This window comes from Pseudomonas sp. BIGb0278, from assembly GCF_024809895.1.
GTDB classification, from domain to species: Bacteria; Pseudomonadota; Gammaproteobacteria; order Pseudomonadales; family Pseudomonadaceae; genus Aquipseudomonas; species Aquipseudomonas shirazensis.
The window spans coordinates 1-57,671 of the sequence record NZ_JANUEL010000003.1 but is presented as its reverse complement, the minus strand read 5'-3'; the positions used below and the strand labels follow the sequence as shown (position 1 = coordinate 57,671).

The following is a 57,671-nucleotide window of genomic DNA, read 5'->3' as shown; positions in this document are numbered from 1 at the left end:
CGGTGTCCAGCCCACCTGTGGCGGTGCAATATGAATACGGCACCAACCTCGACATCAAACGTGTGATCAGCCTGTCGACCCTGCCCAATGTCTGCGATGTGGTGCCTGCCACCATGACTTACGAGGACCATCAGGGCCAGGTCCATACTCTGCAGTACCGGGCGATGGGTGAGGGTTGCAGCCAGGGCTGATCAGGCCTCGGCCAGTGCCTGACGGACGGCCTCCAGGCCTTGTTTGAGCTGTGCTCGGCTGGTGGCTGCCGACAGGCTGATCCGCACGGCCTTGACCTCATCCACACCAATCGCGAAAACGTTGCCGGGAACGACCTCGACCCCGCGCCTGCGGCAATCAGCGGCCAGCGCCTCGGCGCCGGCCGGTGCCGCTACCCATACGTGCGGTGAGGCCTGCCGGTCGTCGAGCAACGCCGCGCCCAATACACTGCGGGCCAGTCGCCAGCGCTCGGCGGTTTCTTGGCGGTTCCAGGCCAAGCGGCGGGCGGCAGTACCGTCGGCGATCCACTGGCAGGCGATATGCAGATCCAGCGGCGAGACCGACCAGTGACTCGCCTGGCTGTGCGGCTCGATCTGCGCGAGCAGGGACGGCTGGGCCACGATCCAACCCACGCGCAAGCCGGCGGCAACCGTTTTCGAAAGGCTGCTTACCAGAATTCCGCGCCCCTCAAGCAAGGGGTACAGCGGTGGCTGCTCGCTCAGTGCGCCGTACACATCATCTTCGATCACCAACAGCTGATGGCGTTTGACCACCTCGGCGATGGCCTGGCGGCGTGCCGCGTCCATGCAGGTTGAGGTCGGGTTGTGCAGGGTCGGGGTGATCACCAGCACGCGGGCGCCGCTGGCACGCGTGACGCGGTCCAGCTCATCCGGACGCAGGCCGTGCTCATCTAGCGCCACGCCGTGCACTGGCAAACGCAATTGCCGGCACGCCGCCTTGATCCCAGGCGCCGTCAGCGCCTCGACCATCACCGCTTCACCGTCCTCGCACACTGACTGCAACACGCAGTTCAGCGCGTATTGCGCGCCGGCACACAGCAGCAGCTCGTCGGTCGCGAGAGTCAAGCCGCGTTCGGCCAGCCAGCGTGCCCCGTGTACGCGCCCCGCCAGCAGTTGCTCAGGCCCCAGGTAATGCTCGAGCAAGCCAGACTGCTCGAGTTCTAGCAGCCTGTGCAGGCTGGCCTGCAGATCTCGGTTGTCGGGTTCGACCACTGGCACGTTGGTCGACAGGTCGATCACCGCTTGTTCTGCATCGTGGCGCTTGAGCCGGAACAGGGTGGCTTCCTTGCTGCCCGCCAGCACATAGGTACCACGCCCCACCGCGCCAGCGACCAGATGACGGGCAGCGGCTTCGCGGTAGGCTTGCTGGGTGGTGCTTGGGTTGAGCCCGAGCGCCCAGGCCAGGCGCCGCTGCGGCGGCAGGCGCTGGCCAACCTTGAGCTCACCGCGCTCGATGGCGTCGGCGATGGCATCGACCAGCGCCAGATAACGCGGCTGATCGCTGGCAGTCAGCGTCGGGATCCACATGAAATTGCCACCCATGCAATATATCGATTTACCCATACAATGCCCCGCGCCTAGGATCAGGGCAACTCACACGATGAAGGAAGATCGTCATGTTCGACCTGGCCGCACTGCGCGAAGCTGCTGATTTCGTCCACCAACACCTGCCCGCAACGCCGCAGCATGTCTGGCCGCTGCTGGCCGAGCGGGCCGGCTGCGAAGTGTGGGTCAAACACGAAAATCACGCCCCGACCGGCGCGTTCAAGGTGCGCGGTGGCCTGGTCTACGTGCGTTCGTTGTTGGCGCACGGGCAGCCGCCGAAAGGGCTGGTCACGGCCACACGCGGCAACCACGGCCAGAGCATGGCGTTGGCCGCGCGCCAGGCGGGTATCCCGCTGGTGATCGTCGTGCCGCAAGGCAACTCGCGGGAGAAAAACGCCGCCATGCGGGCCTTGGGCGCCGAGCTGATCGAGCATGGTGCCGACTTCGATCTGGCCCGCGAAGAAGCCGCGCGGTTGGCCAACGAGCTGGGCTACCAGATGGTGCCGTCGTTCCACCCGGAGCTGGTGCGCGGCGTGGCGACCTATGCCTTGGAGCTGTTCGATGCTGTCGCCGCGCTAGACTGCGTGTACGTGCCGATCGGCATGGGCTCGGGCATCTGCGGGTTGATCCAGGCGCGCAACCTGCTTGGGCTCAAGACCGAAATCGTCGGCGTGGTCTCGACTGCCGCCGACGCCTACGCGCAGAGCTTTGAACAGGGCCGCATCGTCACCACCGCCACGGCCAACACCTTTGCCGATGGCATGGCCTGTCGGATGCCGCACCCGGATGCCTTTGCCTTGATTCATCAGCATGCCGCGCGGATCGTGCGGGTGACCGATGACGAGATCGCCGAGGCCATGCGCATTTACCACGAAACCACTCACAACACTGCTGAGGGAGCTGGCGCTGCAGGTTTGGCTGCGCTGTTGCAGGAACGTGAGCGGCAGAAGGGCAAGCGCGTTGCGGTGGTGCTCAGTGGCGCGAATATTGATCGTCAACGTTATGCGCAGGTCTTGAGCGGCTGAATACTCAGACGGCGCTGGCGTACTCTTGAACGGGTAAGTGAAGATCGGCGCAGCCGGGGAGCAGGCAATTTCTTCCAATACCGTCGCGATTGGCCTGTGGCTTAATCAGCGCCTCCTGATCTGTCGCGTAGCTATTACCCATGCCTTTTTCCAACGGATTTCTGCTGAGCCTGTCGCTGTGTCTGGACATCGGCATCGCCAATATCGCCATGATCACTCTGGCCATGCAGCGTGGTTTCCTTCAGGGGTTCTGGTTGGGCCTGGGCACCTGCGTGGGTGACTTGATCTACGCCATCGCAGCATTGGCCGGGATGACCGTGCTGCTGCAGTTCGAGAGTGTGCGCTGGGTGCTGTGGCTTGGTGGTTCGGCGTTGTTGATCTGGTTTGCGCTGAAGATGCTGCTGGCCGCCTGGCGCGGCGGGCATCTGGATGCGCGCGCCGAGGTGGTGGTCGAGTCGGGCTGGCGCGAGTTTGCGCGAGGGGTGTTTCTGGCGATGTCGTCGCCGAGCGCGATCCTCTGGTTCGCTGCGGTCGGCGGTGTGCTGATCTCCCGCTCAGGCGCTGGCAGCTTGCTCGACGCGGTTGTGTTTCTCGGCGGTTTCTTCGCGGCCGGCCTGCTCTGGTGCGTAAGCTTGTGCGGTATTGCCAGCCACGGCGGGCGCTTGCTCGGTGACCGCTTGCTGACCTGGTCTTACCTGCTGTCGGCAGCGATTTTCTGCTACTTCGCGGTGTATGTGATCGTTTCAGGCTACCGCGAATTCATTCTTGCCGCCGCGTAATGTTGCGGCGTCACGCCGTGTACCCGGCGAAACGCTGTGATGAAGTGGCTCTGGTCGTAGAAACCCAGGTCCAGCGCCACGTCTGGTGCGTGTTGGCCAAGACGTAACCGGCGCCGCGCTTCGATCAGGCGCAGTTGCATGTGGTACTGCAACGGGCCCAGGCCGGTGGCCTTTTTGAAGCAGCGTACGAAGTGATATTTGCTCAAGCCGGCGACCTGCGCCAGCTGCTCGAGAGGCAGCCGTTGCTGCAGATGCTCACGCATGAATGCCTGGCTGGTAGCGACGGCCGCTGACTGCTCATGGGCGGCGCTGGCGGGTTGCTCCAGCAATTGCGCGAGCAACAACAGCTCGGCCTGTTCGCGTTGCTCGTCACTGGCCCGGGCCAGCTCCAGCAACGCAGCAAACAGCTGCGGCCGCTGCAGCACGCCTTGCTGCAAACGTGGCGCAGTAGCGGTCGAGCGCAGATTGTCGGCGCTGATCAGTTGCGTGATCGCCGCTGGCGCCAGGTGCAGGCTGATGTATTCCACACCTGTCGTGGCAAATTCCGAACCCTGCACGGCCAGCGGGTTGTACAAGGTGATCTGGCCTGGCGCCACCTCCAGCTCGCGGCCATCGAGCCAAATCCGCTCCTGGCCACTGAGATTGGCGCCGATCACGTACTCGTCATGGGTATGCCGCGGGAAGCTGGCACCGCCTTGCGCGCGCACCCAGCTCAGCTCGAAATGCGGGCTGGCAGGCAGGGTTTCGCTGGTCAAAGGCATGGCAATACCTGTAGGCGGCAGCAGGAGTGCAGTGGCCAATGGTACCCGTCGACCAGGCTCAAAAAAATATTTTTCAGTGCCTGTCGATTTCGCCTCTCGCAATTCGACTAGTCATGAAGGCGCTGGATGATCCTGCGCTGCCCTGGTCGAGAGCCCAATAATGACTACCTCAACCGAATCGCTACTGCGTCAACAGATCGACAGCTGGATGCAGGCCGTGCGCGAGCGTGACATCGATGCAATCGTTGCTCCCTACGCCGAAGACGTCGTCGCCTTTGACGCCATTCAGGCCCTGCACTTCAAGGGCAAGGCCGCCTACCGTGCGCACTGGGAAATGTGCATGGGCATGTGCTCGGGCGAGATGGTGTTCGAGATTCATCAACTGACCCTGCACGTCGACGACAACCTCGCCCTGGCCCACTGGCTCAATCGCTGCGGGCCGGCAGATGACGACAGCCAATGCGGCTTCATGCGCGTTACGGTCGGCTATCGTCGCAGTGGCGCGCAGTGGCAGGTCATCCACGAGCACTGGTCGGCGCCGTTCGACATGCAAACCCAGAAGGCGCTGTTCAACCTGCAACCTTGAGCTGAGCACGCCTGCTGTTATCGCCAAACGCACTGTCCACTGACGTTGGAGGCAATCATGAAATACCTGTGCCTGGTCTATTGTGACGAGGGGCTGCTGCACAGCTTGCCCGACAGCCCCGCCGATGCCGAATGCCAGGCTTATGCGCAGGCACTGGAGGGCAGCGGCCGCGTGCTCGCCGCGCAGGCGCTGCAGTCTGTCCAGGCCGCGACCACGGTGCGCGTGCGCAATGGCCAGATGAGCCTGACCGACGGGCCATTCGCTGACACCAAGGAACAGCTCGCCGGTTTCTATCTGGTCGAAGCGCGCGACCTCAATGAAGCGTTGAGCATCGCCAAAGGCATCCCCGCCGCCCGAGTCGGCAGCGTCGAGGTCCGCCCGGTGCGCGAACTACAACCCTGAACGTGGAGCACAACAACAATGACGCACGCACACGCAGGCTCTGCAGTGGCCGAACATGAACTGTCCATCACTCGCCTGATCGACGCCCCACCGGCGAAGGTATTTCGCGCCTGGAGCGAACCGCAATGGCTGATGAAGTGGTGGGGCCCGCACGGCATGACCACCCCGGAATGCGAGATGCAACTGTGGGTTGGCGGCTTGTTCCGGACCTTGATGCGCACCGCGGACGGCACCGAATACGATAACCAGGGTGTCTTCCTGGAAATCGTGGCGCCACGTCGGCTGGTCTTCACCGATGCGTTTCGGCCGGGCTGGGTCCCCGCCGCCAAGGCCTTCATGACCGCAGTGGTGACCTTCGATGATGAACACGGCAAGACCCGCTATACCGCCCGCGCGCTGCACTGGAATGCCGAGGATTGCCGCGCCCACGAAGAAATGGGCTTTCACCAGGGGTGGGGACAAAGCCTGGACCGCCTGGTGGAGGTAGTCACTCAGCAGATGCCTGACTGATGCTCGGCGAGCAGCTGCGTGAGGTGGTAGATGAGCTCTACCGACGAGACTCGCGGCGCATTCTGGCCACCTTGATTCGCCTGCTGGGTGATTTCGACCTGGCCGAGGAGGCCATGCACGAGGCGTTTTTCATCGCGGTCGAGCGCTGGCAGCGTGATGGCATCCCCAGCAATCCACGGGCCTGGCTGGTGTCGACCGGGCGCTTCAAGGCCATCGATCTGTTACGCAAACATGCCCGTTTCGATCATGCCCAGGCGGATCTGATCATGCTTGTGCCCAGCGATGACGACCCCGCTGATGAAGCGCTACTCGGCGATGACCGCTTGCGCCTGATCTTCACCTGCTGCCACCCCGCGCTGGCTGCGGATGTCCAGGTGCCGCTGACCCTGCGTGAAGTCTGTGGCCTCAGCACCGAGCAGATTGCCAGTGCCTTTGTCCAGCGTCCGGCAACCATTGCCCAGCGCATCGTCCGCGCCAAGGCGAAGATCCGCGATGCCGGTATCGCCTATCAGGTCCCCGAGCAGGCCGAGCTGCCAGAGCGTCTGGACAGTGTCCTGCGGGTGATTTACCTGGTCTTCAACGAAGGCTATTCAGCCAGCTCGGGTGAAGCGGTGGTGCGCCGTGAGCTGTGTGATGAGGCGATTCGGCTTGGTCGACTGCTGCTGCAACTGCTGCCAGCCCCGCAGGTAATGGGCCTGTTGGCGCTGATGCTGCTGCAAGCTTCACGGCAGGCAGCGCGCAGTGACCTTGACGGTAACCTGGTGCTGCTCGATCAACAGGATCGCCGCCTGTGGAATCACCAGCAGATCGCCGAAGGCTGCCAGTTGGCCGAACGGGCGCTGCGCGCTGGCCCGGCCGGTATCTACAGCCTGCAAGCGGCGATCGCGGCGCTGCATGCAGAAGCGCTCCGCCCGGCAGATACCGACTGGGCGCAGATCATTGGTTTGTACGATGTATTGCAGCGCCACTGGCCATCACCGGTGATCGAACTCAATCGAGCCGCAGCCCTGGCCAGACGCGATGGTCCGCAGGCGGGCTTGGTGCTGATCGAAGCGCTGTTGCAGCGCGGCGAACTGCTCGACTATCACCTGGCGCACGCCGCCTGCGCAGAACTGCACGGCCAACTGGGCCAGACCGAGCCGGCTCGCGCAGCGTGGCAGCGAGCCCTGATACTGACTCAACAAGAGCCGGAGCGGCGCTACATCGAGCAGCGCCTGCGCGACTTGCAGGGCCGCTAGAAGTCAGGCTTCGGCAACGCTCGGCTCGAAGGTCGGCGGCGTCACCAGCTGCACGGTCTGCTGCTTGCGCGGCGCGAGAATCTCGGCTTCGCCGGCAATCACCAGCTCATCGTTCTGGTTGTAGACGTTGGTGGCGATACGCACCTTGAACTTGGGCAGCTTTTCGAGGATCTCCAGGCGCACGGTCAGCGTGTCGCCGATTTTTACCGGCTTCTGGAAACTCATCTGCTGGCCCAGATACACCGTGCCTGGGCCGGGCAGGTTGCAGGCCACTGCCGCGCTGATCAGGGCGCCAGTGAACATGCCGTGGGCAATCCGCTCGCGGAAGATGGTCTTGGCAGCGTACTCGGCATCGAGGTGGACGGGGTTGTGGTCACCGGACATGGCGGCGAAGAGTTGGATGTCGCGCTCTTCAACGCGCTTGACGAACTCTTCATTTTTCTGACCCACTTCGAGGGCTTCGTAGGGGGTGTTGGTGACCTGGGTCATCAGGGCTTCCTTATTGGCGGACGGGGCCTGGCTATCATTCACTGCGAGCGGGGCGGCCAAGGGCCAGCGTCTGCTCGAGCCAGCCGAGAATGTCGGCGGTAACCTCGTCGCGATTGGTTTCATTGAGCAGTTCGTGGCGCGCCTGCGGGTACAGGCGCAACTGCACATGCCGGTTGCCGGTCGCGCTCAAAGCGACGGCCAGATCACTGAGACGCTTGCCGGCACTCACCGGATCACATTCACCGCCAATTATCAGTATCGGCAGGTTCGGATCGACCTGGGCAAGGTTGCTCGGCCGGCTGACTTGCGCCAGGCCTCGGAGCAGATCGAGCCACAACTGATTGCTGCAGCGAAACCCGCACAGCGGGTCGGCGATGTACTTGTCTACTTCGGCTTCGTCGCGGCTTAGCCAGTCGAATGGCGTCCGGGTAGGCTTGAAGGCATTGTTGAAGCTGCCGAACGAAAGCTTGTCGATCAGCGCACTGCTGGCCTTGGCGCCCTGGCGCCAGGCTTCGGCGCGGACGATCAGGGCCGCGGCGCGATACAGCCTGGGCGGCTGCAGGTTGGAGCCGCTGAGAATAGCTCCGTGCACGCTGGCGCTGTGGTGCAGCAGGTAAGCCTGGACGATGTAACTGCCCATGCTGTGGCCGAACAAAAACAGTGGCGTGCCAGGAAATCGCTCGCCGATGTGCTGGCTGAGCAGGCCGAGATCGTTGACCACGGCATTCCAGCCATCCTTGCGGGCGAACAGGCCCAGACGACCGTTCTCGGCGGTCCGGCCATGGCCACGCTGATCAGGCGCGAGCAGGGCAAAGCCGGCGGCGCTCAGTGCCTGGCCCAAGCGCTGATAGCGCCCGCCATGCTCGGCCATGCCATGCGCCAGCAGCACCACGGCCTTGACCGGTGTGGCCGGCAGCCATTGGTGCAGGTACAGGTTGCTGTGCTCACTGGCGGCAACCCAGAGCGCATCGTAAGCCATGACCGCGTCCTTTTCTGTGCATGTTCCCCGACAGTGTACGCACTACCACTGAAATTGCAGGGCGGGCACAAATAAGATTCACAATGTTAATAGCGGCCCTTGGCGTGTTTGCCACCTCCCACTTACCTGCTAACGTCGGCTCAACGCCTGTCGCCCCGTGCAGCAGGTCAAGGACGCTCCAGGCCAAGAGGAACAATAATAAATGCATGCCGACTTCTGGAATGACAAACGCCCGGCGGGCGTGCCTTCCTCCATCGATATCAATGCCTACCGCAGCGTGGTCGATGTGTTCGAGCGCTCCTGCAAGCGCTTCGCCGACCGCCCGGCCTTCAGCAACCTCGGCGTGACCTTGAGTTATGGCGAGCTCGAACGCCACTCGGCGGCCTTCGCCGCCTGGCTGGAGGCCAATACCGACCTGGCCCCCGGCGATCGTATTGCCGTGCAGATGCCCAACGTGCTGCAGTACCCGATTGCGGTGTTCGGTGCGCTGCGGGCCGGGCTGATCGTGGTCAACACCAACCCGCTGTACACCGAGCGGGAAATGCGCCACCAGTTCAAGGATTCCGGCGCGCGTGCGCTGGTGTACCTGAACATGTTTGGCAGAAGGGTGCAGGAGGTGCTCCCCGATACCGGCCTTGAGTACCTGATCGAAGCGAAGATGGGGGATCTGCTGCCTACCGCCAAAGGCTGGCTGGTCAATACCTTGGTCGACAAGGTCAAGAAGATGGTCCCGGCCTTCGATCTGCCGCAGGCAAAGTCGTTCAAGCAGGTGCTGCGCGAGGGCAGGGCGTTGAGCCATACACCGGTGCCGCGCAGCCTCGACGATGTCGCCGTGCTGCAGTACACCGGCGGCACCACCGGCTTGGCCAAGGGCGCCATGCTGACCCATGCCAATCTGGTCGCCAACATGCTGCAGGTACTGGCGTGCTTCTCCCAGCACGGCGCCGACGGCCAGAAGATGATCAAGGAAGGCCAGGAGGTGATGATCGCGCCGCTGCCGCTGTACCACATCTATGCTTTTACGGCGAACTGCATGTGCATGATGGTCACCGGCAACCACAACGTGCTGATTACCAACCCACGTGATATCCCAGGGTTTATCAAGGAGCTGGGCAAGTGGCGTTTCTCGGGCTTGATTGGCCTGAATACGCTGTTTGTCGCGCTGATGGACCACCCCGGTTTCAAGTCACTGGATTTCTCGGCGTTGAAGGTCACCAACTCCGGTGGTACCGCGTTGGTCAAGGCCACCGCGGAGCGTTGGGAGAGCCTGACCAAGTGCCGCATCGTCGAAGGCTACGGCCTGACCGAAACCTCGCCTGTGGCCAGTACCAACCCTTATGGGCAGCTGGCGCGGCTGGGCACAGTAGGCATCCCGGTAGTGGCCACGGCGTTCAAGGTCATCGATGACGATGGCAACGAGTTGCCCTTGGGCGAGCGCGGCGAGCTGTGTATCCAGGGCCCGCAAGTGATGAAAGGCTACTGGCAGCAGCCCGAGGCAACGGCGCAGGCGCTCGACAGTGCAGGCTGGTTCAAGACGGGTGACATCGCCGTCATCGATCCTGATGGCTACACGCGGATTGTCGACCGCAAGAAAGACATGATCATCGTCTCGGGCTTCAACGTGTACCCGAACGAGATCGAGGATGTGGTGATGGCCCACCCGCAGGTCGCCAACTGCGCCGCAATCGGGGTGCCGGACGAGCGTTCCGGCGAGGCGGTGAAGCTGTTTGTGGTGGCCCGTGAAGGGGGCGTCAGCGTTGAAGAGCTGAAGGCTTACTGCAAGGCCAACTTCACCGGCTACAAAGTGCCCAAACACATCGTCCTGCGCGATTCGCTGCCAATGACGCCGGTCGGCAAGATCCTGCGGCGCGAGCTGCGCGACATCGCCTGACCGGTCCGGCCTAGGCACTGCAGAGGCAAGCAGCGGCGACGCGCTTGCCTCTCTTTATATGCATAGCCAGTAGATCAACCCACAGCAGCCGGTTTGCGACATTTTGGCTAATTACTCTAAATATGACTTATATAATTCATTGAGTCATATTTGTGACCGTTTGGCCTGTTTTGGCCTCTAGTCGACCCTTGGCAAAGCTGATACTCTCGGCCCGCTTTCAGAGGATACGGTTGGCAATGAACCGGCGCCTTCTATCAATAATAAACGCATAAACGCGTATAAAGAATTCGCTGTTGCTCAAGGAGTTGGCTTCCATGATCGAAAATTTTTGGAAGGATAAGTACCCAGCCGGGGTAGCGGCGCAAATCAATCCTGATGAATTCCCCAATATCCAGGCGGTGCTCAAGCAATCCTGCCAGCGTTTTGCCGACAAGCCGGCCTTCAGCAACCTGGGCAAGACCCTGACCTATGGCGAGCTGTACACGCTGTCCGGCGCGTTTGCCGCGTGGCTGCAGCAGCACACTGACCTCAAGCCGGGCGACCGCATCGCCGTGCAGCTGCCGAACGTGCTGCAGTACCCGGTGGCGGTATTCGGTGCCATGCGCGCTGGCCTGATCGTGGTCAACACCAACCCGCTTTACACCACGCGGGAGATGGAACACCAGTTCAACGACTCTGGCGCCAAGGCGCTGGTGTGCCTGGCCAACATGGCCCACCTGGCTGAAAAGGTGGTGCCCAAGACCCAGGTCAAACACGTCATCGTCACCGAAGTGGCCGACCTGCTGCCGCCGCTGAAACGGCTGCTGATCAACAGCGTCATCAAATACGTGAAGAAGATGGTCCCGGCCTATCACCTGCCCAAGGCCGTACGTTTCAACGATGCCTTGGCCAAGGGCGCCGGCCAGCCGGTCAACGAAGCCAACCCGCAGGCCGATGATGTTGCCGTGCTGCAGTACACCGGCGGCACCACCGGGGTGGCCAAGGGCGCCATGCTCACCCACCGCAACCTGGTCGCCAACATGCTCCAGTGCCGTGCGTTGATGGGCGCCAACCTGCAAGAAGGCTGCGAGATCCTGATCACGCCGCTGCCGCTTTACCACATCTATGCCTTTACCTTCCATTGCATGGCAATGATGCTGATCGGCAACCACAACGTGCTGATCAGCAACCCGCGCGACCTGCCGGCGATGGTCAAGGAGCTCGGCAAGTGGAAGTTCAGCGGCTTTGTCGGCCTCAACACGCTGTTCGTTGCCCTGTGCAACAACGAAGGCTTCCGCGCTCTGGACTTCTCGGCACTGAAGATCACCCTGTCCGGTGGCATGGCCTTGCAGTTGAGCGTTGCCGAGCGCTGGAAAGCCGTAACCGGCTGCGCCATCTGCGAAGGCTACGGCATGACCGAAACCAGCCCGGTTGCTGCGGTCAATCCGGCTGAGGCCAACCAGGTCGGCACCATCGGCATCCCGGTGCCGTCGACGCTGTGCAAGATCATCGATGACAGCGGCCAGGAGCTTGCCCTGGGCGAGGTCGGCGAGCTGTGCGTCAAGGGCCCGCAGGTGATGAAAGGCTACTGGCAGCGCGAAGATGCTACCGCCGAGATTCTCGATGCCGATGGCTGGTTGAAGACTGGCGACATCGCCTTGATCCAGACCGATGGCTACATGCGTATCGTCGACCGCAAGAAGGACATGATTCTGGTGTCCGGCTTCAACGTCTACCCCAATGAACTCGAAGACGTGCTCGCCGGCTTGCCGGGTGTGCTGCAGTGCGCTGCGATCGGTGTACCGGACGAGAAGTCGGGCGAGCTGATCAAGGTGTTCATCGTGGTCAAGCCGGGCATGACCCTGACCAAGGAGCAGGTCATGGAGCATATGCGCGCCAACGTCACCGGCTACAAGGTGCCGCGTTATATCGAGTTCCGTGATGCCTTGCCAACCACCAACGTCGGCAAGATCCTGCGCCGCGAGCTGCGTGACGAAGAGCTGAAGAAGCAAGGCCTGAAAAAGACCGCCTGATCAGGTGGCGACTGCGTGGCAGCTGATGCCCGCGCAGTCGCCGCTGCAGCTGTCAGCGCAGTTTTTCCAGCATCTGGTAGTACCACATCCCCGCCGCCAGCAGCGGATTGCCGAGCAGGTCGCCCATTGGCACCTTGACGTGCTTGCAGCCGGCAAAGGTATCGAACTTCTCCAACGTTCCGGTCACCGCCTCAGCCATGATTTCACCCATGATGTGGCTGGTGGCAACGCCGTGCCCGGAATAACCCTGGCAGTACCAGACGTTGTCAGAGAGTTTGCCCAACTGCGGAATGCGGTTGACCACGATGCCCATCGCGCAGCTCCACTGGAACTCGATCGGCACGCCTTTGAGAGCGGGGAAGGTGCGCTCGATGCACGGTCGCAGCTCGCCGGCGATGTCCCGTGAATCCTTGCCGGAGTAGTTGGCGCCACCGCCGAACAGCAAGCGCTTGTCGGCGGTCAGGCGGTAGTAGTCGAGGACGAAGCGGCAGTCGTACACCGCCAGATCCTCCGGGTTGATCTGCTCGGCCAGTTCGCCCAGTGGCGCGGTGGTGACGATGCCGCCCATCGCCGGGAAGATCTTGCCCTTCAGCTGGCGCTTTTCCAGCTTGTGATAGACATCGCCGGCGAGCATCACCTGACGCGCCTCGATCCGGCCCTGGGCGGTGACCACCGCCGGGCGAGGGCCGTGAACGATGTCGAGTACCTCGGAATTCTCGAAAATCAGGGCGCCCATCGCGTGTGCCGCGCGCGCTTCGCCCAGGCACAGGTTGAGCGGGTGCAGGTGCAGGTTGCGCATGTTCTTCAGGCCGCCCAGGTACAGCGGGCTCTGCAGGTGGCGGGCAACCCCGTCGCGATCGAGCAACTCGAGCTGATCACCCATGCCACGGCGTTGGGCCTCGGCCTGAAAACTCTGCAGCTCGGCCATGTGCGATGGCTTCATCGCGGTGTGCAGGTGGCCGCGCTTGAGGTCGCACTCGATTCCGTAGCGTTGCACCCGTTGCTCGATGATCTCGTGGCCGCGCCAGCGCAGTTGCCAGATGAAGTCATCGACCTCGCTGCCGAGGCGCGCGCTCATCTGCTGGCGCATCGCCTCGTCGCCGGACAGGCTGCCCGTCACCTGGCCGCCGTTGCGCCCGCTGGCGCCCCAACCGATGCGATTGGTTTCGACAATGGCCACCTTGAGCCCACGTTCGGCCAGCTCGACCGCCGTGGCTACGCCGGTGAAACCGCCGCCGATGATCGCCACATCGACCTGGTGCGTACCCTGCAAAGTCGGGTACTGGCTGTGATCGTTGACAGTGGCGCTGTAGTAGGACGGCGCGCGCTGGGCCGAACCCTTGTTCAGTGCTGCGTTCATGCGAATTCCTTGAGATGAAAAGGGTAGGGCTCAGGCCTGGTGCAGGTACCAGCGCCAGTCCTGCTCGCCGACTTCGGCCATGAACTGGCGGTACTCGGCGCGCTTGACCTTGAGGTATACCCCGAGAAAATCCTCGCCGAGAGCCTCTTTGGCCCAGGTCGACTGCTCCAGTGCAGCGAGCACGGTCAGCCAGTCGGTGGGCAGGTGTTCGGTGGCCTGGGCATAACCGTTGCCCGTCACCGGCGCGCCGGGGTCGAGCTGTTCGCGCAGGCCCTGATGGGTGGCGGCGAGAATCGCCGCAGCCGCCAGATACGGGTTGGCGTCGGCGCCGCAGATGCGGTGTTCGATGTGCCGGCTGTTGGCCGGGCCGCCGGGCACGCGCAGGCTCACGGTGCGGTTGTCGACGCCCCAGGTCGGCGCCAGCGGCGCGTAGCTGTTGGCCTGGAAGCGGCGGAACGAGTTGGCGTTGGGGCAAAACAGCAACAGTGATTCATGCAGATGGCGGAGCATACCGGCGACTGCCTGGCGCAGCAGCGGCGTACCGGCCGGATCTTCACTGGCAAACAGATTGTGACCCTCGGCGTCGGCCAGGCTCAGGTGCATGTGCATGCCGGTGCCGGCCAGTTCGGCGAACGGCTTGGCCATGAAGCACGCCTGCATGCCGTGGGCATGGGCAATGCCCTTGACCAGGCGCTTGTAGCGCACGGCCTGGTCCATCGCCGCCAGGGCGTCGCCGTGTTCCAGAGTGATCTCGACCTGGCCTGCGGCGTACTCGGAAATCGCCGTGCGCGCAGGGATGCCTTGGGCTTTGCAGGCGGCGTACAGGTCAGCCAGAAACGGCTCGATCTGCTCCAGTTCGCGCAGGCCATACACTTGGGTGGCGCGCGGGCGGCCGCCGTCGTTGTCCAGCGCGGGCTGCGGCCGGCCGTGGGCGTCGCGCTGCTGGTCGAGCAGGTAGAACTCCAGTTCGCAGGCCATCACCGGGTGGTAGCCGTCGGCCTTGAGCGCTTCGATGGTGCGCAGCAGGACGTGACGTGGGTCAGCAACACTGGCTGGCAGGCCTTCACGCGGGTGCATGCTGACTTGCACCGCCGCGGTTGGCACCCGCCGCCACGGCAGGCGCACCAGACTGCCCTGCAGGGGATAAGCGCGGCAGTCGATATCGCCGACGTCCCACACCAGGCCGGAGTTTTCCACGTCGTCGCCATTGATGGTCAAGCCAAGAATGGTGCTCGGCAGCGGCCTGCCGCTTTGGTAAACCGCCAGCAGCTCGTCACGGTGCAGCAGCTTACCGCGGGGCACACCGTTGGCATCGAGGATGAACAGCTCGATCAGGTCGATATCAGGGTTATTGGCCAGAAACTGTTCGGCCTGCTCAAGGGGAGCAAAGTGCATGGTGGATTCGCTCGCGGCTCATTGCTGAGGCGCACGGACCTGCGCGCAATGGGCGCCAGGCCGGACTGGGTAAACCGGCGCAGAGACGCCGGGTCTGGTCAGTGCAACGCGGGCGAAAGATCGGGCGGGCGAGCGTGGCGGCAGTGCCACAGGGCCCAGAAGGCGAGGATGATGTGCACCAATGGATTTTCGCCGACACAAGCCCGGGCCTTCGGCAGCGAAGGGCGGGACGGCGGGCGTGCGGTGCGGGTGGGGACGCTCATGGGTTGATACTCCCATGGGCTGTAAGGTTGATTAAATCAGCGAATGGCTACCTTAAGTTAGCTACTGGCTAAACATTCGCGCCAGCCATGCTCGCTGAGGTTCACGCAACCCGCGCCCGGCGCTGAAAGCAAAGATTCGGCAAATCTGCGACAATCGCCCCTCTTCGAATGCCAATCATGTACCAGCAGGCTCACCTGCATCATTAAAAAGCCCCATGACTGATAACGCCATCGACCAGCTGCTGAACAATCTCGACCACGCCATGATCGCCGACCGTCATCGTCTGCGCCGGCAACTGCACGAGCTGCGCAAGCGCCCGGACGAGGCCAAGCTGGCCTTGTGGGCAGACAAGGTGCAAGCCTCGTTCGACAAAGTCAGCGCGCGCCAGGCGAGTGTGCCGAGTATCCGCTACGACGACAGCCTGCCGATTGCGGCCAAGCGTGACGAGATCAAAAAAGCCCTGAGCGAACACCAGGTGCTGATCATCGCCGGCGAAACCGGCTCTGGCAAAACCACCCAGCTGCCGAAAATCTGCCTGGAACTGGGCCGCGGCAGCCACGGCCAGATCGCCCACACTCAGCCGCGGCGGATCGCTGCACGCAGCGTGGCCGCGCGGGTGGCCGAAGAGCTCGGCACGCCGCTGGGGGCGTTGGTTGGCTATCAGGTGCGCTTTGAAGATCAGAGCGATGCCAACACCTTGGTCAAGCTGATGACCGACGGCATCTTGCTGGCTGAAACCCAGCATGACCGCTTTCTTGAGCGCTACGACACGATCATCGTCGACGAAGCCCACGAACGCAGCCTGAACATCGACTTCCTGCTCGGCTACCTGAAGACCTTGCTGCACCGTCGGCCCGAGCTGAAGCTGATCATCACCTCGGCGACCATCGACCTGGAGCGCTTCTCCAAGCATTTCGACGATGCGCCGATCATCGAGGTGTCTGGCCGGACCTATCCGGTCGACACTTGGTACCGGCCGCTGACCAGCGAGCATGACGAGGAAGGCAACCAGGTCGAAGAAGACCTCAGCGTCGATCAGGCGATTCTGGCCACCCTCGACGAGATTGCTGCGCACGAGCGCAGTGCCGGCAAGGGGCCGGGAGACGTGCTGGTGTTTCTGCCGGGCGAGCGAGAGATCCGCGATGCCGCCGAAATGCTGCGCAAGGCGCAATTGCGCCACACCGAAATCCTGCCGCTGTATGCGCGGCTGTCGCCGGCTGAGCAGCAGAAGATCTTCCAGTCGCACCCGGGCCGTCGCGTGGTACTGGCGACCAACGTCGCCGAGACCTCGCTGACCGTGCCGGGCATCCGCTACGTGATCGACAGCGGCACCGCGCGCATCAGCCGCTACAGCTACCGGGCCAAGGTCCAGCGCCTGCCGATCGAGGCGGTGTCGCAGGCCAGTGCCAACCAGCGCAAGGGCCGCTGCGGCCGGGTCGAGCCGGGCATCTGCATTCGCTTGTACAGCGAAGATGACTTCAATGGCCGGCCGGCGTTTACCGACCCGGAGATCCTGCGTACCAACCTCGCCGCAGTGATCCTGCAGATGTTGCATCTGCGCCTGGGCGATATCGATGCCTTCCCGTTCATCGAGCCACCGGATGGCAAGGCCATCAGCGACGGCTTCAACCTCTTGCAAGAGCTGTCGGCGGTCAACCGCGAGAACCAGCTGACCCCGCTCGGACGGCAATTGGCACGCCTGCCGATCGACCCACGGCTGGGGCGCATGTTGCTTGAAGGCGCGCGCCTGGGCAGCCTGCAGGAAGTACTGATCGTCACCAGTGCGCTGTCGGTGCAGGACCCGCGTGAACGTCCACCCGAGCGTCAGCAGGCGGCCGATCAGGCCCATGCGCAATGGAAGGACGTCGACTCCGACTTCGCCGGGCTGGTGAATTTGTGGCGCGGTTTCGAAGAGCAGCGCCTGGCCCTGACCGCCAACCCGCTGCGCAACTGGTGCCGCAAGAACTTCCTCAACTACCTGCGCCTGCGCGAGTGGCGTGATGCTCATCGGCAGCTGGCGTTGATCTGCCGTGACCTGCAACTGACCGTGAACAAAGAGCCGGTCGATTATCAGCGCATGCACAAGGCAATCCTCAGCGGCCTGCTCAGCCAGATCGGGCAGAAGACCGAAGAGGGTGATTACCTCGGTGCGCGGCAGCGGCGCTTCTGGATTCATCCATCGTCCGGCATCGGTCGCAAGCGCCCGCAGTGGGTGATGGCCGCCGAGCTGGTCGAAACCACCAAGCTGTATGCGCGCATGGTTGCCAAGATCGAACCGGACTGGATCGAGCCGTTGGCCGGCCACCTGATCAAGAAGAACCACTTCGAGCCGCACTGGGAGAAGAAGCGTGGCCAGGTGGTCGCCTTCGAGCAGATCACCCTCTATGGGCTGATTCTGGTCGGTCGCCGCCCGGTGCATTACGGCCCGATCGATCCGGTGGTTTCGCGTGAGCTGTTTATCCGCGAAGGACTGGTTGGCGGCGAAATCCAGTCGCGGGCCAAATGCCTGATGGCCAACAAGCGCCTGCTCGAGCAGCTCGACGAGCTCGAGGCCAAGGCCCGCCGCCGGGATATTCTGGCCGACGAAGAAACCCTCTACGGTTTCTACGAAGCACGCCTGCCGGCAGAGATTCACCAGACCGCGACCTTCGATGCCTGGTACCGCATGACCAGCCAGAAGGACGCCAACCTGCTGATCATGCGCGAAGAGGATGTGCTCGCTCGCGAGGCTAGCGAAGTCACTGCCGCGCAGTATCCGGACACCTTGAAGATCGGTGATCTGAGCCTGTCGCTGAGCTATCACTTCGAGCCCAATCATCCGCGCGACGGCGTCACCGTGCGGGTGCCGGCGCCGCTGTTGCCGAGCCTGCCGGGCGAGCGTCTGGAGTGGCTGGTACCGGGCCTGCTCGAAGCCAAGTGCATTGCCCTGGTGCGCAGCCTGCCCAAGGCGCTGCGCAAGAACTTCGTGCCGGTGCCGGACTTCGTCAAGGCAGCGCTTTCGCGCATGACCTTTGGCCAGGGCAGCCTGCCTCAGGCCCTTGGCCAGGAGTTGCTGCGCATGACCGGTGCGCGCGTCTCGGACGAAGCCTGGGCCGAAGCCGTCGAGTTGGTCGAGAGCCATCTGCGGATGAACATCGAAGTGGTCGACGGCGAGGGCAAGTTCCTCGGCGAGGGCCGTGATCTGGCCGAGCTGACTGCACGCTTTGTTGCCGCCAGCCAGGCGGCGTTGGCCATGCCGCGTACCGAAAAATCCGACCAGCCGGTACAGGCCAAGGCCTTTACCCCGGTAGCCGAGACCGCCCAGCAGAAGATCGCCGGGTTGTCGATGACGGTGTATCCGGCGCTGGTCGAGGACAAGGGCGCGGTCCGCGAAGGGCGTTTTTCGACCCATGCCGAGGCCGAGTTCCAGCACCGCCGGGCGTTGCAGCGGTTGCTCCTGCAGCAGTTGGCAGAGCCGGCCAAGTTCCTGCGCAGCAAGCTGCCTGGGCTGACCGAGCTGGGCTTGCTGTACCGCGACATGGGCCGGGTCGAGGCACTGGTCGAGGATATTCTCCTGGCCAGCCTCGACAGCTGCATCCTCGACGGCGAGGCGCAGTTGCCGCGCGATGGCGCCGGGCTGGCGTCGCTGGCCGAGCGCAAGCGTGGCAGCTGGGCGGAGCATGCCGAGCGGCTGGCGCGCCTGAGCCTGGAGATCCTCAAGCTGTGGCATGGCCTGCAAAAGCGCTTCAAGGGCAAGATCGACCTGAGTCAGGCGGTGTCGCTGAACGACATCAAGCAGCAGTTGGCCAACCTGGTCTATCCAGGGTTTATTCGAGAGACACCGGCGCAGTGGCTCAAAGAGCTGCCGCGTTGCCTGAAGGCGATCGAGCTGCGCCTGGAGAAGCTGGGCAGCCAGGTTCAGAAGGACCGGGTCTGGAGTGGCGAACTGGCCAACCTCTGGGCGCAGTACAAAACCCGCGCCGACAAGCACGCCCAGGAAGGCAAGCGCGATGAGCAGTTGGTGCTGTATCGCTGGTTGCTGGAAGAGTACCGGGTGTCGTTATTCGCCCAGCAGTTGGGGACCAAGGTTGCGGTTTCGGACAAGCGCCTGAGCAAGCAGTGGAGCCAGGTAGAAGGCTAAATTGCTGAAGTTGTGGCAAACTCGCTGCAGGTTTCAGCGAGACCTGGCCAGGCCGGCATGGGCAGCAATACGCCGATGCAGGTGTGGCCAGGCGCAACGTTCGAAGGCACAGCCTTCGGCCGTTTCAAGGCAGACAATTACAGGTTCAACTTGGTACCAAGGTGCCATTAGCCAAACCCTATTTCGGCCAACGCCCCAGCGTGATGGCCTTCGACCAGAGGAACGATCGTGCATAACGTCGTGATCAGCGGCACCGGCCTGTTTACTCCGGCCCAGAGCATTTCCAATGAAGAACTGGTGGAGTCGTTCAACACCTGGGTGCAGCAATTCAATGCCGACAACGCCGACGCCATCGAGCGTGGCGAGGTCGAGGCTCAGGCCGAATCCAATGCGGCCTTTATCGAAAAGGCTTCGGGCATCAAGAGCCGCTTCGTCATGGACAAGGCCGGCATCCTCGACCCGCAGCGGATGAAGCCGTTGCTGCCTGAGCGCAGCAACGAAGAACAGTCGATCCTCTGCGAGATGGCCGTGAGCGCGGCGCTGATGGCATTGCAACGCGCTGGCCGCACTGCGGCCGATGTCGATGGCGTGATCGTCGCCTGCTCCAACCTGCAGCGGCCATACCCGGCCATCGCCATCGAAGTGCAAGCTGCGTTGGGCATCCAGGGCTTTGCCTTCGACATGAACGTGGCCTGCTCCTCGGCGACTTTCGGCATCCAGACTGCCGCCAACAGCGTGCAGCTGGGGCAGGCGCGGGCGGTGCTGATGGTGAACCCTGAGGTGTGCACCGCGCACCTGAACTTCCGTGATCGCGACAGCCATTTCATCTTTGGTGACGGCGCTACGGCTGTGCTGATCGAGCGTGCCGACCTGGCGACCTCGGCGCATCAGTTCGAGATCGTCAGCAGCAAGTTGCTGACCCAGTTCTCCAACAACATCCGCAACAACTTTGGCTTCCTCAACCGCACTGCCGAAGACGGTGAGGGTGCTGCCGACAAGCTGTTCGTGCAGGAAGGTCGCAAGGTGTTCCGCGAAGTGTGCCCGATGGTGGCCGAGCTGATTGCTCAGCATTTGGCCGAGAACGATCTGCAGGCCAGTGACGTGCGCAGGTTCTGGCTGCATCAGGCCAACCTGAGCATGAACCATCTGATCGTGAAGAAGCTGGTCGGCCACGAGGTGGCTGAAGAGGATGCGCCGGTGATTCTTGATCGGTATGCCAATACCAGCTCGGCGGGCTCGGTGATTGCCCTGCATTTGTATCAGGATGATCTGCCCAAGGGCGCGTTGGGCGTACTGAGTTCGTTTGGGGCGGGGTATTCGATTGGCAGCGTGATCCTGCGCAAGCTGTGATCTAACAGCGAGGCTGCTTTGCAGCCCTTTCGCGACACAAGAGACCGCGCTAGCCAGTCATGCGCGGTCCTCTGTAGGAGCGGCCTTGTGTCGCGAAATGAGGGCGCAGCCCTCACTGGCGTACCATCCGGACACCCTGATCACACATCCCTCAGCGCCACCGCGACTACCGTATCCGAACCCCACAAAAGGAGCAGGAAATGGAAAGTCCCCACGCCCACAGCTTACGCCGTGGCCGAATATCCGAGCCCGGACGCTCATATTTGCTCACCAATACGCGCGGGGATCGTGCGCAGAGTTGGTGAGTATTCGCATTGGGATTGTGTTTGGCTGTAGCGGCCCCGGTGAGGGCTGCGCCCTCATTTCGCGACGCAAGGCCGCTCCTACAAGAGACCGCGGTGTAGGAGCGGCCTTGCCGGGGCCCCAGATTACTCGGTTAGAACTTGGCTTCCAGATCCACCTGCAGGGTGTCGACATCTGCATTGCTGTTCGGCAGCTGCGACAGGTCGGTCTTGGCCATCAGGTAAGCAGCGCCCACCGAGAAGTTCTTGTCGATTTCGTAACCGACCTTGAACTTGTGCCCACGCGAACCGGTGTAACCGTTGCCGAAGTCAGAGTCGGTAAACAGGCTGACCACAGCGTTGCGTTGCACGTCGCGGTAGTTGTAATCCAGGCTCCAGGCGCCCAGCTTGGTCTTCAGACCCGCCAGCCAGGCCTGATCTTCGCCATCGGTGCTGTCGGTGTTCTTCACGTACTGACCATAGGCCGAGAGTGGCAGCGCCAGGCCGGTCAGGTCGATCTGGCCGAAGCCTTCAACGAGGTTGAACTCGTTGGTGGTGTTGCCGAACGAGCGCAGGATGGTCGCTTCCTTGTCGTTGTCGTAACCGTAGATGCTGGCGCCAACGGTGACCTTGAGCGTGTCTGCCGGAGCGAAGCGTGCACCCAACTGGCCGTGGTAGACCTGCGCATCATGCTTGTACTGCACACCGTCGCCGTCGACGTTGTCCTTGAGGGTGTACTGACCGGCACTGGCAAACACCTCGGCGCCGCCCAGGTCGGTCTTGTAGGTAGCCGCCACGCCTTCCGGGTTGATGTCGCTGTCCCAGATGATGTCGCCCATGCTCACCCACGGCTGAGCCATCTTGCCGCCGATCAAATGCAGGCCGGGCAGGGCAGTCGGGTGCCAGTCGAGGTAAGCCAGGTCGACCCACAGCGACTTCTTGTCGAAGTAGTTATCCAGGCTCTGGTTGGTCGAACGGCGGTCGGCGCTGCTGCCGGTGGCGATACGCACGCCTGCATCGACCTGTGGGTTGATCTCGCTGTAGAAGCCGACGCGAGCACGCACGCGCTGACGGTCCTGGTTGCCGCTGGAGGCGTTCGGGTCGTCGACGTTGACGTCTTCGTAACGCAGGCGCACATCACCTTTGATCTGGGTCTTGGCCGCCCAGGCGACTTTCTGTTCGAAGGAGCTCATGCGTTCGGCCTGGGCTTTCTGCGTGGCTTTTTCCTTGGTTTCCTGAGACAGGTCGGCCTGCAGCTCGTTGTACTGTGCCTGGTTGATCGAACCATTGGCGCGGAGCATCTCGAGCAGCTTGGCGTCGACTGCAGCACTGGCTGGAGTACTCAGAGCCAGCATCAGACCGGTCAGGCTCACTCCAGTTAGTGTAGAAACAAGACGCATAAAGTTCTCCCGTGTTGAGCAATATGGGGAGGCTTGGACGCCCACCCCCGAGTTGGCAATTCTGCGCAAAGCGCCTGAATAGACAGGTCGCCGCGGTTTCGAAAACAGGCGCAAGTATTGCGGGGGGCAATGACAGAATAATGTCTATTTAGTGGCACTGCGGTTAAACAGTCCGCCTGGATTTGTCAGTGGCGCCATCCTTGCCGGATACTGGCGGCCACCTCGACGAGCGCTTATATCGTGATCAGCTTGTACAGCCTTGCCCACATCCGCGACCTGCCAGCCGCTAGCTGGGATGCACTGGTGCCCGCTGGCCAGCCGTTTTTGCGGCATGCGTTTCTCAGTGCCATGGAAGACAGCGGCAGTGTGGTACGGGCCACCGGCTGGGCCGCCGAGCACTTGGTGCTGGAGCGCGACGGCGAGGTGCGCGCGCTGTTGCCGGCCTATCGCAAGTGGCATTCGTTTGGCGAGTATGTGTTCGATCACGGCTGGGCGGATGCCTGTGCCCGGGCCGGTATCGCCTACTACCCCAAGCTGCTCGGCGCGGTGCCGTTCAGCCCGGTCAGTGGCCCACGCGTGCTGATGCAGGATTCAGCCGACGGCTTGCTGTTGTTGCAGGCGTTGCCTGAATACCTGAACAAGGGCGGGTTGTCCGGCGCGCATATCAACTTCACCGACACCGCGCTGGACCAGACCATCGCCGGCTTGCCGGGATGGCTGGAGCGCCTCGGTTGTCAGTTTCACTGGCGCAACCGCGGCTATCGAGATTTCCAGGACTTTCTCGACACGCTCAGCTCGCGCAAGCGCAAGCAGATGCGCAAGGAGCGTGAGCAGGTGGTTGGCCACGGTATCGACTTCCAGTGGTACCGCGGTGATCAGCTAAGTGAGCTGCAGTGGGACTTTGTCTACCTGTGCTACGCCAACACCTACACCATCCGCGGGCGGGCGCCGTATCTGACCCGTGAGTTCTTCAGCCTGCTGGCCGAGCGCATGCCCGAGGCCATCCGCGTGGTGATCGCGCGTCAGGCCGGCCGCGATGTGGCCATGGCCTTGAGCCTGGTCGGCGGCGACAGCCTGTTCGGGCGGTACTGGGGCTGCCTGGATGAGTTCGACCGGCTGCACTTCGAGACCTGTTTTTATCAGGGCATGGACTTCGCTATCGCTGAAGGGCTGCAACGTTTTGATGCTGGCGCGCAGGGCGAGCACAAGCTGATTCGCGGCTTTGAGCCAGTCATCACTCGCTCGTGGCATTACCTGCTGCATCCAGGCTTGCGGGAGGCGGTCGCGGAGTTTTTGCAGCAGGAGGGGGAGGGCGTCAGAGCTTACGCCGAAGAGGCGCGGGGCATGCTGCCTTATCGTCAGGAGTAAGGGTCAGCAAGGTGTACGCCGAGCCTGTGCAGGCCCGGCGCGACAAGGCTGTCAGTCGACCCCGACGAAGCCGCCCGTCTGGTGTTGCCACAAGCGTGCATACAAGCCCTGATGGGCGAGCAGTTCGGCGTGGGTGCCGGTCTCGACCACATGGCCCTGGTCAAGTACGACCAGTCGATCCATGCGCGCGATGGTCGACAGTCGGTGGGCAATGGCGATCACCGTCTTGCCCTGCATCAGCGTCTCCAGGCTCTCCTGAATAGCCGCTTCCACCTCTGAGTCGAGTGCCGAGGTGGCTTCGTCCATGATCAGGATCGGCGCGTTCTTCAGCAGTACTCGGGCAATCGCGATGCGCTGGCGCTGGCCACCCGAGAGCTTGACCCCTCGCTCGCCCACATGCGCATCGAAGCCAGTGCGGCCCTGCGAGTCGGACAACTGGCCGATGAAGTCATCGGCCCTGGCCCCGCGCACAGCGGCCCAGACTTCCTCGTCGGTCGCGTCGGGCCTGCCGTACAGCAGGTTGTCGCGGATCGAGCGGTGCAGCAAGGAGGTGTCCTGGGTGATCATGCCGATCTGTGCGCGCAAGCTGGCCTGGTTGACCTCGGCGATGTTCTGCCCGTCGATCAGGATGCGCCCGCTTTCAACGTCGTATAGACGCAGCAGCAGGTTGACCAGAGTCGACTTGCCGGCGCCGGACGGGCCGATCAGACCGATCTTCTCACCCGGACGAATATCCAGGTTCAGGCCATCGATGACCCTGCGACCCTTGCCATAGTTGAAGCCGATGTTGTCGAAGCGCACCGCGCCGCGCGTCACTTCAAGCGCTGGCGCCTGCGCCTGATCGGTGACCGTGACCGGCTGTGCAATGGTCTGCAGGCCGTCCTGGACCATGCCGATGTTCTCGAAGATGCCGTTGACCACCCACATGATCCAGCCCGACATGTTGACGATGCGGATCGCCAGGCCGGTCGCGAGGGCAATGGCACCCACGGTAATCAGCGAGTTGCTCCACAGCCACAGCGCCAGGCCGGTGGTGGTGACTACCAGCAAACCGTTGAGCGTGGTGATGACCACATCCATGCTGGTGATCACGCGCGAGGCCAGCTGGGTTTTCTCGGTCTGCTCGCTGATCGCTTCACGGGCGTATTGCTGCTCGTAGTCGGTATGGGCAAACAGCTTGAGGGTAGTGATGTTGGTGTAGCCGTCGACGATCCGACCCATCAGCTTGGAGCGGGCATCCGAAGACACCACCGCTCGCGCCTTGACCCGTGGCACGAAGTAGCAAAGTGCGCCGATGTAGCAGGCGATCCACACCAGCAGCGGTACCATCAGGCGCCAGTCGGCCTCGGCGAACAGCACCAGCGCACTGATCGCGTAGATCAGCACGTGCCACAGCGCATCCACCGCCTGCACCGCCGAGTCGCGCAGCGAGTTGCCGGTCTGCATGATGCGCTGGGCGATGCGCCCGGCGAAGTCGTTCTGGAAGAAGTTCATGCTCTGCTTGAGCACGTAGTTGTGGTTTTGCCAGCGGATCATGCTGGTCATGCCCGGACTGATGGTCTGGTGCACCAGCAGGTCATGCAGGCCGAAGAACAGCGGTCTGATCAGCAGCACCACCACCAGCATCCACAGCAGCTCGGCGCCGTGCAGGCTGAAGAAGTTCGGGTCCGGGGTGCCCTGGGCGAGGTCGATGATCCGGCTCAGGTAGCCGAACATCGCCACTTCGATCAGCGCTGCGACCAGGCCGACGATCAGCAGGGCAACGAAGCTCGGCCAGACCTGACGCAGGTAGTACAGGTAGAAGGCCCACACCGTACTTGGTGGAGCCTCGCTCGGGGCGTCACGGAAGATATCGATGAGCTTTTCGAAACGGCGGTACAGCATGGGCATTGCAACTCCTGTTCTACCCGACCGCAGGTAGTATCACGTCCCTGTGAAACCAGCGGTCAGTCGATGCGTTTGGCGGACTTGATGAACACCGGGTCAGCCGGGACATCACGCATGCCTTTTTTCACGGTGGTCTGCGAATTGACGATCTGATCTACCACTTCCATACCCTTGGTGACCTTGCCAAACACTGCATAGCCAGCGTCACGGCCCGGGTCGAGGAAGGCGTTGTCATTCACGTTGATGAAGAACTGGCTGGTGGCCGAGTTAGGGTTGGACGTGCGCGCCATCGACAAAGTGCCGCGGGTGTTGCGCAGGCCATTGCTGGCTTCGTTCTTGATCGGGTCTTTGGTGTCTTTCTGCACCATCTGCTCGGTGAAGCCACCGCCCTGCACCATGAAGCCCGGAATGACCCGGTGGAAGATGGTGTTGTTGTAGAAGCCGCTGTCCACGTACTGCAGGAAGTTCTTGGTGCTGATCGGTGCTTTTTCGGCGTTCAGCTCGATTTCGACCGGACCGAAGCTGGTGTCGAGCAGCACGTGCGGGGTCTTGTCCGAGGCCAGGACGCTAGTGGCAAAAGCAACCGAACAGGCAGCGAGCAGAATTTTTTTCAGCATGGGCTCAAAGATCCTTGAGAGGTGGAAACGCTAGTGAGGAACTGCAGCAGGGTCTGGTTGAAGACCTCGGCTTGATCAAGCGGCGTAGCGTGCCGCGAATCTTCGATTACCGCCAGCCTGGCGTGCGGGATCCGTTCGACGTAACGCTGTTTTAGTTGTACCGGGGTGTAATCGTGGTCGGCGGCGATCACCAGTGTCGGACACTGGATCTGGCCGATGCGTTCCGCCACGCCCCAGTCGACGATGGCGTCGAAGCTCTTCAGGTAGGCGCGCTTGTCGTTGCGCGCCCAGCGCTGGATCATCTTCTCCCGCAGGTCAGCCTGCTCGGGTTTGGGGAACAGGCGCGCCGCCAGGCCCTTGCCCACCGTCTCGACACTCAGGGCGCGGGCCAGGGCCCAGCGCTTGGCCCACCAGACCCAATCGCTGCGGGTGCGCCGTTTGACCTCGGGGGCGCTGTTGACGATGCACAGGCTGCGTAACCAGCGCGGGTGATCGACGGCGAACTGAAAGCCGATCATGCCCCCCATCGATAAGCCAACCAGGTGCACCGGGCCGGTCTGCAGGTGTTCGAGCAGGGCCAGCAGGTCTTCGCTGAAGGTTGCGATCTGGTAGCCGTCGGTGGGTTTGTCCGAGCGGCCATGGCCGCGGCTGTCGAGCAGGATCACCCGGTAGTGCTGACTCAGCAGCGGCACCTGCAGCTCCCAGTCGAGGCTGCTCGAACCGAGGCCGTGCAGCAGCACCAGCGGTTCGCCCTGACCGTATTGCTGGTAGTGCAGGGTACAGCCTTCATGTTCGAAATAGGCCATGGGCGCGGGCTTCTCAGGCTTGTGGAGGGGCGGCGAAAGGCACATCCAGCGGCGCGGTGTCGAAGCTGCGCAGCAGATCGATGAGAATCTGCGTGGCCGGGCCGAGGGCTTTCTCTTTGCTCGAGTAAAGGTAGAACAGTGGGTGGCGACTGCCACCTTGATCCAGTTGCAATGGCTTGAGCAGCCCCTCGCGCAGCTCGCGCTCGATCATGTGCCGCGGCAGCCAGGCAAAGCCCAGACCGCTGCCGACAAAGGTCGCGGCGGTGCCCAGGCTACCGACTGTCCAGCGCTGCTCGGCGCCGAGCCAGCCGACATCTTTCGGTTGAGCGCGGCCGGAGTCGCGGATCACCACCTGCAACTGGCTTTCCAGATCCTGAAAGGTGATCTCGCGGCCCAGTCGGTGCAGGCTGTGTTCCGGGTGGGCGACGGCGATGAACTCGACCGAACTCAGCTCGGTGCCCAGGTAACCGCCGATGCTGAAGCTGCTGATGGCAAGGTCGGCGATGCCTTCGTGGAGCACTTCTTCGACCCCGGACAACACCTCTTCGCGCAGGCGCACGCGGCAGCCGCGGCTTTGCGGCATGAACGCGCTCAGTGCGCGCACCAGGCGGGCGCTGGGGTACGCTGCATCGACTACCAGGCGCACCTCGGCTTCCCAGCCTTGTTCCATATGGTGGGCCAGGTCTTCCAGCTGACTGGCCTGCTTGACCAGGTGCCGCGAGCGCCGCAGCAGCACGTTGCCGGCTTCGGTCAGCACGGCCTTGCGCCCGTCGATGCGCAGCAGCGGCACGCCGAGTTGCTCCTGCATGCGCGCCACGGTATAGCTGACCGACGATTGCGAACGGTGCAGGGCGTCGGCTGCCTGGGCAAACCCGCCGTGGTCGACCACTGCCTGCAGGGTTCGCCACTGATCAAGGGTTACGCGCGGCGCTTTCATCTTCGGCTCCTGTTGTCCTAAGCTGCGCTCTTTCAAGGAGAGCGCCCTGTGAAGAAATATTGTCTGGCTGTCTTGCTGTGCCTGCCATTGAGCGCAATGGCTTACCCGATCGATGTGACCAAGGACATCAGCGGGGTGAAGATCGACTACACCGCCTATGACACTGATCAGGACATCGGCAGCATTACCGTGAACAACTACGGCGAAGTGGCTGCGGCGTGCAAGGTCAGCTTTCGCAACGGCCCGGAAGCGCCTCGCGTGCGGCGCGTAGTGGTGCCGGCAAACAAAAGCGTGGACGTGACCGCGAAGTTCAACCGGCAGATCATCAAGCTGCGCATCGCGCTGAGCTGTCAGCCGCAATAAAACGGATAAATCGATAGATTGGCTCTACTTTTTACGCTTTTTTATCGATAGGTCAACCTCTAATCTCGCCTCCATTGAATCGCACCCCGTTTATGCCAATGGAGGCAGCATGTCCCACGTATTGATCATCGAAAGCAGCGCCCGCCAGCAAGATTCCGTGTCGCGCCAGCTGACCCGCGACTTCATCCAGCAGTGGCAAGCGGCGCATCCTGGCGACCAGATCAATGTGCGCGACGTTGCCGCCAACCCGCTGCCGCACCTTGACGCCGACCTGCTCGGCGGCTGGATGAAGCCTGCGGAGCAACGGTCCATGCCTGAGCAGGAGGCTTTCGAGCGCTCCAACCAGCTGACTGACGAACTGCTCGCCGCCGACGTGCTGGTGATGGCGGCGCCAATGTACAACTTCACCATTCCCAGCACCCTCAAGGCCTGGCTGGACCATGTGCTGCGCGCAGGTATCACTTTCAAGTACACCCCGACCGGACCGCAGGGCTTGCTGCAAGGCAAGCGCGCCATCGTTCTGACTGCCCGTGGCGGCATTCATGCCGGTGCCGGCAGCGATCATCAGGAACCGTACCTGCGTCAGGCCATGGCCTTCATTGGCATTCACGACGTGGAGTTCATCCACGCTGAAGGGCTGAACATGAGTGGTGATTTTCACGAGAAGGGCGTCAACCAGGCCAAGGCCAGGCTGGCCGCGCTGGCGTGAGCCACTGAGGCTTGATGTTGCCGCTGCAGATCTGTTGCCCAGGGTGGCGCAACCGGCTAAGGTCGCCGCCTTGATTTGCGAGAGAGCACCATGGGCTACCTGATTATCGTCGCGCTGATCCAGGCGTTTTCCTTCAGCCTGATCGGCGAGTATCTGGCCGGCAACGTCGACAGCTACTTCGCCGTACTGGCGCGGGTGCTGTTGGCCGGGCTGGTGTTTCTGCCGCTGACCCGCTGGCGCCAGGTCGAACCGCGCTTTTTGCGCTCGATGCTGCTGATCGGTGCCCTGCAATACGGCGTCACCTACGTCTGCCTGTACCTGAGCTTCCGCGTGCTGACTGTGCCCGAGGTGTTGCTGTTCACCATCCTCACGCCGTTGCACGTGACCTTGATCGAAGACGCCCTGAACCGACGTTTCAACCCTTGGGCGCTGGTGGCTGCACTGGTGGCAGTGGCAGGTGCGGCGGTGATCCGCATGGACAGCATCAGTGGCGAATTCTTCATCGGCTTCCTGCTGCTGCAACTGGCCAACTTCACCTATGCCGCAGGTCAGGTGCTGTATCGCCACCTGATCGCCCGCAACCCTAGCGACTTACCTCACTACAGACGCTTCGGCTACTTCTACCTCGGCGCGCTGCTGGTGGTGCTGCCGGCGTTTCTGCTGTTCGGCAATGCCCAGCGCCTGCCGAGCACCGATGTGCAGTGGCTGGTGCTGTTGTTCCTGGGGGTGGTGCCGACGGCGCTGGGGCTGTACTGGTGGAACAAGGGCGCCTGCCTGGTTTCTGGCGCAACGCTTGCGGTGATGAACAACCTGCATGTGCCGGTGGGCTTGCTGCTCAACCTGCTGATCTGGAACCAGCACGAGCCGCTTGGGCGCTTGCTGATTGGTGGCTTGATCATTCTGGCCTCGGTCTGGCTCAGCCGGCTGGGCAGCAATCACGCTGCGCCAGCCGTTGGCGGGGTCAGGCGATAGCCTGACCTTGATAGCGCTCGGCGACGACGGACTGGCGAATCTCTGCCAGCAAGCCTTGCCGGGCAAGCTGCAGCGCATCCCAGCGTGCAGCGTCCTGCAGGGGCGGGATGGTCACCGGCTCGCGGCGGTCGAAGCCGACCAGCGCAGCGTCGACCAGGTCGCCCACGGCCATCACCTCAGTCAGGGTATTGATGTCGATACCGGCACGATCCCAGATTTCCGTGCGTGTCGCTGCAGGCAGAACCGCCTGGATATAGACGCCCTTGGGCGCCAGTTCAAGGCTCAGCCCCTGTGACAGGAACAACACGAACGCCTTGGTCGCGCCGTACACGCTCATGCCGAATTCCGGCGCCAAGCCCACCACAGAACCGATATTGATGATCGCGCCGCTGCCGGTCTGCGCCAGCCGTGGCGCGATGGCGCTGGCCAGTCGAACCAGGGCGGTGGTGTTCAACGCGACCAGGTTGGCCACGCTGTCCGTTGATTGCTCGATAAAGCTGCCGGATTGCGCGGCGCCGGCGTTGTTGACGAGCAGGGTGATGCTGCTGTCATCGCGCAAGCGGGCTTCGACGGTCGCCAGGTCGCTGCTTTGCGTCAAGTCAGCCTGAATCACATCGATGGCCACGGCATATTGCTGGCTCAGCGTTGCGGCGAGGGTATCCAGGCGGGTCTTGTCACGGGCTACCAACACCAGATCATGGCCGCGCTGGGCGAAGCGCTCGGCGTAGGTTGCGCCGATGCCAGAAGAAGCGCCGGTGATCAGTACGGTTTCAGCATTGTTCATGGACGAGTACTCAAGGTGAGTGGCAGTTGGAACAGTCAGATGGGGAAGCGGTTTTATGATGTCGATCATAATCAAAACTGTCAACGGTTTTGATTATGGTCGACATCAGAGTATGCTGGGCCATCGTTACGAAGTCCCCGAGGCGCCCCATGAAGATCACCAAGACGCAATCACTCGCTAATCGCGCGCATATCGTCGAGACGGCTTCGCAGCTGTTTCGTGAACGCGGCTACGACGGTGTGGGTGTGGCCGAGCTGATGGCCACTGCCGGGTTCACGCAAGGGGGGTTCTACAAGCACTTTGGCTCAAAGGCCGACCTGATGGCCGAAGCGGCAGCGCTCAGCCTGGAGAGGTCTGCCGCCGGTGCGTGCACTATTGGCCTGGAGGAGTTCGTCAATCGCTACGTCTCCCGTGCCCACCGGGATGGCAGAGACACCGGCTGCACCGTTGCAGCCTTGGGGGGCGATGCTGCTCGCCAGTCCGATGAGGTCAAGGCGACCTTTGCCAGCGGCATCGAAAAGACCCTGGCAGCCTTTGAAGAGAAGTACCGGGCGGGGACAGGGGCGACGCCCGAGCAGGCGCGCGCCAAAGTCGTGAGCCTGTTTACTCATGCCGTGGGTGCCGTCATGTTGTCGCGTGCGTGCCCGGATGACTCAGCGCTGGCAGATGAAATACTGCAAGCGTGCCGGGCGGAGCTGCTGGATGCGCTGGCTGCCGACTGAGCAAGGCTTGCGCGGCTGCGCAAACCTTGTGGTCATTTTCTCGGTGATCAGCTGGCGTGGTGCGGCAGCGGTGACAAGCCACTGCTCTTGATCGCCGCATCTGCCTGAGGCGAAGCGAGGTATTCAAGCAGTGCCTTGGCCGCTGCCTGATGCTGGCTTTTGCTGACCATCGCGCCGGAATACATGGTCATCTTCTGTGCCTCGGCCGGGATCAAGCCAACGATGTCGATGCCCGGTACCGGCTTGAGTTCGCTGAGCTGCTGAAAGCCGATCTGCGCCTGCCCGCGAGCGACCACCGCACCGACCGGTTCGGCCGGGATCATGTGGGCTTTGGCATTGAACTCCGACCCCAGCTGCATACGTGGGAACAACGTCCTGGACAGATAAACACCGCTGGCGCTGTCCGAATAGGCGACCGATTTGCTCTCCACCAGCACCTTGCGCAGGTTCTGCATCGTGCTGATGTTCGGCTTCGGCTCTCCTTGACGCACGGCCATGGCGATGAACGATTTGCCCAGGTCGACGCGGCTGGCCTTGTCTGCCTGGCCGTGAGCGACCAGCGTGTCCAGCGCCGAGCCGACCATCAGGACCACGTCAGCATCCTCACCCTTGGCCAGCCTGTTGGGGATCGCTTGCGGGGTGTCGCCCATCGACGGCGCCGCCAGAACATTCAGTTTGACCCCGAATTTTTTCTGGTAAGCGGGCGCTACTTCGCGGATGGCGCCCATGATGCCGCCGGAGCTGAGTACGGTCAGGGTGTTCGCGTCGCCAGGTACGGCTTCAGCTGCCGAGCACGTGAAGGTGGCCAGCAACAGTGCCGCGCAGGACATCGTTCGAAGCATGGGAGTGTTCTCCGGAACAAAAGAATCCAGATTACTGAGGCGCAGCCCCCGGTTCAGTTAACGGGCCGTGAAGGATGTTTCATGTTCTGAGCAAGCAGCGTGAACGACTATTGCCTATGTCGGTACAGCAGGGCAGACGCTGTGGCATCGGGCACTGGCTTGCGAGGTGATAAATCGCGGGCAAAAGAAAGCCCGCTGCTAGGCGGGCAAGTTCAATCACACGTAGGGATAGCTAGAGATTGCGCCCCTTGCCGTGAAAATTAAGTGAAAGTGAAGTCAACACGCCGTCAGATTTCACACACCAGTCCGATGCCAGCTGTAGCGTTCAAATGGCTGCAGATTCAGCCTCTGAAGTAGGGTCTGGATATAGCGATTGATAACAAAGACGCATCAATCCATGAAAATTAAACACTAACTGTTTCAAAATGTGTCCCGCATACTCTAGTTTAGAGCGTAACAAGCATTTTAAGAATATCGCTGGAGATCCGTCATGCATGCTTCATCCCCCGCTGCGGGCACTGCCCGTTCCCGCGCCGCAGCCGTGTTCCGCGTCACCTCGGGTAATTTTCTCGAGCAGTTCGACTTCTTTCTGTTCGGCTTCTACGCCACTCAGATTGCGACCGCATTCTTTCCTGCGGCGAGTGAATTCGCTTCCCTGATGATGACCTTTGCGGTGTTCGGCGCAGGCTTCCTCATGCGCCCGCTGGGCGCCATTGTGCTCGGTGCCTACATCGATGACGTGGGCCGGCGCAAAGGTTTGATCGTGACCCTGTCGATCATGGCCAGCGGTACGCTGTTGATCGTGCTGGTGCCCGGATACGCCAGCATTGGCCTGTGGGCACCGGCCCTGGTCTTGCTCGGACGGCTGCTGCAGGGCTTCTCGGCTGGCGCCGAATTGGGCGGGGTGTCGGTCTACCTGTCGGAAATGGCCACGCCTGGGCGCAAGGGCTTCTACACCAGCTGGCAGTCCGGCAGCCAGCAAGTGGCGATCATCGTTGCCGCAGCACTGGGCTACGGCTTGAACCAGTGGTTGGCGCCTGAGCAGATCAGCGAATGGGGCTGGCGCGTACCGTTTGCCGTGGGTTGCATGATCATCCCGTTCATCTTCCTGCTGCGGCGCAGCCTGCAGGAAACCGAAGAGTTCGCCAATCGCACCCATCGTCCGACCATGAAGCAGGTGGTGGCAACACTGGCCAGCAACTGGGGTGTTGTCATCGGCGGCATGTTGATGGTGGCAATGACCACCAGCGCCTTCTACCTGATCACCGTGTATGCACCGACCTTCGGCAAGACCGTACTCAACCTGACCACCACCGACGCCTTGCTGGTGACGCTGCTGGTCGGCATATCGAACTTCTTCTGGTTGCCCATCGGCGGCATGCTCAGCGACCGCTTCGGGCGCAAGCCGATGATGATAGCGATGACCGTGCTGACGCTGTTCACCGCTTACCCGGCGCTGTCGTACCTGGCTCAGGCAGCGAGCTTCTCGCACATGCTTGAAGTGCTGCTGTGGTTCTCGTTCCTTTATGCGCTCTACAACGGCGCAATGATCCCGGCGCTGACCGAGATCATGCCGGTCGAGGTGAAAGTGGCCGGGTTCTCGCTGGCTTACAGCCTGGCCACGGCGTTGTTTGGCGGCTTCACCCCAGCCATGTCGACCTGGCTGATCCACCTCACCGGTGACAAGGCTGCGCCGGCGTACTGGGTAACCTTCGCTGCTGGCTGCGCGTTGTGTGCCACGCTGGTGTTGTACCGCCGGGTCAAGACCGCTCAGCCACACGCGGCGGTTTGATCGGGTTGTGATGACGCCTGGCGGCTCAGCTGCCAGGCATCAGCCCGATGCGTCTTCCTGGAAGCCCTACTCTGGGCGAGCAAAGCCAATAGCCACTGGCTCACCAAGGTGAGTTTTTCTCGTGGCTGTCAAATCAGTGTAAGTGTCTGGCGCAGCACACTTATGCCAGCGGCACCCTGAGAACTGAGGTGGGTATGCTGGAGACGCTTGGTTTGACGAAAAATTGCAGGCAAAAGAAAGCCCGCTGCTAGGCGGGCTAAGGTCTATCACGTAGGGATGGGTATAGACTGCCAAGTCGCTCGTGAAAACTAAGTGAAAGGCAGGTCAATGGAGTGTCAGACCTGTGCCACTTTTGCCTCGGATGCCTCTGGAGAATCGCCATGGCTGATGCAAGCAACGATGATCGTCCCGTGTACCAGGCCGCCTGCCATTGCGGGACTGTGCAGTTTTCAGTGCGCTTGACCGATGGTGTGCGTACTGAGCGCCGGTGCAACTGCTCGCTCTGCCGTATGCGCGGTGCCGTTGCGGTATCAGCCAACCTGGACGATATCACTGTCACCCAAGGGCAAGAGGCGCTCACGCTTTATCAGTTCCACACGCGTGAAGCCAAGCACTACTTCTGCTCCAAGTGTGGCATCTACACCTTCCATCAGCGCCGTTCTGCGCCTGATCAGTACGGGGTCAATGTGGCCTGTATTGAAGGCATGAGCCCGTTTGATTTCCCTGAGGTGACTGTCAGTGATGGCCGCACTCACCCTAAAGACCGCTTAGATGGGGGCTCGCGAGTGGCAGGCTGGCTGCGCTACGAGAGCAATCCTGAGTGATTATCCAGCTTGTCTACTCGGCTTCCGAAACTGCCGGTTGATCGATGCTATCAGCGTGGACAGCGCGCTGCCCTGCTCGGGCTGCGTCTGCAGCAGCTTCAAGCCTGCGCAGCGATACTGGCTTTGCTTTGGAACATGGCGGTGTCAGCCTTGAAAATCAAATCGTCGAGGTCTTCACCATCTTCCGGATACCACGCCACCCCTAGGCTGGCGCTAACCTTGATTTGGCTGTTTCCCCATGGAATGGGCAAGGCGACGGCTTCGCAGATTTCCCCGGTGACGCGCTGGATATCGTTTCGGTGATGCGCGCCGTCGAGCAGCACGACAAATTCATCACCGCCCATGCGCGCCGCTATTTCAAACTCGCAAATATTGGATTTGATTGCCGAGGCTGCGTGGATCAGCATGGCATCGCCCGCCTGGTGGCCATAACGATCATTGATCTGCTTGAAGTGATTCAAGTCGATATAGCACAAGGCCAGATGCTCTCCACGCTTCTTTGCGTCGAGCAGCCTCTGACTAGCGAAGGGAATAAAACTATTTCGATTTGGTAAGCCAGTCAGGCTGTCATAGAAAGCCAGCTTGTGTACTTCCTCTTGGGCGAGTTTGCGCAACTTTATCTCGTTGCGTAGATGGCGCTGGGCATTCAACAGAATCAGAGCGAACATCAGGACAAGCGCAGAGCCGATGCTGACCAGAACAATGGTCTTGCGCAGTCGCTCGACGAGTTGCGGCGGGTTGGGGTCGTAGATGAAGTTTTCCAATCCGGCAATACTGTCGACCATGCCCAGTTCGAGGAAAGTCTCAGCCATACGTTGCCAGCGCCCTGGGTTCATATGACCGATCTCGATCAGGTCAGATACCACTAGCGGACGCATGGCCTCAGCTTCGAATTGCAAGTGCGCGCGACTTTTCTCCACCGAATACTGATTGAGCAGCAGGTCTATGATTTGCTCTGGGTTATCCATCGCGTAGCGCCAGCCGCGCAGCGTGGCGCGGCGGAAGGCCTCGACGCGCTGTGGATGCTCGTCAATCTCGGCCTGGCTGGTGAACAGGATGTCGCTGTAGAAGTCGATCCCGTAAGTAACGGGCGAGATGATGTTGTATGCCACGCCCCGTTCTTGCAGGTAGAAGGGCTCGTTGGTCAGGTATGAGTTGAACGCCGTCACTTTACCGCTGGCCAGATCCCCAATTTGAAAACTGCTGGGTATCAGATGTAGTTTTTCGAGGGCTATACCTTCGCTACGGAACATCGCCAGAAAATCGGCATCTGTCTGCGCATTCATCAGCATCAACGGCTTGCCGATCAGGTCGTGCACAGTGCGAACACCTTGATCTGTACGAGCCACGAGCACAGAAGGTGAGTGCTGAAAAATCACCGCCAGAGCTACCAAGGGCTTTCCATGCAGGCGTGCGTAGAGCAATTCACTATTGGCTTCGCCGTACTGGGCACGCCCAGAGAGCACTTCTTCGACCGGTGTGACATTGGGGCCACCTTCGTGCAAGTGCACGTCCAGCCCTTCTTCGCGGTAATAGCCCTGTGCTATGGCGGCGTAGTAGCCCGCGAACTGGAACTGATGTTTCCAACGTAGTTGTACATCAATCACTTGCGCAGCACTATTCTCTAGAGTGACAGGGCTCGCCCACGCAGCCTGAGCCGAGAGCAGCACAAAACACAGCAGTCGACGCAGCCGAACCAGCAGAACTCTCTCCGGCCGGTCGAGCGCGTTAGAACAGCAACGGAGGCTGGGCATCGTGAAGGTCCGTTAATCGCGCTCGTGGTTGAGCGTGCAAGGCGTTGCAGGGCATGGGTCGGCATTGTGACATCGCGCATGCAGGGCCAGCAATCGCCAGCCACGATGACCAAAGCGGCCGTTATCCTCGCTTCGGCGTGGCTGGCGCCTGATTCCCTATAACAGGCAACTACTGGCCAAAAAGGGTCGGTCGGGCCCGACAGCTTTCGACCCCAAGCGGCTGTTCGCCCAGGCCGGCTAAGGGTTAATAGCTGCCACCTACACACCACTGCTACCCTTTCGCTGAATTTGGATCGACGCGTAAGGAGGGAAAATGTTGAAGGATGCCTACCGCTATAAAGTGTGGGCCGATGAGCGCACCTTGGCCGCTTTGGCAGACTTTGAAGGAAAGGGCCAGGCCACGCCAGCGTTCGAATTCATGCGCCAACAGCTCAACCATATGGTCATAGTCGAGGAATTGTTCAAAGCTCGCCTGCTGGGCGAGCAAGCGCCGCATCCTGCAACTAATACCGCGGTCATTCCTGATCTGCACGCCCTCACACAGCGCCTGACCGCATGCGATGCGTGGGCCACCGATTACCTGGCGCGCATTACCCCGAAGGAGCTTTGCAGCACTGTAAGTTTTGTGTTTTCGGATGGGCAGCATGGGGCGTTGACGCGCCAGGAAATCCTCTTCCACCTCATCAACCACGGCACCTATCACCGGGGCGCGATTGGCCATGCGCTTGATCTGGTCGGAGGCAAACGTCCGGCTGATACCTACACCATGTTCATTCATGGCGCCGAACCGCAGCGTCGCCAGTCGGCATCTGGATAGACGCGACATCTAGTGTTTCGAGATCTTCTGCTGGTGTCAGCGAAAGCCAGAGGGGAGCATGACTCGCGGCAACCGACGCCGAGTTTGAGCTGATCAACTACTACTTTCAGTCGTCCAGCGAAGGAGAAGGTCTCGAGATCGAAACACACTGAATCTGACCGCTTCGGCATTAAATCCAATGTCCGCAATCTACCCATAGCGGCCATTCGCGGAAGACAGTTACCGACCAGAGGCGGACGCTCAAGACTGGTTACTTTCGGCCAATTGCTGCCATTCGGCCCCGTTTTGGGGGGCAGACGAGGATGTTAAAAATGAATCGCCCCGAGTTTCATAGATGCCTTCGAGCCTCAGGGATACCAGCCCAGTCCCAGTGGGACTGTCCGCTTTTGGCCGATTTCTGCCCTCCTTGAAGGGCAGCTATGGGTCGAAAGCGGTCATCCTCGACCCTCTGGTTTAGACCCTTCACAGCCAGTCGTGTAAGGCTGCAATTACTTCTGCTCCAAATGCGGAATCAATGTCTTCCACCAGCGCCGTCCTGCGCCAGATTAGGACGGGGTCAATGCGGCTTGTATTGAACGCCCTGACCAAGAATCGCAGGCAAAAGAAAGCCCGCTGCTAGGCGGGCCAAGGTCTATCACGTAGGGATGGCTATAGATTGCCAAGTCGTTCGTGAAAACTAAGTGAAAGGCAGGTCAACGGACCGTCAGACCTGCGATTTGGCGCAAATTTCACGCCTCACTCATCTCTTCCAACCGCCGCGGTGCCGGCTCAGGCGCCACACGCCCGGCCAGACCAATCCGCATGTCATTGCCACTCGGTTGCTGATAAACACTCAGGCCGAACTCCGGCAGCACCGCCAGCAGATAGTCGAACACATCGCCCTGAATCCGCTCGTACTCGGCCCACGCGGTCGTGCGGGTAAAACAGTAGATTTCCAGCGGCACGCCTTCGGCGGTGGGCTGCATCTGGCGGACCATGCAGGTCATGTTCGGGTGCACGTCGGGGTGGGCTTTCAGGTAGGCCAGGGCAAACGCGCGGAAGGTGCCGATGTTGGTCAGCTTGCGCCGGTTGGCCGAGAGGTCGGCGACCAGGCCTTGGGCTTCGTTCCAGTCCTGCAGCTCTTTGCGCTTGCTTGCCAGGTAGTCGCCCAGCAGGCGTACGCCGGCCAGGCGCTGCTCTTCTTCGAGGGTGAGGAAGCGTACGCCGGCGGCGTCGATGAACACGCTGCGTTTGATCCGGCGGCCGCCGGATTGCTGCATGCCACGGTAGTTGCGGAACGACTCGCTCATCAGGCGCCAGGTGGGGATGGAGACGATGGTCTTGTCGAAGTTCTGCACCTTGACCGTGTGCAGGGTGATGTCGACCACGTCGCCGTCGGCGCCGACCTGGGGCATTTCGATCCAGTCGCCGACATGCAGCATGTCGTTGCTGGTCAGCTGCACGCTGGCGACGAACGACAGCAGGGTGTCCTTATAAACCAACAGCAGCACCGCCGACATGGCGCCCAGGCCCGATAGCAGCAATAACGGCGAGCGGTCGATCAGGGTGGCAATGATGACGATGATGCTGAATACCCACAGCACCATCTTGGCCAGTTGCACGTAGCCTTTGATCGAGCGGGTGCGGGCGTGTTCGGTGCGCGCATAGATGTCGAGCAGGGCATCGAGCAGGCATGCCAGCGCCAAGGTCATGAACAGCAGGGTGAAGGCCAGCGCGACGTTGCCCAGGAAGTGCTGGGCGGTGGCGCCGAGCTCCGGCACCAGCTTCAGGCCGAACTGAATGATCAGCGACGGGGTGGTTTGCGCGAGGCGATGAAATACCTTGTTGTGGCGCAGGTCGTCGAACCACCTGAGGGCTTGTTGGCGGGCCAGCAGGCGGCTGGCATGCAGCACCAGAAACCGCGCCAGGCGGCCGAGAATCAGCGATACCAGCAGCAGCACACCCAGGCCAATGGCGGCGTGCAGGGTCGGGTGTTGGTCGAGAGTGCCCCAGAGATCAAGGGCGTTGAACCAGAGTCGTTGAATGTCCATAGGCTAAAAAAGCGGTCTGTATTGCGGAACGAGGGTCAATTAGAGCGCGGATCGGGGCAAAGTTGCCAAAAGAAATTCGGTTCTGGCGGCGGAAAACGGTACCCTATGCAACTTGAATTTACGCACTTGCCCGAGGTTACCCCCGTGTTTTCCCAATTCGCCCTGCATGAACGCATCCTTAAAGCCGTGGCCGAGCTGAAATTTGTCGAGCCGACTCCGGTACAGGCTGCGGCCATCCCCTTGGCGTTGCAAGGGCGAGACCTGCGGGTAACGGCACAAACCGGCAGCGGCAAGACCGCTGCGTTCGTCCTGCCGATGCTCAACCGCTTGGCTGACCTGGGCGGCCCGCGCGTCGAGATCCGTGCGCTGATCCTGCTGCCGACCCGTGAGCTGGCTCAGCAGACCCTCAAGCAGGTCGAGCTGTTCTCTCAGTTCACCTACATCAAGTCGGGGTTGGTCACCGGCGGTGAAGACTTCAAGGAACAAGCGGCCATGCTGCGCAAGGTGCCGGACGTGCTGATCGGCACCCCAGGGCGCCTGCTCGAGCAGCTCAACGCCGGCAACCTCGACCTGTCGCATGTGCAGGTACTGGTACTGGACGAAGCCGACCGCATGCTCGACATGGGTTTTGCCGAAGACATGGAGCGTCTGTGCAAAGAGTGCGAGAACCGCGAGCAGACCCTGCTGTTCTCCGCCACCACCGGCGGCGCCGCGCTGCGCGATATCATCGGCAAGATCCTCAAGGATCCAGAGCACCTGATGCTCAACAGCGTCTCTCAGCTGGCTGAAGGCACCCGTCAGCAGATCATCATGGCTGACCATGACCAGCACAAAGAGAAGATCATCCACTGGCTGCTGGACAACGAAACCTTCCAGAAGGCGATCATCTTCACCAACACCCGCGTAGCTGCCGACCGTGTCTATGGTCACCTGGTGGCCAAGGACATCAAGGCGTTCGTGTTGCACGGTGACAAGGACCAGAAAGACCGCAAACTGGCCATCGAGCGCTTCAAGCAAGGCGGCTCCAAGGTGCTGGTAGCAACCGACGTAGCGGCCCGTGGCCTGGACATCGACGGCCTCGACCTGGTGATCAACTTCGACATGCCGCGCAGCGGTGACGAGTACGTACACCGTATCGGCCGTACCGGCCGTGCCGGTGGGGAAGGTCTGGCGATCTCGCTGATCACCCACAACGACTGGAACTTGATGTCGAGCATCGAGCGCTACCTCAAGCAGCAGTTCCAGCGCCGCCTGATCAAGGAAGTCAAAGGCACTTACAACGGGCCGAAGAAGGTCAAGGCGTCCGGCAAGGCCGTCGGCGTCAAGAAGAAAAAAGTCGACAAGAAGACCGGCGAGAAGAAGGCTGCTGCCAAGCGCAAGCCAACTGCCAAGCCGCGCCCTAACGCGCCATTGGCCAGTGTCGATGGCATGGCTCCGCTGAAAAAACGCGCGCCCAAGCCAGAGTAAGTCCCTCCGGGGTCGCGTTCGCGGCCCCTGATCTGCGCCCGCCCTTCAGCGGCGGGCTGCAGTTGATCTAGCCGCAGGCGTTGCGACTGATCACTCCGCTTTCTTCTCCGCAGTTTTCAGCTCCTGCAGACGATGCTCGATCAGCTGGCACTTGTCCGGCACATCCTTGCTTTCAGTCGCCAGGTCCATGCCCTGCAACTCGTCGTTGATTTCCTTAGCCTTTTGCGGGTTTTGCTCAGTCAGTTGGCTGACCACCTTGGCCAGCTCTTCGCGTTTGGCGGTGGCTTCTTCCGGCGTGCAGGCCCAGCTTGGCAGGGCGATGCACAGACCGACGGCAATGGCACAGCTGCTTAGGATTTTCACGGGTTGACCTCCTTGTTGGCGTTATCCGGTTGAGGGGCCAGCGGCTGGAAAGTTCATGTGGTCAGGCCTTCTGAACGCTTGCCAACACCCGCATGTCCCACCCTGTGTACCTCTTTCCGTCTACAACAGGGAGCCATCGCCATGAGCCACTACGATTGGGATTTGATCGAACGCCTGTTGCACGAAGTGCAAAACGGCGCTGAACAAAGCTTCACGCCTCGCCCTTACGCCGAACAGCACGCCGCCGCGCTGGCCGCCAAAGGCCAACCGGTAGGTGACTTGGACCAGCTGAAAACCCGCGCCTGCGAATACGAGAAGCTGCTGCTTGATCGCGGCTACATTGCCAGCCGCCCGGAAGAAGAGGGCGGTAACGGTGAAAATTTCGTGCTCACCGAGCGTGGTTCGCGCCTGCTCAGCATGATCGACAGCAGCATCCCCGGCTTCGAGCATCCGCGTCAGGTGTTGGATGAGCAAGCCGATGCGCTGGATCAGGCGACCTTCGATCACGTGTCGTCGAAGGCGCAAATCGCTGGCGGTGCAATTTAGGCTGGCCGGGCCGGGCTTCGGCGTCCGATAATCGCAGTCTGATCCACTTATCTGCCGAGCCTTGCCCATGCCTGCGAATCACACCGAGGCCCGCCTATGAGCGCGGCCCGCAAGAACCCTGATGCCTTTGCCCTGCAATTGATGCTCGGCTTGTGTCTGATCTGGGGCAGTCAGCAGGTCATGATCAAATGGGCCGCTGCGGATATCGCGCCAGTGATGCAGGCGGCGTTTCGCTCTGGCATCGCTGCGCTGCTGGTCGGCCTGCTGATCTGCTGGAGGGGCGGCTGGGGGCAGGTGGGTAGCACTTGGCGCGCGGGGTTGCTGGCGGGCGCTTTGTTTGGCCTGGAATTCATGTTCATTGCCGAGGGGCTCAAGCTGACCTCGGCGGCGCATATGTCGGTGTTCCTCTATACCGCGCCGATTTTTACCGCCTTGGGTTTGCACTTCATGCTGCCCAGCGAGCGCCTCAGGTTGCTGCAGTGGCTGGGCATCCTGCTGTCGTTCGCGGGTATCGCGTTAGCGTTTGCGGGAGGCGTGCAGCTGGATCAGATTGATGGGCGAACGCTGCTGGGTGATGCCTTCGGTGTGCTGGCTGGCTTGGCCTGGGGAGCTACTACTGTGGTCGTGCGCGGCTCGCGGTTGTCTGAAGCGCCGGCGACCCTGACCTTGTTCTATCAGTTGATGGTGGGTTTTGTCGGATTGCTGATGATGGCTCTGCTCACTGGGCAGATCGGCATGGTCACGCTTACACCGCTGGCGATGGGCAGTGTGCTTTTCCAGGGCGTGGTAGTGTCGTTTGTCAGTTACCTGACCTGGTTCTGGTTGTTGCGTAAGTACCTGGCTTCGAACCTGGCGGTGTTCTCTTTCATTACTCCGCTGTTTGGCGTGACCTTTGGCGTGCTATTGCTGGGTGAGCCGTTGAGCGTGAATTTTGTGCTTGGTGCGTTGATGGTTTTGGCCGGAGTAGTGCTGGTCAGCGCTGAGCCCTGGGTGCGTCGGCAGTTGCGCAAGGTGGTTGGTTGAGGCGGTTAATGGCGCAGTAACCCCCTCCAAACGCCGCTTGCAACAGGGAGAAACAGTTGACCGGCGGTCGGAACAGCCCGCCGCTGCTTGATCCCTGTCAAAATCGGCCTTATGTATAGGATTAGACGCATGCGTAATGCAGGACATAGGACTATGATCTGTATGAAACATCGAATGATCGATTTGCCGTGAGGCTGACCCGTGAAGGGGGCACTATGAAAACACCACTGTTCAACTGGCTCCATGACCTGGCTGTCGCCTTGGGTCTGATACCGCCACCGCTGCAACCGGTGCCGATCCCCACCGACGAAGAGCAGCGCAAACGCCAGCCTCGTCGCCGTTGAAACGAAAAGGCCGCCGCATTTGACTATGCAGCGGCCTTTGTCTTTTCAGCGCAGTGCAGTCAAATCAGGCCAGATTTGCGCTAGCCACCGGCCGCCGCGACAGCAGGCTGACCAGCACAAAGCTCACCAGGCCAACCGCCAGGCTGTAGTAGATCGGCGTATTGGCATCCAGGCCATCCTTGACCATGAACAACAGCGCGGTGGCAAAGCCCAGCGACATGCTGGCGATGGCTCCTGCGGTAGTTGCGCGTTTCCAGAAAATTGCGCCCATCAGCGGGATCAGCATGCCGCCCACCAACAGGTTGTAGGCCAGGGTCAGAGCGCTGATTACATCATTCACTGCCAGGGCGATGGCCAACACCACCAGGCCGGTGAGTAGGGTGAACAGGCGGCTGGTGGCCAGGCTCGATTGCTTGCCACCGCGCAGCTTGGGCAGCAGGTCTTCGGTGACCGTGGTCGAGGCCGCCAGCAGGCCGGCACTCGCGGTCGACATCATCGCCGCCAACGCGGCAGCCATCAGCAGGCCGCGAATGCCGTCAGGCAGGGTGGTCTTGATCATGGCGGCGAAGGCGTTGTTGGGGTTGGCCAGGTCCGGCAGCAGCACATGTGCCGCCATGCCGATCAGTGCGCAGGCCAGGCCGTACAACACGCAGTAGATACCCGCAGTGGTACCGGCGCGCTGGCAGACTTTTTCATCCCGCGCGGTGAACACCCGCTGCCAGATATCCTGGCCTATGAGGATGCCGAAGAAGTAAATCAGGAAGTAGGTGAGGATGGTGTCCCAGCCGATGGTGGTCCAGTTGAAGCTGGACGCCGGCAGTTGCGCCACCAGTTGATCCCAACCGCCGACCTTGTACAGGCACACCGGCAGCAGGATGAACATCAGGCCGACGGTCTTGATCACGAACTGAACGATGTCGGTCAGGGTCAGCGACCACATGCCGCCAATGGTCGAGTAGATCACCACCACGCCACCGCCGAGCAGCACCGACAGCCAGAACGGCAGGTCGAGCAGCACTTGCAGCACGGTGCCCATGGCCAGGGTTGAGGTCACTCCGATCATCAAGGCATAGGCCAGCATGATCAGCGCGCTGGCCTGGCGCGCCATCGGGTTGTAACGCCGCTCCAGCACCTGGGTCACGGTGAAGATGCGCAGGCGCAGCAGCGGTTTGGCCAGGAACAGGTTCAGCGCAATGATGCCCAGACCCAGTGCGGCGCAGAGCCAGAAGCCGGAGATGCCGTGTACATAGCCCAGGCGGACGGTACCGACGGTCGATGCGCCGCCGAGGACGGTGGTGGCCATGGTGCCCATGTACAAGGTCGGGCCGAGGTTGCGCCCGGCCACTAGGTAGTCTTCATGGGTTTTCGCGCGGCGCATGCCGTACCAGCCCAGAGCGAGCATGCCGGCGGCATAGATCAATACAACGATGATGTCCAAGGCCATTGGGGGTCTCCCGATTATCATTATTATGGCGAGATCAAGTGCCCGGGCAGCCTCACGGTGCCCGGCGGTATCAGCAAGTACGGGTGGGCCTGTCACTGGCCCATGCAAGCAGCGGGACTGCAATCGAGCGCGCTGTCGACATCCTTAGCGGCGCGCTACACCTGGCAGTACGCAAAGCATTTCAAACAGCAGGTTGGCGCCCAGCAGCGAGGTGTTGCCGGTGGTGTCGTAAGGTGGGGAGACCTCGACCAGGTCACAGCCGATCAGGTCCAGGCCCTGACAGCCGCGGATGATTTCGATGGCCTGAATGGTGGTCAGGCCGCCAATTTCCGGGGTGCCGGTGCCGGGCGCCCAGGCCGGGTCGATGCCATCGATGTCGAAGGACAGATATACCGGGCCACCCGCGACCTTCTCACGCACTTCAGCCATCAACGGCTCCAGCGACTTGTGCCAGCACTCTTCGGCCTGCACTACGCGAAAGCCCTGGCGGCGGCTCCAGTTGAAGTCATCGGCCGTGTAGCCTTGGGCGCGCAGGCCAATCTGCACGACCCGGTCGCAATCGAGCAGGCCTTCTTCGACGGCGCGGCGGAAGGTGGTGCCGTGGGCGATCTTCTCGCCGAACATGTGGTCGTTGACGTCGGCGTGGGCATCGATGTGCACCAGGCCGATCTTGCCGTGTTTTTTGTGCAGCGCGCGCAGAATCGGCAGGGTGATGGTGTGGTCACCACCCAAGGTCAGCGGGATCACGTTGTGTTCGACGATGGTGTCGTAGGCTTCTTCGATGATGCGCACGGCATCCAGCAGATTGAAGGTGTTGATCGCCACATCGCCGATATCGGCAACCGACAGCGAGTCGAAGGGCGCGGCGCCGGTGGCCATGTTGTAGGGGCGGATCATGACTGATTCGGCGCGGATCTGGCGCGGGCCGAAGCGGGTGCCGGAGCGCAGCGAGGTGCCGATGTCCAGCGGGACGCCGACAAACGCGGCGTCCAGGCCTTCAGGGCTTTGCAGGTGGGGCAAGCGGAGCATGGTGGCGATGCCGCCGAAACGCGGCATTTCGTTGCCGCCCAGTGGTTGGTGCAGAGTCTTGTCCACAGTGGGCCTCATCAGTCGGTCGATTGTTATGGTTGTTCGAACCTGGGCCAACATGCTGCAACTGAGCGCAGCGGGCGGCGAGCAGGGTCATTGCGGGCAGTCTGCGCAAGCTGGTGGCCGAGAAGAATCGCTACCGACAAATACTTAGTTCAGGAATCTCTGAACTAAAGGCCGCCGCCAAGGTAGACTCCGCCCATTGCCACTTGCCCATTGCCACTGCGGACCGATCACCACCATGGCCTCGTCACTGCCCGACCCGAAACTGCTGCGGATCTTTGTCAGCGTGGTACGCCACCAGGGCTTTGCAAATGCCCAACGTGAGCTGAACCTGTCGACGTCGGCCATCAGCACCTACATGAGCCAGCTGGAGGCGGGGTTAGGCATCGTGCTCTGCCACCGTGGCCGCGGTGGCTTCAGCCTGACCAGCAAGGGCGAGCTGTTCCACCAGGAGACGCTGCGCCTGCTGGCCGAGCTGGATGGTTTTGAACAGTACGCCGCGGCGCTCAAAGGTGAATTACGTGGCACGCTCAACCTTGGCGTGCTCGACTCGACCGTAGGCGATCGCGCCTTGCCGCTGGCAGAGGCGATTGGCGCCTACAGCCAGGAGCATCCGGCCGTGCACCTGCACTTGTCGGTGTCCAGTCCATACGAGCTGCAGCTGGGGGTGCAGGACAACCGCCTGGACCTGGCCATCGGTGCGTTTTCTTCGCGCATGAGCGGTCTGGTCTATCAACCGCTGTATCGCGAGCAGCATTGGCTCTACTGCAGCAACCGCCATTCGTTGTTCGCTGAAAGGCGGATTCCGGAGCCTGTCATTACCCAGCAGCGCATGGTTGGGCGAGGCTACTGGAGCCAGGCCGAGCTGGCCCGGCACGGCTTCAAGCATAGCGCGGCAACGGTGGAAAGCATGGAGGCGCAGCTGATCCTGATCCTGTCCGGCGCCTATATCGGTTATTTGCCTGAGCACTATGCACAGGCGTGGGTCGACAAGGGCGATTTGCGCGTATTATCGCCCGCCACATTTGGTTACCAAGCCCCGTTCTCCCTGATCATCCGTCGCGGCCGTAGCCGCGAACCATTGATTCAGACCTTCCGTGATTTGCTCAAAAGTCAGCTGAACGTCAGCTGATAAACGCTTGGATGAATGCACTCCGTCAGGAACGGTAAATTTCCTACAAAAGTGCCTGCTGACAGGCTTTCGCTCTGCTAAATATTGATTGGCCCCTGATGAATTTCCATCGTTTGCACACGCAAGGATTGCCTTGATGCGCCTGAACTTGCCCGTTACCGAGCATGAAAGAACCTTCCCCAACGAACAGCGGCTTATTTCCACTACCGACCTCAATAGCCGCATTACCTATTGCAACGACGCATTCGTGGCCATCAGCGGTTTTACCTACGATGAACTGGTCGGACAAACCCACAACCTGGTGCGCCATCCAGATATGCCGGCGCCGGTATTTGCGCTGATGTGGGACACCATCAAACAGGGCAAACCGTGGATGGGCGTGGTCAAGAACCGCGCCAAGAACGGTGACTTCTATTGGGTCAGCGCGTATGTCACGGCGGTGTACGAAAACGGCCGCATCAGTGGTTATGAGTCGGTCCGCTCGGTCCCCAGCCGTGAACAGATCAGCCGTGCGGAACTGCTATACGCCCGCCTGCGCAGTGGCCAGCGCGCAGTGTCGTGGTCGACGCGCGTGCTGCACGGGGTTGGCCAGAGCTGGCCAATACTGGCCGCTGCTGCGCTGTCTACTGCCGGCTATCTCTGGCTCGCGCCGCAGGCTGCGATCGGCGTGCTGCTGGCCAGCCTGCTGGGTGCCGGCTATGCGCTGAACCGCCTGCACGCTCGCGCTCTGCAGCGCACCCTGGACGAACACCCGAAAGCCTTCACCGACCCGTTGGTGGCCCTGACCTACAGCAATAACCGCGGCCTGCATGGCCAGCTGGACCTGGCCATCATCAGCGAAGAGGCGCGCTTGCAGACGGCGCTGACCCGCCTGGTCGATGCAGGTGTCGGGGTCAAGGCACGCGCAGCTCAGTCTGCTGGATTGTCCGATGCCCAGGCGCAGATGCTTGACCGCCAGCGCAGCGAAACCGAGCAATCGGCCACCGCCATTGCGCAGATGGCTGCGACTATCCAGGAGGTTTCGCAAAACGTGCAGAGCACTGCCCATGCTGCCGGTGACGCTGACCAACTGGCCCAGCACGGCAGCCAGCTGGCTCAGCAAAGCCTGCAGGCGATGGGCAGCATGAGCGAGGCGGTCAATGACATCGGCCAGGCCGTGCACGCCTTGGCTCAGCAGACGCAGTCGATTGGCAGCGTGGTCGATGTGATCACGTCGATTGCCGAACAGACCAACCTGCTGGCGCTTAACGCGGCTATCGAAGCTGCCCGCGCGGGCGAGCAGGGCCGTGGCTTTGCCGTGGTCGCCGACGAGGTGCGCTCACTGGCCCAGCGCACGCGCACCTCGACCGACGAGATTCACCAGATCATCAGCAGCCTGCGTGCGGGCGCCGAGCGTGCGGTGTCGTCGGCTAGCCGTGGTGAACAGATCTCCCGCGACAGCGTGCACAGTGTCGAAGCGGTGCGTGAGGCGCTGAGCGGCATTGCCCAGGCGGTCAGTCGCATTACCGGCATGAGCCAGCAGATGGCGACTGCTTCGGAACAGCAAAGCCACGTCGCCGAAGATATCAACCAGCAGATCACGCGCATATCCCACCTGTGCGACGAGAGTGCCGGACAGGCCAGGCAGGGCGCCGAGATCAGCCAGGACCTGGAGCAGATGGCCGAGTACCTGCACAGCCTGGCCGAGCGTTTCAACCGCTGACCACCTCCCGAACCCACATGGACGTGGGCGCTGTATGTTCTTCTCGAGTGGCTATGGCACACTGTCGCCCTCCAGGAGAACCCGATGTCCAGACCCCGCTGCGAACGCTGCAAGCGCGCGCAAGACCATTGCTTATGCCCGCTGATCCCCCGCCTCGACAGCCGTACCCGGGTCGTCCTGTTGCAGCACCCCAGTGAAACCGCGCATGCGCTGAATACTGCTCGCCTGGCCGCGCTCGGCCTGGTCAATGCACAGCTGTGGGTGGGGGAAGTGTTTGCCCAGCTGCCGGAGTTGCTGGCAACGCCGGGGTATCGGCCGGTGCTGTTGTTTCCCGGTGACGAGGCGCAGGCACTGACCGCGTATGCGTCACCTGATGAGCAGCCGTTGCTATTGATCGTGCCGGATGGCACCTGGCGCAAGGCGCGCAAGCTGTTGTACCTGAATCCGCTGCTGGCAGCGCTGCCACGGGTGACCCTGGCGCAGGTGACAGCCTCGCGCTATCGCCTGCGCAAGGCGCCGGAGGAGGGCGCCCTGGCCACCATCGAAGCCGTGGTGCAGGCGCTCAACGCGCTGGAGCAGCCGCGGTGTTACGACGAGCTACTGCGCCCGTTCGACGCTTTGATCGAAGGCCAGATCCGCGCCATGGGTCGCGACACCTTCGAGCGCAACCACGGTTGCTGAATCAACGTTCGCGCATGGCCTCGGTGCGGGCCTTGAGCACCGGTTTGAGCAAGTAGTCGAGCACGCTTTTCTGCCCGGTGATGATATCCACCGTGGCGACCATCCCTGGAATGATCAGCAATGGCTTGTTGTCGCCGCCCAGGTGATTCTTGTCGGTGCGCACCTGGATCAGGTAGAACGCGTTGCCCTTGTCATCGGTCACGGTATCGGCGCCAATCAGCTCCAGCTTGGCCTTCAGCCCACCATAGATGGTGTAGTCATAGGCGCTGAACTTGACCATCGCGGTCTGCCCCGGGTGCAGGAAGGCGACGTCCTGCGGGCGCACCTTGGCTTCGATCAGCAGGTTGTCCTCGATTGGCACGATCTCGACCAGGTCGCTGCCCGGCTGGACCACGCCGCCGATGGTGTTGACCTTGAGCTGCTTGATGATGCCACGCACCGGTGACACCACCGTGGTGCGCTTGACCCGGTCGTCGATGGCGATGCTGGTAGCGCTGATCTTGGACAGATCAGTGCGCTTGTCGTTGAGTTCCTTGGCCGCCTCCGAGCGGAAGGTGGCATCGGCTTCCTGGATCTTGCTCTTGATTTCTGCCACTGCCGCATCTGCCCGCGGAATGGCCAGGCTGGTGGCGTTGAGCTGACCGCGGGCTTCGACCGTGCGCTGCTTCAAACGCAAAATTTCCACCGGCGAAATCGCTCCGGTGCCTACCAATGGCGAAGACATGTTCAGTTCTTGCTGGAGCAAGCCCAACGCCGAACGGTACTGATCGACCTTGGAGCGGAACTCGGCCAGTTCCTGGGTCTTCTGCCGCAGTTGTTCATTGAGCGTCTGCTTCTCGCTGGTCAGCCGGCGTTGCCGTGACTGATACAGCGCCAGCTCGTCCTCGGCCACCTGTGGCGCCTTGCTGCGAATCTCTTCCGGTACGGTGAACGGACGCCCTTCAGCCTCCGCCGAGAGCCGTTCGACCTGCGCCGTCAGTGCGTAGCGGTCGACCTCGCTTTCGCCCTTGTTGGACAGAAAGCGGGTGTCGTCAAGGCGCAGCAGGGTTGCCCCCTTGGCGACCATCTGGCCTTCACGCACGAAAATCTCGGTGACGATGCCGCCCTCAAGGTTCTGTACCACCTGGACCTTGCCCGAGGGGATCGCCTTGCCCTCACCGACAGTCACCTCATCGAGCACCGCCAGGCTCGCCCAGGCCAGCGCAACCAGCAGCAGCGCCGCCGCCAGCCATACCGTCAGGCGCGACAGGCGCGGCGAGTCCTGCAGCGTGGCGCCGGCCAGTTCAGGCATGTAGTCGCGCTCGGCAGTGTTGCCGGCACCTTGGAAATAACTGCGCAAGAAGGCCATCGGACTACTCCTCAAAAGCGTCTACAGCGCGGCGCCAATGCGCCCTTTGCGCAGCGCATCGATGACTGCATCCTTCGGCCCGTCGGCAACGATCTTGCCGTTGTCCAGCACCAGCAGGCGGTCGACCAGGCTCAGCATCGAGGTCCGATGCGTGACCAGCAGTACGGTCTTGCCCGGCACCCAGTCGAGCAGGCGCTGGCGCAGTTGCTCTTCGCTGCTGTTGTCCATGTGGCTGGTGGGCTCGTCGAGGATCAGGATCGGCGGCTCCAGCAGCAGCGCCCTGGCCAGCAGCACGGCCTGGCGCTGGCCGCCCGAGAGCAGCTGGCCGCGTTCACCCACCGGGCGGTCGAAACCCTGCGGATGCTGGCGCGCCAGTTCGGTCACGCCGGTCAGTTCGGCCACCTCGAGCATGCGTGCGTCGCTGACGTGGCGGGCCCCCAGGGTGAGGTTGTCGCGCAGGCTGCCAGCCAGCAGCGGCAGGTCGTGGGCGACGTAGCCGATCTGGCTGCGCAGGTCGGCGATGTCCAGCTGGCGCAGGTCGAGGTTGTCCAGCAACACCTGGCCTTCATCAGGATGATAGAAGCCCATCAGCAACCGACCCAAGGTGCTTTTGCCCGAACCGCTGCGGCCGACGATACCGATGCGCTCGCCGGGCTGCAGGGTCAGGTTGACATCATTCAGCGCCGCAGCCGTCTGGCCAGGGTAGCGGAAGCTGACATGGCTGACGGCCACGCCGCCCTTGAGGCTGGTGTGCTCCAGCGCCTGTTGCTCGGCCTGGCGCTCTTGCGGCAAGGCCATCAGCGCATCGGTGCTGCGCATGGTCAGCTGCGCTTGCTGATAGCGGGTGATCAGCCCCGCTATCTGGCCCAGTGGTGCCAGGACCCGGCTGCCGAGCATGTAGGTAGCCACCAGTGCGCCGACACTGAGGTTGCCGGCGATGATGCTGTAGACCCCGGCAACGATCGTTGCCATGCCGCAGAACTGTTGGATGAACAGCGTACCGTTGCTGGCCAGCGAAGACAGGTTGCGTGCGTGCGCATCGAGCCGGGCAATCGCGCCGTTGGTCTGCTCCCAATGGTACTGGCGCTCACTTTCAGCGCCGTTGGCCTTGAGCGTTTCCAGCCCACCCAGAGTTTCGATCAACAGGGCCTGGCGCACTGCTCCCAGGCTCAGGCTTTTTTCCACGGTGTCGCGCAGGCGGATCTGGATGATCAAGGCAAAACCAACTGCCAGCGGGAAGGCAATCAGCGGGATCACCACCAGCCAGCCGCCCAGCAGGCCAACCACCACCAGCATCAACGCCACGAATGGCAGGTCGATGATGCTGGTCAAGGTCACCGCCGTGAGAAACTCGCGCAGCCCCTGGAAGTCGTGAATGCTCTGGGCGAAGCCGCCGATGGTGGCCGGGCGCGCCTTCATCGACATGCCGGTAATGCGTTCGAACAGGGTTGCCGAAAGGATCAGGTCGGTCTTCTTGCCGGCCTGGTCCAGCAGGTGCGCGCGGACCATGCGCAGAACCATTTCAAAGGCGGTGCCGATGAACAACCCTGCCACCAGCACCCACAAAGTCGAGACTGCCTGGTTGGGCACCACCCGGTCGTAGGTCTGCATGACGAACAGCGGCACCATCAGGCCCAGCAGGTTGATCAGCAGGCTGGCCAGCAAGGCATCGCTGTACAGCCAGCGGGAATGGCGCAAGGTGTCGCGAAACCAGGCATCGACCCTGGGCATCAGCGGGGTGCGCAGGTTTTCCAGAGTGTGCCGCGGGCGGGCAAACAGGGCATGGCCGGCGTAGGCCTGTTCCAGCGCCTCGCGCTCGACCCATTGCTCGCCACCTTCGGCCTCGGACGGCAGGATCAACGCGCGGCCGTCTTCGCCAAAGCGCTGTAGAACAGCACAGCGGCCGTCTTTGAGCAGCAGCAATACAGGAAGGTTGAGTGTGGAAATTGCGCCCAGCTCACGCTTGAGAATCCGCGCTTGCAGGCCTGCGCGGGCTGCGGCTCTGGGCAATAACTCGGGCCCCAGCCGCTGGCTGGCCAACGGTAGGCCGCTGCATAAGCTGGCACGGCTGGCGGGGCAGCCGTGCAGTTTGCACAGAATCAACAGGCCATCGAGCAACGGATCGTCAACGTCCAGCCGGGGCTGGGCATTTTGCATACTGGTCACGATGGCCTACTCCTGCCGCAATGGAGGGTGTACGGCTACATCCGAAACGTTGCTCGATAACGGTCAACGCATTTCGGGCAACTTCGCTTCGCTGCGTACTTCAGTCTTGGCGATGGCCTCTGCCGGCAGCGCAATACGCTGTTTGCTGAGCAATTCACCCATGGTCGAAAGTACGCGGTACATCGAGTATTCCTCGGTGTAACGCACTTCGGTGTAACGGCGGTTGGCGTTGTACAGCTCGTTCTCACTGTCGAGTACGTCGAGCAGGGTGCGCTGACCAAGACCGAACTGATCCTGATAGGCGGCACGCACGCGCTGGGTGGTTTCAGCGTATTCGCGCGCGGTCGGCGTCTGCTTGCGCGCGTTGTTCATGGCGTTCCACGACAGGCTCAGGTTCTCGTTGAGTTCGCGCAGGGCGTTGTTGCGGATGTCCAGCGCCTGGTTGATCTTGTGCGAGTCCGACTGCAGGCGAGCCTTGTCGCTGCCGCCGCGGAACAGGTTGTAGTTCAGCTCGACGCCTGCCTGCCAATCGTTGTTGCTGTGGCCGCGCTCGCCACCCAGGTTGTTGTTGGCGCCGGTGGCCAAGATGGCGTCCAGACGCGGGTAGAAGGTCGACTTGGCGACTTCGTACTGCTTCTCGGCGGCATTCACATCGGCCTGAGCCGAACGCAGGTACGGGTTGTTTTCCTGCATGCCGCGGCGTGCGTCTTCCAGCGTGCTCGGCATTTCCACCTTGATGGTCGAAGGGGTTTCCAGCTCGTCCGGCATCAGCCCGACCACGCTGTAGAAGTTGGCTTCGGCGTCAGCCAGATCGACTTCGGCGGTGTCCAGGTTGTTTTCAGCCAGGGCACGACGTGCGCGCGACTGATCGAGGTCAGCACTGCTGCCGACACCGCGCTCGGTGCGCAGGCCGATCTGGTCGTTGACGCGCAGGTGCGCTTGCATGTTGTTCTTGGCCAGGGTCACCAGTTCGCGACGCTTGAGCACTTCGAGGTAGACCTCGATGGTACGCAGGGCGACGTCCTGGGCGATTGCCTGAGTGTAGTAGGCACGCGAGTTGGAAACCGCTTCGGTACGGCCGACTTCGTTGGAAGTGTTGAAACCGTCGAACAGCATCTGGCGCAGACGCAGCTCGGACTGGGTGTAGTTCATGGTTTCTTTGTTGTGGTTGCGCGTGCCGTCAGCGTTCAGACCACGGGTGTTGAGGTTGTCGGAGCGCTGGCGACCGTAACCTGCAACCAGATCGACGCTTGGGTAGAACCCGCCACGGGCGAATTTCACATCTTCGTCGGCAGACAACCGGCTGTTGCGATAGGAACTGATTTGCGGGTGATGATCCACGGCGTTCTGAACGGCTTCGGTGATCGACATCGCCTGAATGTTGGCACTCGCCATGGCCAACAGGATTGCACTGGTGATGGGGGTAAGAACGCGCATGGGGTACATCTCCATTGTCTCTAAAAGTGTCCAGCATTCGCCAAAAAAATGACGATTATTATGAGGTAGACCGTTTCAAGTTTGTAACAACAGAGCTAAGAACATTTAACGCGCGAGCTAAGAAGATTTGTTCATAAGGTCTATGCGAAAAAAAACTTATGCGGTCTAAAGAATCCGCGACATTGTTCTACTCAACGGGCCTATAAATCAAGCTGTAGTCAGCGGTTTTAGGTCATTGCAACAAGTTCCAGAACTTTTGCAGCTAAGAACTCAGTGAAAACGGGCCGTGTCGGAATTTGGCGACAATTAATTGTCACTCTGTAGTAGCAAAATTCCATCATCTCTATCGGCTTGGCCTGCGCAGTGTAGAGCTGTTTGCTGACTTTTGGCGTTTGATTGACGCCTTTATTCGGCCTGGCGCCACTGTGTTTTTGCTGCATTCAAGCTGCAGGATCCGTTCGGCAGGGGAGACGTAGGGCATGGCTAAATTTATCGGAGTGGTCAGCAAGGTGGTCGGCCAGGTTTTCGCGGTCGACAGCGACGGCAGCCGCCGCCTGTTGGTCGAAGGCGACCGACTCTATGCTGGCGAACAGCTCGAAACCGGTAACGCCGGAGCCATTGCGGTGCGCCTGGACAACGGCGCAGAGCTGACCCTGGGCCGCGACAGCAGCCTGCAGATGTCGCCAGAGCTGCTGGCTAATCAGGCCGCCCATGTGCAGACCGACGACGTCGCCCCCAGCCAGGCGCAGCTGACCGATGTCGAGCGCTTGCAACAAGCCATCGCTGCGGGTGCCGACCCTAGTGAAGAGGCCGAGGCTACCGCGGCTGGGCCCAATGGAGGTGCCCCAGGCGCTTTGGGCGGCGGCCACAGCTTTGTCATGCTGACTGAAGTTGCCGATCGCGTAGACCCTACGGTTGGCTTCCCGACTGCGGGCTTCAACGGTGTACCGCTGTTGGTCAATGGCTACATTGGTGACCTCGATCCGACCAGTTCCGACGATGTGCTGCCGCCCGCGTCCCCACCTCCGGTGAATCCGCCAGACAACCCGGTCACCCTGCAAGGCCTTGATGTCAGCCCCGGCGAACTGATCCTCGACGAGGCCAACCTGCCCGACGGCTCCGACAGCAACCCGGCGGCGCTGACCCAGCAAGGCTCGTTCACCGTTATCGCCGCCGACGGTGTGTTCAATCTCAGCGTAGGTGGCATCAACGTAGTCACCGGCGGGGTGGTTACCGGTATTGGTCAATCCATCACCACCGCCCTTGGCAACACCCTGACCATCACTGGCTACAACCCGGCGACCGGCGTAGTCAATTACAGCTACACCCTTAACGGCACTGAGCAGCACGCCAACGGTGGCGGCAGCAACGTGATCGGCGAGCAGTTCCCGGTGCAGGTCAGCGACAGCGATGGCGATGTAGCCAGCGGCAGCCTCGACGTGATCGTTCGTGACGATGTGCCCAAAGCGGTGAATGACAGCAACGCAGTGACAGCGACCGAGCAGCAGCTTGAGTTGACCGGCAACGTACTCAACAACGATGTGCAGGGCGCCGACCGGGTCGTCGGCGGGCCGGTGATTGCCGGTACCTTCAGCGGCACCTACGGCACATTGGTGCTGGCTGCGGACGGTACCTACACCTATACCCTCAACGCCGATGACCCTGATTTCAAAGGGCTCAAAGGTGGCGGCAGTGGCACCGAGAGCTTTACCTACACCATCAGAGACGCCGACGGCGATACCAGCAGCGCGACCCTGACGCTGAACATCAGCAATCTCAACGACCCAGTGACGATCGGCGGGCTGGATGTCGCCGGTGGTGAGCTGATTGTCTATGAAAAGAATCTGGTCAATGGCAGCGCGCCAGACGGCGCTGCGCTGACGCAGAACGGGAGCTTTACCGTTGCCGCGCCAGATGGCTTGCAGAGCCTGAGCGTGGGCGGCATCACGGTAGTCAGCGGCGGCGCAGCAGGCGGTTTTCCACAGTCGATCACGACCGCGCTGGGCAACACACTGACCATCACCGGCTACAACCCGGCCACAGGCGTGGTGAGCTACAGCTACACGCTGCTCGACAATGAAGCCCACGCCACCGGCAACGGCAACAACAGCCTGGGCGAAACATTTGTCGTGACAGCCCAGGACAGCGATGGCAGCACTGCCTCGGCCAACCTTGACGTGAGCATTGTCGACGATGTGCCCAAGGCGGTGGATGACACCAACGCGGTAACGGCCACAGAACAGCAGGTGGAACTCAGCGGCAATGTCCTCAGCAATGACGTACAAGGCGCTGACCGGGTCGTGGGTGGCCCGGTGGTTGCCGGCACCTTCACTGGTACCTACGGCACGCTGGTGCTGGCTGCGGATGGCACCTACACCTACACCCTCAACGTTGACGATGCCGACTTCAAAGGCCTTACCGGCGGTGGCAATGGTATCGAGACCTTCACCTACACCATCAAAGACGCTGACGGTGACACCAGCAGTGCGACCCTGACCCTGAACATCAGCAACCTCAATGACCCGGTAACACTTGGCGGCCTCGACGTGAGCGGAGGCGAGGTTACCGTTTACGAGAAAAACCTGATCGATGGCAGCGCAGTTGACGGCCCGGCTCTGCAACAAGGCGGCACCTTCACGGTGATTGCGGCGGATGGCCTGCAATCTTTGAGCGTCGGCGGCATCAACGTAATCAGTGGCGGCGTAGCCGCAGGCTTCCCGCAGACGATCACTACCGCGCTGGGCAACACCCTCACCATCACCGGCTACAACCCTACGACAGGGGTGGTCAGCTACACCTATACCTTGCTCGACAACGAAACCCATCCGGATGGCAACGGCACCAATGGGTTGCAGGAAAGCTTCACGGTCGTTGCCAAGGACACCGACGGCAGTACCGCCACTGGCAGCCTCGATGTAACCATCGTCGATGATGTGCCGCAGGCTCACTGCGACTTCGCCAGAGTCGAGGCAGGCGGTCAGGTCAGCGGCAACGTGCTGGCCAATGATGTGATTGGCGCCGATGACTTGGCCGATGGCCGCTATGTAGTTGGCGTGCGTGCCGGCTCCGATACCTCCACGCCGGCCTCTGGACAGTTGGGCGTCAATGTCCAGGGCACCTATGGCTACATCACGCTGGATGCCGAAGGTAACGGCGTTTATCACGCCTACCCGAACAGCAATGCACCGGCTGGTGCTACCGATGTGTTTGTCTACACCATCCGCGATGCTGACGGCGATCAGAGCACCACGACCATTACCATCAACGTCAACAACTGCCAGATGATCGCCGGGCAGGATACTGA

General features: G+C 61.7%; 48 protein-coding genes (1 of these 48 running past the window's edge). 27 read left to right on the top strand and 21 right to left on the bottom strand.

What is annotated here, in order from left to right; all coding sequences use genetic code 11:
* On the top strand, positions 1-191 hold the 3' portion of the coding sequence (locus tag M2396_RS12770) for a DUF2790 domain-containing protein (protein ID WP_101317542.1). 67 nt of this gene lie to the left of the window's left edge; only the last 191 of its 258 coding nucleotides appear in the window; its start codon lies off the left edge, out of view; its stop codon occupies positions 189-191.
* Here the strand turns inward: M2396_RS12770 and M2396_RS12765 are convergent, their stop codons facing one another.
* Positions 192-1,553, bottom strand: a complete 1,362-nt coding sequence (locus M2396_RS12765; protein WP_224786464.1) for a PLP-dependent aminotransferase family protein — start codon at positions 1,551-1,553, stop codon at positions 192-194.
* Between the two features lie 74 nt (positions 1,554-1,627).
* Between M2396_RS12765 and M2396_RS12760 the strand changes: the two genes are divergently transcribed.
* Both M2396_RS12760 and M2396_RS12755 read left to right on the top strand, forming a co-directional pair.
* On the top strand, positions 1,628-2,581 hold the full coding sequence (locus tag M2396_RS12760) for a threonine dehydratase (RefSeq protein ID WP_101317544.1): 954 nt from the start codon (positions 1,628-1,630) through the stop codon (positions 2,579-2,581).
* A gap of 140 nt (positions 2,582-2,721) precedes the next feature.
* Complete coding sequence (locus M2396_RS12755) at positions 2,722-3,360, top strand: LysE family translocator (RefSeq protein ID WP_181106031.1); 639 nt, start codon at positions 2,722-2,724, stop codon at positions 3,358-3,360.
* On the opposite strand, the gene M2396_RS12750 is transcribed toward M2396_RS12755, so the two are convergent.
* Positions 3,330-4,121 (bottom strand): AraC family transcriptional regulator, encoded by a 792-nt coding sequence (locus M2396_RS12750; protein WP_259075293.1) that lies wholly within the window; start codon positions 4,119-4,121, stop codon positions 3,330-3,332. The genes M2396_RS12755 and M2396_RS12750 overlap by 31 nt on opposite strands.
* A 160-nt stretch (positions 4,122-4,281) precedes the next feature.
* Here M2396_RS12750 and M2396_RS12745 point away from each other — a divergent pair, with 160 nt between their 5' ends.
* The 4 genes from M2396_RS12745 to M2396_RS12730 are packed head-to-tail and all read left to right on the top strand — an operon-like array spanning position 4,282 to position 6,857.
* Positions 4,282-4,707: a nuclear transport factor 2 family protein gene (locus M2396_RS12745; RefSeq protein ID WP_101317548.1), complete on the top strand. Its 426-nt coding sequence runs from the start codon at positions 4,282-4,284 to the stop codon at positions 4,705-4,707.
* Positions 4,708-4,764: 57 nt separating this feature from the next.
* Positions 4,765-5,109 carry a YciI family protein gene (locus M2396_RS12740; RefSeq protein ID WP_101317550.1) on the top strand — a complete coding sequence of 115 codons (345 nt, stop codon included), beginning with the start codon at positions 4,765-4,767 and terminating at the stop codon, positions 5,107-5,109.
* Between the two features lie 18 nt (positions 5,110-5,127).
* Complete coding sequence (locus M2396_RS12735) at positions 5,128-5,619, top strand: SRPBCC family protein (protein ID WP_150571501.1); 492 nt, start codon at positions 5,128-5,130, stop codon at positions 5,617-5,619.
* Positions 5,619-6,857 carry an RNA polymerase sigma factor gene (locus tag M2396_RS12730; protein ID WP_259075291.1) on the top strand — a complete coding sequence of 413 codons (1,239 nt, stop codon included), beginning with the start codon at positions 5,619-5,621 and terminating at the stop codon, positions 6,855-6,857. The genes M2396_RS12735 and M2396_RS12730 overlap by 1 nt, the downstream gene beginning before the upstream one ends.
* A 3-nt stretch (positions 6,858-6,860) precedes the next feature.
* On the opposite strand, the gene M2396_RS12725 is transcribed toward M2396_RS12730, so the two are convergent.
* Positions 6,861-7,346, bottom strand: a complete 486-nt coding sequence (locus tag M2396_RS12725) for a MaoC family dehydratase (RefSeq protein ID WP_150571503.1) — start codon at positions 7,344-7,346, stop codon at positions 6,861-6,863.
* Positions 7,347-7,380: 34 nt separating this feature from the next.
* Positions 7,381-8,325, bottom strand: coding sequence for an alpha/beta hydrolase (locus tag M2396_RS12720; protein ID WP_259075289.1), 945 nt, complete (start codon positions 8,323-8,325; stop codon positions 7,381-7,383).
* Between the two features lie 202 nt (positions 8,326-8,527).
* Between M2396_RS12720 and fadD2 the strand changes: the two genes are divergently transcribed.
* Together fadD2 and fadD1 are read left to right on the top strand one after the other, a co-directional pair.
* Entirely contained in the window at positions 8,528-10,216 is a 1,689-nt protein-coding gene (gene fadD2 / locus M2396_RS12715) for a long-chain-fatty-acid--CoA ligase FadD2 (RefSeq protein WP_259075287.1), read from the top strand.
* A gap of 314 nt (positions 10,217-10,530) precedes the next feature.
* Positions 10,531-12,228: a long-chain-fatty-acid--CoA ligase FadD1 gene (gene fadD1, locus M2396_RS12710; RefSeq protein WP_150571506.1), complete on the top strand. Its 1,698-nt coding sequence runs from the start codon at positions 10,531-10,533 to the stop codon at positions 12,226-12,228.
* A 52-nt stretch (positions 12,229-12,280) separates the two neighbouring features.
* Here fadD1 and M2396_RS12705 read toward each other — a convergent pair whose 3' ends face one another.
* Complete coding sequence (locus M2396_RS12705; RefSeq protein WP_101317565.1) at positions 12,281-13,588, bottom strand: FAD-binding oxidoreductase; 1,308 nt, start codon at positions 13,586-13,588, stop codon at positions 12,281-12,283.
* A gap of 30 nt (positions 13,589-13,618) precedes the next feature.
* Positions 13,619-14,983, bottom strand: a complete 1,365-nt coding sequence (locus M2396_RS12700; protein ID WP_150571508.1) for a glutamine synthetase family protein — start codon at positions 14,981-14,983, stop codon at positions 13,619-13,621.
* 478 nt (positions 14,984-15,461) lie between these two features.
* Between M2396_RS12700 and hrpA the strand changes: the two genes are divergently transcribed.
* Both hrpA and M2396_RS12690 read left to right on the top strand, forming a co-directional pair.
* Positions 15,462-19,367, top strand: coding sequence for an ATP-dependent RNA helicase HrpA (gene hrpA / locus M2396_RS12695; protein WP_259075283.1), 3,906 nt, complete (start codon positions 15,462-15,464; stop codon positions 19,365-19,367).
* Positions 19,368-19,595: 228 nt separating this feature from the next.
* Positions 19,596-20,717, top strand: coding sequence for a beta-ketoacyl-ACP synthase III (locus M2396_RS12690; protein ID WP_101317571.1), 1,122 nt, complete (start codon positions 19,596-19,598; stop codon positions 20,715-20,717).
* 436 nt (positions 20,718-21,153) lie between these two features.
* Here M2396_RS12690 and M2396_RS12685 read toward each other — a convergent pair whose 3' ends face one another.
* The gene (locus M2396_RS12685) at positions 21,154-22,398 is read right to left on the bottom strand and encodes a putative porin (RefSeq protein WP_103436510.1); all 1,245 of its coding nucleotides are present in this window, start codon (positions 22,396-22,398) and stop codon (positions 21,154-21,156) included.
* A 240-nt stretch (positions 22,399-22,638) separates the two neighbouring features.
* Between M2396_RS12685 and M2396_RS12680 the strand changes: the two genes are divergently transcribed.
* Entirely contained in the window at positions 22,639-23,766 is a 1,128-nt protein-coding gene (locus M2396_RS12680; protein ID WP_150571511.1) for a GNAT family N-acetyltransferase, read from the top strand.
* 51 nt (positions 23,767-23,817) lie between these two features.
* Here M2396_RS12680 and M2396_RS12675 read toward each other — a convergent pair whose 3' ends face one another.
* The 4 genes from M2396_RS12675 to M2396_RS12660 form a co-directional block, all read right to left on the bottom strand.
* Positions 23,818-25,650 carry an ABC transporter ATP-binding protein gene (locus M2396_RS12675; protein ID WP_259075821.1) on the bottom strand — a complete coding sequence of 611 codons (1,833 nt, stop codon included), beginning with the start codon at positions 25,648-25,650 and terminating at the stop codon, positions 23,818-23,820.
* 62 nt (positions 25,651-25,712) lie between these two features.
* Positions 25,713-26,270: a peptidylprolyl isomerase gene (locus tag M2396_RS12670; protein ID WP_101317577.1), complete on the bottom strand. Its 558-nt coding sequence runs from the start codon at positions 26,268-26,270 to the stop codon at positions 25,713-25,715.
* Positions 26,264-27,076 carry an alpha/beta fold hydrolase gene (locus M2396_RS12665; RefSeq protein ID WP_101317579.1) on the bottom strand — a complete coding sequence of 271 codons (813 nt, stop codon included), beginning with the start codon at positions 27,074-27,076 and terminating at the stop codon, positions 26,264-26,266. The genes M2396_RS12670 and M2396_RS12665 overlap by 7 nt, the downstream gene beginning before the upstream one ends.
* Before the next feature lie 13 nt (positions 27,077-27,089).
* A complete protein-coding gene (locus tag M2396_RS12660) occupies positions 27,090-28,013 on the bottom strand; it encodes a LysR family transcriptional regulator (protein WP_103436513.1) in 924 nt (307 codons plus the stop codon).
* A 48-nt stretch (positions 28,014-28,061) separates the two neighbouring features.
* On the opposite strand from M2396_RS12660, the gene M2396_RS12655 reads away from it, so the two are divergent.
* The 3 genes from M2396_RS12655 (at position 28,062) to M2396_RS12645 (ending at position 30,057) form a co-directional block, all read left to right on the top strand.
* Entirely contained in the window at positions 28,062-28,376 is a 315-nt protein-coding gene (locus tag M2396_RS12655; protein WP_101317583.1) for a 3-phosphoglycerate kinase, read from the top strand.
* A gap of 109 nt (positions 28,377-28,485) precedes the next feature.
* Entirely contained in the window at positions 28,486-29,085 is a 600-nt protein-coding gene (locus tag M2396_RS12650) for an FMN-dependent NADH-azoreductase (protein ID WP_103436514.1), read from the top strand.
* Between the two features lie 90 nt (positions 29,086-29,175).
* Entirely contained in the window at positions 29,176-30,057 is an 882-nt protein-coding gene (locus M2396_RS12645; protein ID WP_259075275.1) for a carboxylate/amino acid/amine transporter, read from the top strand.
* On the opposite strand, the gene M2396_RS12640 is transcribed toward M2396_RS12645, so the two are convergent.
* On the bottom strand, positions 30,047-30,841 hold the full coding sequence (locus tag M2396_RS12640; RefSeq protein ID WP_259075273.1) for an SDR family oxidoreductase: 795 nt from the start codon (positions 30,839-30,841) through the stop codon (positions 30,047-30,049). The two genes, M2396_RS12645 and M2396_RS12640, sit on opposite strands and share 11 nt — an antisense overlap.
* Before the next feature lie 149 nt (positions 30,842-30,990).
* On the opposite strand from M2396_RS12640, the gene M2396_RS12635 reads away from it, so the two are divergent.
* The gene (locus tag M2396_RS12635) at positions 30,991-31,563 is read left to right on the top strand and encodes a TetR/AcrR family transcriptional regulator (RefSeq protein ID WP_103436518.1); all 573 of its coding nucleotides are present in this window, start codon (positions 30,991-30,993) and stop codon (positions 31,561-31,563) included.
* Between the two features lie 47 nt (positions 31,564-31,610).
* Here the strand turns inward: M2396_RS12635 and M2396_RS12630 are convergent, their stop codons facing one another.
* Entirely contained in the window at positions 31,611-32,405 is a 795-nt protein-coding gene (locus tag M2396_RS12630) for a substrate-binding domain-containing protein (RefSeq protein WP_259075271.1), read from the bottom strand.
* 490 nt (positions 32,406-32,895) lie between these two features.
* On the opposite strand from M2396_RS12630, the gene M2396_RS12625 reads away from it, so the two are divergent.
* Entirely contained in the window at positions 32,896-34,197 is a 1,302-nt protein-coding gene (locus M2396_RS12625) for an MFS transporter (protein WP_259075269.1), read from the top strand.
* A gap of 380 nt (positions 34,198-34,577) precedes the next feature.
* Positions 34,578-35,021 carry a GFA family protein gene (locus tag M2396_RS12620; RefSeq protein ID WP_259075268.1) on the top strand — a complete coding sequence of 148 codons (444 nt, stop codon included), beginning with the start codon at positions 34,578-34,580 and terminating at the stop codon, positions 35,019-35,021.
* Positions 35,022-35,119: 98 nt separating this feature from the next.
* Here the strand turns inward: M2396_RS12620 and M2396_RS12615 are convergent, their stop codons facing one another.
* A complete protein-coding gene (locus tag M2396_RS12615; protein ID WP_259075265.1) occupies positions 35,120-36,775 on the bottom strand; it encodes a GGDEF domain-containing protein in 1,656 nt (551 codons plus the stop codon).
* A gap of 313 nt (positions 36,776-37,088) precedes the next feature.
* On the opposite strand from M2396_RS12615, the gene M2396_RS12610 reads away from it, so the two are divergent.
* Positions 37,089-37,592: a DinB family protein gene (locus M2396_RS12610; RefSeq protein WP_259075263.1), complete on the top strand. Its 504-nt coding sequence runs from the start codon at positions 37,089-37,091 to the stop codon at positions 37,590-37,592.
* A 728-nt stretch (positions 37,593-38,320) separates the two neighbouring features.
* On the opposite strand, the gene M2396_RS12605 is transcribed toward M2396_RS12610, so the two are convergent.
* Positions 38,321-39,622, bottom strand: a complete 1,302-nt coding sequence (locus M2396_RS12605) for a mechanosensitive ion channel family protein (RefSeq protein WP_150572167.1) — start codon at positions 39,620-39,622, stop codon at positions 38,321-38,323.
* A gap of 105 nt (positions 39,623-39,727) precedes the next feature.
* Between M2396_RS12605 and M2396_RS12600 the strand changes: the two genes are divergently transcribed.
* On the top strand, positions 39,728-41,089 hold the full coding sequence (locus tag M2396_RS12600; RefSeq protein WP_101317619.1) for a DEAD/DEAH box helicase: 1,362 nt from the start codon (positions 39,728-39,730) through the stop codon (positions 41,087-41,089).
* Positions 41,090-41,179: 90 nt separating this feature from the next.
* On the opposite strand, the gene M2396_RS12595 is transcribed toward M2396_RS12600, so the two are convergent.
* On the bottom strand, positions 41,180-41,452 hold the full coding sequence (locus M2396_RS12595) for a hypothetical protein (protein WP_101317621.1): 273 nt from the start codon (positions 41,450-41,452) through the stop codon (positions 41,180-41,182).
* Positions 41,453-41,593: 141 nt separating this feature from the next.
* Here M2396_RS12595 and M2396_RS12590 point away from each other — a divergent pair, with 141 nt between their 5' ends.
* The 3 genes from M2396_RS12590 (at position 41,594) to M2396_RS12580 (ending at position 43,365) form a co-directional block, all read left to right on the top strand.
* Positions 41,594-41,998, top strand: a complete 405-nt coding sequence (locus M2396_RS12590; RefSeq protein WP_259075260.1) for a transcriptional regulator — start codon at positions 41,594-41,596, stop codon at positions 41,996-41,998.
* A gap of 96 nt (positions 41,999-42,094) precedes the next feature.
* Complete coding sequence (locus M2396_RS12585) at positions 42,095-43,021, top strand: DMT family transporter (RefSeq protein WP_259075258.1); 927 nt, start codon at positions 42,095-42,097, stop codon at positions 43,019-43,021.
* Between the two features lie 215 nt (positions 43,022-43,236).
* A complete protein-coding gene (locus M2396_RS12580; RefSeq protein WP_256585700.1) occupies positions 43,237-43,365 on the top strand; it encodes a PA1414 family protein in 129 nt (42 codons plus the stop codon).
* 64 nt (positions 43,366-43,429) lie between these two features.
* Here the strand turns inward: M2396_RS12580 and M2396_RS12575 are convergent, their stop codons facing one another.
* Both M2396_RS12575 and speB read right to left on the bottom strand, forming a co-directional pair.
* The gene (locus M2396_RS12575) at positions 43,430-44,809 is read right to left on the bottom strand and encodes a sodium:solute symporter (protein WP_150572169.1); all 1,380 of its coding nucleotides are present in this window, start codon (positions 44,807-44,809) and stop codon (positions 43,430-43,432) included.
* A 144-nt stretch (positions 44,810-44,953) separates the two neighbouring features.
* The gene (gene speB, locus M2396_RS12570) at positions 44,954-45,904 is read right to left on the bottom strand and encodes an agmatinase (protein WP_101317629.1); all 951 of its coding nucleotides are present in this window, start codon (positions 45,902-45,904) and stop codon (positions 44,954-44,956) included.
* A 235-nt stretch (positions 45,905-46,139) separates the two neighbouring features.
* Here speB and M2396_RS12565 point away from each other — a divergent pair, with 235 nt between their 5' ends.
* The 3 genes from M2396_RS12565 to M2396_RS12555 all read left to right on the top strand — a co-directional run bounded on the left by M2396_RS12565 (position 46,140) and on the right by M2396_RS12555 (position 49,416).
* Positions 46,140-47,033 (top strand): LysR family transcriptional regulator, encoded by an 894-nt coding sequence (locus M2396_RS12565; RefSeq protein WP_101317631.1) that lies wholly within the window; start codon positions 46,140-46,142, stop codon positions 47,031-47,033.
* A 136-nt stretch (positions 47,034-47,169) separates the two neighbouring features.
* Complete coding sequence (locus M2396_RS12560; protein WP_259075255.1) at positions 47,170-48,735, top strand: PAS domain-containing methyl-accepting chemotaxis protein; 1,566 nt, start codon at positions 47,170-47,172, stop codon at positions 48,733-48,735.
* An 84-nt stretch (positions 48,736-48,819) separates the two neighbouring features.
* Positions 48,820-49,416: a tRNA-uridine aminocarboxypropyltransferase gene (locus M2396_RS12555; RefSeq protein WP_259075253.1), complete on the top strand. Its 597-nt coding sequence runs from the start codon at positions 48,820-48,822 to the stop codon at positions 49,414-49,416.
* Position 49,417: 1 nt separating this feature from the next.
* On the opposite strand, the gene M2396_RS12550 is transcribed toward M2396_RS12555, so the two are convergent.
* From M2396_RS12550 to M2396_RS12540, 3 genes are all read right to left on the bottom strand, one after another.
* The gene (locus M2396_RS12550) at positions 49,418-50,764 is read right to left on the bottom strand and encodes an HlyD family type I secretion periplasmic adaptor subunit (RefSeq protein WP_220633262.1); all 1,347 of its coding nucleotides are present in this window, start codon (positions 50,762-50,764) and stop codon (positions 49,418-49,420) included.
* Positions 50,765-50,785: 21 nt separating this feature from the next.
* Complete coding sequence (locus M2396_RS12545; RefSeq protein ID WP_101317639.1) at positions 50,786-52,921, bottom strand: type I secretion system permease/ATPase; 2,136 nt, start codon at positions 52,919-52,921, stop codon at positions 50,786-50,788.
* Positions 52,922-52,993: 72 nt separating this feature from the next.
* Positions 52,994-54,367 (bottom strand): TolC family outer membrane protein, encoded by a 1,374-nt coding sequence (locus tag M2396_RS12540; protein WP_101317641.1) that lies wholly within the window; start codon positions 54,365-54,367, stop codon positions 52,994-52,996.
* A 479-nt stretch (positions 54,368-54,846) separates the two neighbouring features.
* On the opposite strand from M2396_RS12540, the gene M2396_RS12535 reads away from it, so the two are divergent.
* Positions 54,847-57,671 (top strand): retention module-containing protein (locus M2396_RS12535; RefSeq protein WP_259075249.1); only part of this gene is annotated, 2,825 nt, incomplete at its 3' end.

Excerpts from the sequence above, each read along its gene's own strand:
- M2396_RS12765 (WP_224786464.1), bottom strand. The coding sequence starts at position 1,553 with ATGGGTGGCAATTTCATGTGGATCCCGACGCTGACTGCCAGCGATCAG.
- M2396_RS12760 (WP_101317544.1), top strand. The coding sequence starts at position 1,628 with ATGTTCGACCTGGCCGCACTGCGCGAAGCTGCTGATTTCGTCCACCAA.
- M2396_RS12755 (WP_181106031.1), top strand. The coding sequence starts at position 2,722 with ATGCCTTTTTCCAACGGATTTCTGCTGAGCCTGTCGCTGTGTCTGGAC.
- M2396_RS12750 (WP_259075293.1), bottom strand. The coding sequence starts at position 4,121 with ATGCCTTTGACCAGCGAAACCCTGCCTGCCAGCCCGCATTTCGAGCTG.
- M2396_RS12745 (WP_101317548.1), top strand. The coding sequence starts at position 4,282 with ATGACTACCTCAACCGAATCGCTACTGCGTCAACAGATCGACAGCTGG.
- M2396_RS12740 (WP_101317550.1), top strand. The coding sequence starts at position 4,765 with ATGAAATACCTGTGCCTGGTCTATTGTGACGAGGGGCTGCTGCACAGC.
- M2396_RS12735 (WP_150571501.1), top strand. The coding sequence starts at position 5,128 with ATGACGCACGCACACGCAGGCTCTGCAGTGGCCGAACATGAACTGTCC.
- M2396_RS12730 (WP_259075291.1), top strand. The coding sequence starts at position 5,619 with ATGCTCGGCGAGCAGCTGCGTGAGGTGGTAGATGAGCTCTACCGACGA.
- M2396_RS12725 (WP_150571503.1), bottom strand. The coding sequence starts at position 7,346 with ATGACCCAGGTCACCAACACCCCCTACGAAGCCCTCGAAGTGGGTCAG.
- M2396_RS12720 (WP_259075289.1), bottom strand. The coding sequence starts at position 8,325 with ATGGCTTACGATGCGCTCTGGGTTGCCGCCAGTGAGCACAGCAACCTG.
- fadD2 (WP_259075287.1), top strand. The coding sequence starts at position 8,528 with ATGCATGCCGACTTCTGGAATGACAAACGCCCGGCGGGCGTGCCTTCC.
- fadD1 (WP_150571506.1), top strand. The coding sequence starts at position 10,531 with ATGATCGAAAATTTTTGGAAGGATAAGTACCCAGCCGGGGTAGCGGCG.
- M2396_RS12705 (WP_101317565.1), bottom strand. The coding sequence starts at position 13,588 with ATGAACGCAGCACTGAACAAGGGTTCGGCCCAGCGCGCGCCGTCCTAC.
- M2396_RS12700 (WP_150571508.1), bottom strand. The coding sequence starts at position 14,983 with ATGCACTTTGCTCCCCTTGAGCAGGCCGAACAGTTTCTGGCCAATAAC.
- hrpA (WP_259075283.1), top strand. The coding sequence starts at position 15,462 with ATGACTGATAACGCCATCGACCAGCTGCTGAACAATCTCGACCACGCC.
- M2396_RS12685 (WP_103436510.1), bottom strand. The coding sequence starts at position 22,398 with ATGCGTCTTGTTTCTACACTAACTGGAGTGAGCCTGACCGGTCTGATG.
- M2396_RS12675 (WP_259075821.1), bottom strand. The coding sequence starts at position 25,650 with ATGCTGTACCGCCGTTTCGAAAAGCTCATCGATATCTTCCGTGACGCC.
- M2396_RS12670 (WP_101317577.1), bottom strand. The coding sequence starts at position 26,270 with ATGCTGAAAAAAATTCTGCTCGCTGCCTGTTCGGTTGCTTTTGCCACT.
- M2396_RS12665 (WP_101317579.1), bottom strand. The coding sequence starts at position 27,076 with ATGGCCTATTTCGAACATGAAGGCTGTACCCTGCACTACCAGCAATAC.
- M2396_RS12660 (WP_103436513.1), bottom strand. The coding sequence starts at position 28,013 with ATGAAAGCGCCGCGCGTAACCCTTGATCAGTGGCGAACCCTGCAGGCA.
- M2396_RS12650 (WP_103436514.1), top strand. The coding sequence starts at position 28,486 with ATGTCCCACGTATTGATCATCGAAAGCAGCGCCCGCCAGCAAGATTCC.
- M2396_RS12645 (WP_259075275.1), top strand. The coding sequence starts at position 29,176 with ATGGGCTACCTGATTATCGTCGCGCTGATCCAGGCGTTTTCCTTCAGC.
- M2396_RS12640 (WP_259075273.1), bottom strand. The coding sequence starts at position 30,841 with ATGAACAATGCTGAAACCGTACTGATCACCGGCGCTTCTTCTGGCATC.
- M2396_RS12635 (WP_103436518.1), top strand. The coding sequence starts at position 30,991 with ATGAAGATCACCAAGACGCAATCACTCGCTAATCGCGCGCATATCGTC.
- M2396_RS12630 (WP_259075271.1), bottom strand. The coding sequence starts at position 32,405 with ATGCTTCGAACGATGTCCTGCGCGGCACTGTTGCTGGCCACCTTCACG.
- M2396_RS12625 (WP_259075269.1), top strand. The coding sequence starts at position 32,896 with ATGCATGCTTCATCCCCCGCTGCGGGCACTGCCCGTTCCCGCGCCGCA.
- M2396_RS12620 (WP_259075268.1), top strand. The coding sequence starts at position 34,578 with ATGGCTGATGCAAGCAACGATGATCGTCCCGTGTACCAGGCCGCCTGC.
- M2396_RS12615 (WP_259075265.1), bottom strand. The coding sequence starts at position 36,775 with ATGCCCAGCCTCCGTTGCTGTTCTAACGCGCTCGACCGGCCGGAGAGA.
- M2396_RS12610 (WP_259075263.1), top strand. The coding sequence starts at position 37,089 with ATGTTGAAGGATGCCTACCGCTATAAAGTGTGGGCCGATGAGCGCACC.
- M2396_RS12605 (WP_150572167.1), bottom strand. The coding sequence starts at position 39,622 with ATGGACATTCAACGACTCTGGTTCAACGCCCTTGATCTCTGGGGCACT.
- M2396_RS12600 (WP_101317619.1), top strand. The coding sequence starts at position 39,728 with ATGCAACTTGAATTTACGCACTTGCCCGAGGTTACCCCCGTGTTTTCC.
- M2396_RS12590 (WP_259075260.1), top strand. The coding sequence starts at position 41,594 with ATGAGCCACTACGATTGGGATTTGATCGAACGCCTGTTGCACGAAGTG.
- M2396_RS12585 (WP_259075258.1), top strand. The coding sequence starts at position 42,095 with ATGAGCGCGGCCCGCAAGAACCCTGATGCCTTTGCCCTGCAATTGATG.
- M2396_RS12580 (WP_256585700.1), top strand. The coding sequence starts at position 43,237 with ATGAAAACACCACTGTTCAACTGGCTCCATGACCTGGCTGTCGCCTTG.
- M2396_RS12575 (WP_150572169.1), bottom strand. The coding sequence starts at position 44,809 with ATGGCCTTGGACATCATCGTTGTATTGATCTATGCCGCCGGCATGCTC.
- M2396_RS12565 (WP_101317631.1), top strand. The coding sequence starts at position 46,140 with ATGGCCTCGTCACTGCCCGACCCGAAACTGCTGCGGATCTTTGTCAGC.
- M2396_RS12560 (WP_259075255.1), top strand. The coding sequence starts at position 47,170 with ATGCGCCTGAACTTGCCCGTTACCGAGCATGAAAGAACCTTCCCCAAC.
- M2396_RS12555 (WP_259075253.1), top strand. The coding sequence starts at position 48,820 with ATGTCCAGACCCCGCTGCGAACGCTGCAAGCGCGCGCAAGACCATTGC.
- M2396_RS12550 (WP_220633262.1), bottom strand. The coding sequence starts at position 50,764 with ATGGCCTTCTTGCGCAGTTATTTCCAAGGTGCCGGCAACACTGCCGAG.
- M2396_RS12545 (WP_101317639.1), bottom strand. The coding sequence starts at position 52,921 with ATGCAAAATGCCCAGCCCCGGCTGGACGTTGACGATCCGTTGCTCGAT.
- M2396_RS12540 (WP_101317641.1), bottom strand. The coding sequence starts at position 54,367 with ATGCGCGTTCTTACCCCCATCACCAGTGCAATCCTGTTGGCCATGGCG.